Below are 57447 nucleotides of genomic sequence, written 5' to 3' on the forward strand. Positions count from 1 at the left end.
ATCGTATGCTCAAGGAGTTCCGCTCCCAGCGTTACCACATGGCGATCGTGATTGACGAGTTCGGCGGCGTTTCTGGCCTCGTGACTATCGAAGACATCCTTGAACTGATTGTCGGTGAAATTGAAGATGAGTATGACGAAGAAGACGATATCGACTTCCGTCAGCTTAGTCGCCACACCTGGACGATTCGCGCCCTGGCGTCGATCGAAGACTTTAATGACGCTTTCAGCACCCACTTCAGCGATGAAGAGGTCGATACCATCGGCGGACTGGTAATGCAGGCGTTCGGCCATTTACCGGCCCGCGGCGAAACTATTGACATTGATGGTTATCAGTTCAAAGTGGCGATGGCCGACAGCCGTCGTATTATTCAGGTTCATGTCAGAATTCCGGATGACTCGCCCCAGCCCAAACTGGACGAATAACATAATAGTGGACTAAAAATGGCATTTGCCTCGTTAATTGAACGCCAGCGTATTCGCCTGCTGCTGGCGTTATTATTCGGCGCCTGCGGAACACTGGCTTTCTCTCCGTATGACGTCTGGCCCGCGGCGATAGTGTCGCTTGTCGGGTTGCAGGCCTTAACGTTCAATCGCCGCCCGCTCCAGTCTGCCGCTATCGGCTATTGCTGGGGGCTCGGACTTTTCGGCTCCGGGATTAACTGGGTTTATGTCAGTATCGCGCAGTTTGGCGGGATGCCGGGCCCGGTTAACGTTTTTCTGGTGGTATTGCTTGCAGCTTATCTCTCGCTATACACCGGACTGTTTGCCGGTATTTTGTCGCGCCTGTGGCCGAAAACCGACTGGCTGCGCGCCGCTATCGCCGCGCCTGCAATATGGCAAATCACCGAATTTTTACGCGGCTGGGTACTGACCGGCTTCCCCTGGCTGCAGTTTGGCTATAGTCAGGTAGACGGTCCGCTAAAAGGGCTGGCGCCGGTGATGGGCGTCGAAGCGATCAACTTCCTGCTGATGATGGTCAGCGGACTATTAGCGCTGACATTGGCGACGCGGAACTGGCGCCCGCTGGCTGCCGCTATCGTTCTGTTTGCCCTGCCCTTTCCGCTACGCTATATCCAGTGGTTTACGCTGGAACCGTCCAAAGCAACCCAGGTATCGCTGGTGCAGGGCGATATCCCGCAGTCGCTGAAGTGGGACGAAAACCAGCTACTGAATACACTAAAAATCTATCTCAACGAAACCCGACCAGAGTTAGGCAAATCACAGATTATTATCTGGCCGGAGTCGGCGATTCCGGATCTCGAAATCAATCAGCAGCCCTTCCTCCGTTCGCTGGACGAGATGTTGCGCGAAAAAAATAGCACGCTGATCACTGGAATAGTCGATGCGCGGCTCAATAAACAGAACCGGTACGACACCTACAATACGATTATCACGCTAGGCAAGGATAATCCGTACAGTTATGACTCGCCCAATCGCTACAACAAAAATCATCTGGTGCCCTTTGGCGAGTTTGTCCCGCTGGAGTCTATTCTGCGTCCGCTGGCGCCGTTCTTCGATCTGCCCATGTCTTCTTTTAGCCGCGGCCCTTATATCCAGCCGCAGTTACATGCGCACGACTATAAGCTGACGGCGGCCATCTGTTATGAAATTATTCTCGGCGAGCAGGTGCGGGATAACTTCCGCCCGGACACCGACTATCTGCTGACGATTTCTAACGACGCCTGGTTTGGTAAGTCCATTGGCCCGTGGCAACATTTCCAGATGGCGCGGATGCGTTCGCTGGAGCTGGCGCGTCCGTTGCTGCGCAGTACTAATAACGGTATTACGGCGGTGATTGGCCCGCAGGGCGAAATTCAGGCGATGATCCCGCAGTTCACACGCCAGGTACTGACCACCCACGTCACGCCAACCACGGGTTTAACTCCCTATGCCCGTACCGGCAACTGGCCGCTATGGGTACTGACCGCGCTGTTTGCTTTTGGCGCGGTAGTGATGAGTCTGCGACAACGACGGAAATAATCTCTCCCCAGGCCGGATGGCGCTTCATTTATCCGGCCTGAAAATCCTCCTTTTTCCCCCATTCTGGCACGTCTATTGCTTTGTTAAACATGGCAAACCTGTTCTGGCTGCTTGTGCAACCTGGTCGCACCAGAATCGCTCGTCGGTAGCACCTGAACGGTGCAATGTAGGATTTTTGCCTCTGAACGGTGCGGCGCACTTCGCAAAAATAAACAATATCGCAGCAAAATATTTACAACAAGCCACACTAAATGTTAACAAACACACATAACACTGCACGCGCAAGTTGCAGGCAATAACAACATCACAATAGCTATCAATGCGTCAACGGCGCAGATGATAAAGGAGTTGGATATGCAATTACGTAAGCTAACCACAGCAATGTTGGTCATGGGACTGTCTGCGGGCCTGGCGCACGCAGAAGATGGCGCGCCTGCCGCCGGTAGCACCCTGGACAAGATCGCCAAAAATGGCGTGATCGTCGTTGGCCATCGCGAATCTTCTGTGCCCTTTTCTTATTACGACAACCAGCAGAAAGTGGTCGGCTATTCCCAGGACTACTCCAACGCCATTGTTGAAGCGGTAAAAAAGAAACTGAACAAGCCCGATCTGCAGGTGAAGCTGCTCCCGATCACCTCGCAAAACCGCATTCCGCTATTACAAAACGGAACCTTCGATTTTGAATGCGGTTCAACGACTAACAACCTTGAGCGCCAGAAACAGGCCGCCTTCTCCGATACGATTTTCGTCGTCGGGACGCGACTGCTGACTAAAAAAGGCGGCGATATTAAAGATTTCCCGGATCTGAAAGGCAAAGCGGTCGTCGTAACCTCCGGAACGACCTCTGAAATTCTGCTGCATAAGCTTAACGAAGAGCAAAAGATGGGGATGCGTATTATTAGCGCGAAAGACCACGGTGACTCGTTCCGCACCCTGGAAAGCGGTCGCGCCGTCGCCTTTATGATGGATGACGCGCTGCTGGCCGGCGAGCGCGCCAAAGCGAAGAAGCCGGATAACTGGGAGATTGTCGGTAAACCGCAGTCCCAGGAAGCCTACGGCTGTATGCTGCGTAAAAACGACCCTGAGTTTAAAAAGCTGATGGACGATACCATCGCTCAGGCGCAAACCTCCGGTGAAGCGGAAAAGTGGTTTGATAAGTGGTTTAAAAATCCGATCCCACCGAAAAACCTGAACATGAATTTCGAGTTGTCTGACGAGATGAAAGCCCTGTTCAAAGCACCGAATGATAAAGCGCTTAACTAACTAAAACTAAATGGGGCGGGAACTCCTGCCCTCTCGATTGTCGCTCAGCACGGACAGACTATAAGCCTGATGGTCGTTCCCCATCGGGCCTGAAACCGCAAATCGCCGGGCAATAATCTTCGAGGGTAGCGCTGCTACCCTTTTTTTTCGGAGTAGATGTATGTCAATAGACTGGAACTGGGGGATTTTTTTACAGGAAGCCCCTTTCGGCAATACCACCTATCTCGGCTGGATATGGAGTGGTTTTCAGGTCACCGTAGCCCTTTCGATTACTGCCTGGATTATCGCTTTCCTGATAGGATCTATTTTTGGCATTTTACGTACCGTTCCCAACCGTTTCCTCTCCGGGTTGGGTGCTTTATATGTAGAACTGTTTCGTAACGTGCCCCTGATCGTGCAATTCTTTACCTGGTATCTGGTGGTGCCTGAACTGTTGCCGGAAGATCTCGGCATGTGGTTTAAGGCGGAACTCGATCCCAATATTCAGTTTTTCTTCTCCTCTATGATCTGTCTGGGACTGTTTACCGCCGCCCGCGTTTGCGAACAGGTGCGCGCTGCTATTCAGTCCCTGCCTCGCGGACAGAAGAACGCGGCGCTGGCGATGGGGCTAACGCTGCCGCAGACATACCGTTATGTCCTGCTGCCGAATGCCTATCGCGTTATCGTGCCGCCTATGACGTCAGAGATGATGAACCTGGTTAAAAACTCAGCTATCGCCTCAACCATCGGTTTGGTGGATATGGCGGCGCAGGCAGGCAAGTTGCTGGATTACTCGGCGCACGCCTGGGAATCTTTTACCGCCATTACGCTGGCCTATGTGCTAATTAACGCCGTTATCATGCTGGTCATGAGCCTGGTTGAACGTAAAGTCCGTCTGCCGGGCAACGTGGGGAGTAAATAATGTACGATTTTGACTGGAGTTCGATTATCCCCTCCATGCCCTATCTGCTGGCCGGGTTGGTCATCACGCTGAAGATCACCGTCACTGCCGTTGTCGTGGGGATAGTCTGGGGAACCATTCTGGCCGTAATGCGCCTCTCAAGCTTTACCCCTATCGCCTGGTTTGCTAAAGCGTATGTTAACGTTTTCCGTTCCATACCGTTGGTTATGGTCTTGCTGTGGTTCTATCTGATTGTGCCCGGCTTTCTGCAAAACGTGCTGGGGCTATCGCCGAAAACCGATATCCGCCTGATCTCCGCAATGGTTGCATTCTCCATGTTTGAAGCGGCTTACTATTCCGAGATTATTCGCGCCGGTATTCAAAGTATTTCCCGCGGGCAATCCAGCGCCGCGCTGGCTCTGGGGATGACCCACTGGCAATCCATGAGGTTGATTATTCTGCCGCAGGCGTTTCGGGCGATGGTGCCGCTGTTGCTTACGCAGGGCATCGTGCTATTTCAGGACACCTCTTTAGTTTATGTATTAAGCCTGGCGGACTTCTTCCGCACCGCGTCTACTATCGGCGAACGTGACGGTACGCAGGTCGAAATGATTCTGTTCGCCGGCGCCGTTTATTTTGTTATTAGCCTGAGCGCATCTTTACTGGTCAGTTATTTGAAGAAAAGGACAGTTTAATGATTACCCTGAAAAATGTTTCAAAATGGTATGGTCACTTTCAGGTGCTGACCGATTGTTCAACAGAAGTGAAAAAAGGCGAAGTGGTAGTGGTCTGCGGCCCATCAGGTTCCGGTAAATCAACGCTGATTAAGACCGTCAATGGTCTGGAACCGGTGCAAAAAGGCGAAATTACCGTTAACGGCATTATTGTGAACGACAAAAAAACCGATCTGGCGAAACTCCGTTCCCGCGTGGGCATGGTATTCCAGCACTTCGAGCTGTTCCCTCACCTGTCGATCATCGAAAACCTAACGCTGGCGCAGGTGAAAGTGCTGAAACGCGATAAAGCCGCCGCCCGCGATAAAGGGCTCAAGCTGCTTGAGCGCGTTGGGCTCTCGGCGCACGCCAATAAATATCCCGCCCAGCTTTCCGGCGGCCAACAACAACGCGTGGCGATTGCCCGTGCGCTGTGTATGGATCCTATCGCCATGTTATTCGATGAACCCACCTCCGCGCTTGATCCAGAAATGATCAACGAGGTGCTGGACGTCATGGTCGAACTGGCCCACGAAGGCATGACCATGATGGTAGTGACACACGAAATGGGCTTTGCCCGTAAAGTGGCGAACCGGGTGATTTTTATGGATGAAGGTAAAATCGTCGAAGATTCGCCAAAAGAGGAGTTCTTCGCTAACCCCAGTTCCGATCGCGCAAAAGACTTCCTTGCGAAAATCCTGCACTAACATTCCCGGCGCGCACGTCAAAGTGCGCGCTATCTCACGCTTTACCTCTTCGCTTCTCGAAACGTATCCAGCCGGGCGTTAACCTTGTCACAAAGTACTACTGACAAGGAGCCACAATGGCACTGCCTATTATTCTTGATTGCGATCCAGGTCATGATGACGCTATCGCCATCGTTCTCGCCCTCGCCTCCCCTGAACTGGACGTGAAAGCGATCACCTCTTCCGCTGGCAACCAGACGCCGGATAAGACGCTGCGCAACGTACTGCGAATGCTGACGCTGCTCAAACGATCTGATATTCCTGTGGCGGGCGGCGCGGTCAAGCCTCTGATGCGCGAGCTGATAATCGCCGATAACGTTCACGGCGAAAGCGGCCTCGACGGCCCGGCGCTGCCGGAGCCGTCTTTCGCGCCGCAAAACTGCACTGCCGTAGAGCTGATGGCAAAAACCCTGCGCGAAAGCCCGCAGCCCGTCACCCTCGTCGCCACCGGCCCGCAGACCAACGTCGCGCTGTTGCTCAATAGCCATCCGGAGCTGCACGCGAAAATTGCGCGTATCGTAATCATGGGCGGCGCAATGGGCTTGGGGAACTGGACGCCTGCTGCGGAATTTAATATTTACGTCGACCCGGAAGCGGCCGAAATCGTCTTCCAGTCGGGTATTCCGGTGTTGATGGCCGGGCTGGATGTCACCCATAAAGCACAGATTCACACTGCCGATATCGAGCGCTTCCGCGCGATTGGCAACCCCATTTCCACCATTGTCGCCGAACTGCTCGACTTCTTCCTCGAATATCATAAAGACGAAAAATGGGGATTTACCGGCGCGCCTCTGCACGATCCGTGCACCATTGCCTGGCTGCTGAAAGCGGAACTGTTTACCACCGTTGAACGTTGGGTCGGCGTGGAAACTCAGGGGAAATATACCCAGGGGATGACGGTAGTGGATTATTATTTTCTGACGGGGAATAAGCCAAACGCCACCGTAATGGTGGACGTGGATCGCGAAGGGTTTGTCGATCTGTTAGCCGAACGACTCAAATTTTACGGGTAATTTTCGCCGGATGGCGCTATCGCTAATCCGGCCTGAGGAAAGGGTATGTCGCAGGCCGCATAAGACGCAACACGTCGCCATCCGGCAAAGATAAATCACGGCTCGAACGGTCTTCTCTGGAACTGGTCATGCCCGCATTTCGGGCACAGCGGCAGCACATCCGGCGTATAGACCGCTAAATGGAAGTGGCATTTCTCGCATACCAGATTGCCCAGACCCACTACCTCTCCGCTGTGATAAACTCCGTGGTGATTGAGATCCTGAAAGACTTCACGCCACTCTAGTTGTGTTTTATCGGTAATATCCGCCAGCTCCTGCCACAGACTCTCTTTAATGACCCGCATAAAGACGCTGTCGTCCTGGCTCTCTTCGTAGCTCATGGCGAATTCTTCCAGATCGCGTCTGACGGCGCGCGTCAATTCATCCAACTCGGTCCGCGTTAACTCCCCTGTTTGCATCACACGCTGGCGCGCCTGCTCCACCAGCGCATTAATGTCGCGCTCGCCATTGCGTAAACGCTCGCTTAATGAGGCCACCAGTTCGCGGTAATATTGAGCAACTTTGTTCATCACGTCGTCTCCCGGATCGTTAACTGCCTATAATAATAGACCTTATTTACGTTACGCTTTGCAAGGCTGTCCACAGAGTCTGTAAATTCATGCAAGAAAATCGTAGCGCTAATTCACCGCGGAATGCGTGAAAAGCTGTTTTGGCGCGGGCGTTTGGGCTATGCTATGCGGATCTAAACACCACCTCCAAAGCTACATTTGTAGCTGTATTGAAAACAGGACTACTGGCTGCCATGCAAGAGCAATACCGCCCGGAAGAGATAGAATCCAAAGTACAGCTTCACTGGGATGAGAAGCGCACATTTGAAGTGACCGAAGACGAGAGCAAAGAGAAGTATTACTGCCTGTCGATGCTTCCCTATCCTTCTGGCCGACTACACATGGGCCACGTACGTAACTACACCATCGGTGACGTGATCGCCCGCTACCAGCGTATGTTAGGTAAAAACGTGCTGCAGCCTATCGGCTGGGACGCGTTTGGCCTGCCTGCGGAAGGCGCTGCGGTGAAAAACAACACTGCGCCGGCGCCGTGGACGTACGACAACATCGCGTACATGAAAAACCAGCTCAAAATGTTGGGCTTTGGTTATGACTGGAGCCGTGAACTGGCGACATGCACCCCGGAATACTACCGCTGGGAACAGAAGTTCTTCACCGAGCTGTACAAAAAAGGGCTGGTATATAAGAAAACCTCTGCGGTCAACTGGTGCCCTAACGATCAGACCGTTCTCGCCAACGAGCAGGTTATCGACGGCTGCTGCTGGCGCTGCGATAGCAAAGTTGAGCGTAAAGAGATTCCACAGTGGTTTATCAAAATCACCGCTTACGCAGACGAACTGTTGAGCGATCTGGATAAGCTGGACCACTGGCCTGATACCGTGAAAACGATGCAGCGCAACTGGATTGGCCGCTCTGAAGGCGTGGAAATCACCTTCGACGTGAAAGGTTACGATAACACGTTGACCGTCTATACCACCCGCCCTGACACTTTTATGGGCGCCACCTACCTGGCTGTGGCTGCCGGTCATCCGCTAGCGCAGAAAGCGGCGGCGAACAATCCTGAGCTGGCGGTTTTCATTGACGAATGCCGCAACACCAAAGTTGCCGAAGCTGAAATGGCGACCATGGAGAAAAAAGGCGTTGATACCGGCTTTAAAGCGATCCACCCGTTAACCGGCGAAGAGATCCCGGTATGGGCGGCAAACTTCGTGTTGATGGAGTACGGCACTGGCGCGGTGATGGCCGTTCCGGGCCACGACCAGCGCGACTATGAATTCGCCACCAAATATGGTTTGACCATCAAACCGGTTATTCTGGCCGCCGACGGCTCCGCGCCGGATCTCTCCACGCAGGCGCTGACCGAAAAAGGCGTGCTGTTTAATTCCGGCGAGTTCGACGGCCTGGCCTTTGAAGCGGCGTTTAACGCCATTGCCGACAAGCTGGCGGCAAAAGGCGTCGGCGAACGTAAAGTCAACTACCGTCTGCGCGACTGGGGCGTTTCCCGTCAGCGCTACTGGGGCGCGCCGATCCCGATGGTCACCCTGGAAGACGGCACAGTGATCCCGACGCCGGAAGATCAACTGCCGGTGATCCTGCCGGAAGACGTAGTCATGGACGGCATCACCAGCCCGATTAAAGCCGATCCGGCGTGGGCGAAAACCACCGTTAACGGTACGCCTGCGATGCGTGAAACCGACACCTTCGACACCTTTATGGAATCGTCATGGTACTACGCACGTTATACCTGCCCGCAGTATCAGGAAGGTATGCTGGACTCAAAAGCAGCAAACTACTGGCTGCCGGTGGATATCTACATTGGCGGTATTGAACATGCCATTATGCACCTGCTCTACTTCCGCTTCTTCCATAAGCTGATGCGCGACGCCGGTATGGTGACCTCTGATGAACCGGCTAAACAACTGCTGTGCCAGGGCATGGTGTTGGCGGATGCGTTCTATTATGTCGGCGAAAACGGCGAGCGTAACTGGGTTTCGCCCGTTGACGCTATCGTCGAGCGCGATGAAAAAGGCCGCATCGTAAAAGCAAAAGACGCAGCGGGTCATGAGCTGGTCTACACTGGCATGAGTAAAATGTCCAAGTCCAAAAATAACGGTATCGACCCGCAGGTCATGGTTGAACGTTATGGCGCGGACACGGTACGCCTGTTTATGATGTTCGCTTCTCCGGCGGATATGACTCTGGAATGGCAGGAGTCCGGCGTAGAAGGCGCAAACCGCTTTATTAAACGCGTCTGGAAGCTGGTTTACGAACACACCGCTAAAGGTTCTGTCGCGGCGCTGAACGTAGATACGCTGAACGACGATCAAAAAGCGCTGCGTCGCGATGTGCATAAAACCATTGCCAAAGTGACCGATGATATTGGCCGCCGTCAGACGTTCAACACCGCCATTGCGGCGATCATGGAGCTGATGAACAAGCTGGCGAAAGCGCCGCAGGACAGCGAGCAGGACAGAGCTCTGATGCAGGAAGCGCTGCTGGCGGTCGTGCGTATGCTTAACCCGTTCACGCCGCACGTCTGCTTTACCTTGTGGCAGGCGCTGGAAGGCGAAGGCGATATTGATAACGCGCCGTGGCCGGTGGCGGACGATAAAGCGATGGTCGAAGAGTCCACGCTGATTGTGGTACAGGTAAACGGTAAAGTGCGCGGCAAAATCACCGTACCGGTAAATGCCACTGAAGAGCAGGTGCGCGAGCGCGCAGGCCAGGAACACCTGGTGGCAAAATATCTTGATGGCGTTACCGTGCGTAAAGTGATTTACGTTCCGGGTAAACTCCTCAATCTGGTTGTTGGCTAAGCGCGGGAGGAAGCGTGCGATATCTGGTAACACTGTTGTTATCTCTGGCGGTGCTGGTCACCGCCGGATGCGGCTGGCATCTGCGTAGCACTACGCAGGTTCCGGCTTCAATGAAAACGATGATCCTCGATTCCGGCGATCCGAACGGTCCGCTAAGTCGTGCGGTACGTAATCAGTTACGGCTGAATAACGTAAACCTGCTTGAAAAAGACACAACGCGTAAAGACGTCCCGTCTCTGCGGCTTGGAACGGTGACTATTTCGCAGGATACGGCATCGGTGTTCCAGGACGGCCAGACGGCGGAATATCAGATGGTGATGACCGTCAACGCCTCGGTATTGATTCCGGGCCATGACATCTATCCTATCAGCACGAAAGTATACCGTTCGTTCTTTGATAACCCGCAAATGGCGTTGGCGAAGGATAATGAGCAGGCCATGATCGTTCAGGAGATGTACGACAAAGCCGCTGAACAGCTGATTCGTAAGCTGACCAGCGTCCGCGCGGCGGATATTCAGACGACGAAAGAGGAGGCTACCGCAGATAATGAGACGGTGCCCCCTGCCTCTACGCCAGCGCGCGTCTCCACTACGCTGAATCACTAATGATCAGGTTGTATCCTGAACAACTCCGTGCGCAGCTCAAAGAAGGGCTGCGCGCGGCATATCTGCTATTGGGTAACGATCCGCTGCTGTTGCAGGAAAGTCAGGATGCCATTCGTCTGGCGGCTGCGTCGCAAGGATTCGAAGAGCACCACGCTTTTACGCTCGATCCAAGTACCGACTGGGGATCGCTTTTCTCACTTTGCCAGGCGATGAGCCTGTTCGCCAGTCGTCAAACGTTGGCGCTGCAACTGCCGGAAAACGGGCCTAACGCGGTAATGAATGAGCAACTCGCCACGCTGATCGGTCTACTGCATGAAGACCTGCTGTTAATCGTGCGCGGAAATAAGCTCACCAAAGCGCAGGAAAACGCCGCCTGGTACGCCGCGCTGGCAGACCGGAGCGTTCAGGTCAGTTGTCAGACGCCGGAGCAGGCGCAGCTTCCCCGCTGGGTTGCCGCCAGAGCGAAAGCACAGAATTTGCAACTGGATGACGCCGCGAACCAACTGTTGTGCTATTGCTATGAGGGCAATCTGTTGGCGCTGGCGCAGGCGCTGGAACGACTGTCGCTGCTTTGGCCTGACGGTAAGTTAACGCTTCCTCGCGTGGAGCAGACCGTCAATGACGCCGCCCACTTTACCCCTTTCCACTGGGTGGATGCGTTACTGATGGGGAAAAGCAAACGCGCGCTGCATATCCTGCAACAGCTACGCCTTGAAGGCAGCGAGCCGGTCATTCTGCTGCGGACCCTCCAGCGAGAGCTGCTGCTACTGGTAAATCTCAAACGTCAGTCCGCGCATACGCCGTTACGCGCGCTGTTTGATAAGCACCGGATCTGGCAAAACCGCCGCCCCATGATCGGCGACGCGTTGCAGCGTCTCCATCCTGCACAGCTTCGCCAGGCCGTGCAGTTACTGACGCGTACAGAAATTACGCTCAAACAGGATTATGGTCAGTCGGTATGGGCAGAGCTTGAAGGGCTATCGCTCCTGCTCTGCCATAAGGCGCTGGCAGACGTATTTATTGATGGGTGATATGAAATCGTTACAGGCTTTATTCGGCGGCACCTTTGATCCGGTGCATTATGGACATCTTAAACCTGTTGAAACGCTGGCGAATCTGATCGGCTTATCGCGGGTGATTATTATGCCTAACAATGTGCCGCCGCATCGCCCCCAGCCGGAAGCCTCCAGCGCGCAGCGTAAATATATGCTGGAGCTGGCTATCGCCGATAAGCCGCTTTTTACGCTGGATGAACGCGAGCTACAGCGAAACGCGCCCTCTTACACTGCGCAAACGCTGAAAGCATGGCGCGAAGAACAGGGTCCCGAAGCGCCGCTGGCGTTTATTATCGGCCAGGACTCGCTGCTTAACTTCCCCACCTGGCATGATTACGACACCATCCTTGATAACACTCACCTGATCGTTTGTCGTCGTCCCGGCTACCCCCTTGAAATGACGCAGGCGCAACACCAGCAGTGGCTGGAACAGCATCTGACCCATACGCCGGACGATCTGCACCAGTTGCCAGCCGGTAAAATTTACCTGGCGGAAACGCCCTGGCTTAATATCTCCGCAACCCTCATCCGCGAACGGCTGGAAAAAGGCGAATCCTGCGACGATCTGTTGCCGGAAAACGTGCTGAACTACATCAATCAGCAGGGGTTATACCGGTAAGCACATTGCGCAGCGCCGAAAGCAGACGCTCGTTTTGCGCAGTGCTGCGTATCGCCACACGATAATAGCGGCTGTCCAGCCCCGGGTAGTTAGCGCAGCTACGGATTAAAATCCGCTGCGTCAGCAACCGTCGCTGCAGGTCAATATCCTCTCGCTCACAGCGTAACAACAGATAGTTTGCCCGCCCGGGATAGACCGTCAGCAGGGGGAGCTGACAAAGCGCCTGATAAAACCGGGCGCCCTCCTCCCGTAACCAATGCCAGGTCGCCTGTTGCCAGGCACTATCCTGTAACGCTACCTCACCGGCAAGCGCCGCCAGCGCGTTCACCGACCACGGCATTTGTTGGCGACGCATCCGCGCCACCGCCGCGTCATCGCTATTGACGAGATATCCCAACCGCAGGCCGGGAATGGCATAAAATTTGGTCAGCGAACGCAGCACCCAGATATGCGGATTATCTTTAAGAGCAGGAATAAAGCCCGCCTCATGCGGAATAAAATCGATAAACGCCTCATCCAGGATCAGGTTAATGTTCAGCGATTTGCAGCGTTCGGCAATGGCCTGTAATAACTGCCGCTCCGGCAGCAGGCCGGTAGGATTATTGGGCGTACACAGAAACAGGCAGTCCAGATCGGGCGTCAACGCCTCAAGAATGGCATCGGTAAGCTGCCAGCCATCCGCTTCGCGTAGAGACCAACGACGAATTTCACAGCCAATTTGCGCCAGCGCCCGGCCATACTCCGCGAAACCTGGCGTGACAATCATTGCACGACGCGGTTTAAGGCCGCTCGCCACGGTAAAGATTGACTCCGTCTCGCCATTTCCCGCCAGTATCCACGATGCCGGCACCTGATGATGACGCGCCAGAGCCTGGCGCAGATGAAAATAATCGGCGTCCGGGTAGCGCTCAATACAGTCCAGATTGTCGATAAGCGCGCGTTTCACGCTGACAGGCATACCCAGCGGATTAATGTTTGCGCTAAAATCCAGTAACTGGTCAGGCGAGATGCCCAGCACCGTCGCGGCTTCCCGAATGTTACCGCCATGCGCGCTGTTGAATAACGCCATTATGCCTCCGACCAAAAAACGCTATTTTAGTGAAAAAACGTTGCGCAATCAGGGCCATTATCATGTTTTGCGCATTTAACCATCATGAGGGATACCATGCGATTGTGGCTGGTGCGTCATGGCGAAACCGAGGCCAATGTCGCCGGGTTGTATAGCGGACATGCTCCCACGCCGTTAACGGAAAAAGGGATTGGCCAGGCGAAAACGCTACATACCTTATTGCGCCACGCGCCATTTGACAGGGTATTGCGCAGCGAACTGGAGCGCGCGCGCCATACCGCCCGACTCATACTGGAGGGCCGGGATACGCGGCAACACATCTTACCTGAGCTTAATGAGATGTACTTCGGCGACTGGGAAATGCGCCATCACCGCGACCTCACCCGTGAAGATGCTGAAAGCTATGCCGCCTGGTGTACGGACTGGCAGAATGCGGTTCCGACCAATGGCGAGGGTTTTCAGGCTTTTACCCGGCGCGTAGAGCGCTTTATCTCGCGACTCGACGCGTTCAGCGATTGCCAGAACCTGCTGATCGTCAGCCATCAGGGCGTACTCAGCCTGTTGATTGCCCGTCTGCTTGCAATGCCCGCCGCCTCGCTATGGCATTTCCGGGTAGAACAGGGATGCTGGAGCGCAATCGACATATGCGAAGGGTTCGCCACCCTAAAAGTATTAAATAGTCGTGCCGTCTGGCGGCCTGAGTGATGAATTTTCCGTTTTTTCTCGCCGCAGCGGTTTCGCCCATTGACAGCCCCCGACAGGCTGTTATTCTCCGCAGCCAGGCTTTTTTCACCTTGCAGAGCTTTGCAGAAATTGTTTTACAAAAATGGCGATGCTTTCTGTGACGTGGGATGGGATGATAATCTGGTTTTAAACGCCGATCCGGCGACATAAGTCCCGGTATCGCCGCTGATTCAGGTATACTACACGGCGTCCCGCCGAAAGGTTAGCGTTAACTCGCAACACCTTACCGGTCCAGCCTGTTGGCCTTTTTTCTATCGTTATAACGCAATTATTCACCCAGGGGGAAAACTTGCAGGGTAAAGCGCTCCAGGATTTTGTTATCGACAAAATTGATGACCTGAAAGGTCAGGACATCATCGCCTTAGATGTTCAGGGTAAATCCAGTATCACCGACTGTATGATTATTTGTACCGGCACCTCCAGCCGTCACGTTATGTCTATTGCCGACCACGTTGTGCAGTCATCGCGCGCGGCCGGTATGCTGCCGTTGGGCGTCGAAGGCGAAAATGCGGCTGACTGGATTGTCGTCGATCTGGGCGATGTGATTGTGCATGTCATGCAGGAAGAAAGTCGCCGCCTGTATGAACTGGAAAAACTCTGGAGTTAATGCGTGAAGCTGCAACTTGTCGCTGTCGGCACGAAGATGCCCGACTGGGTTCAAACGGGATTTACGGAATATCTGCGTCGTTTTCCGAAAGATATGCCCTTTGAGCTGATCGAAATCCCTGCGGGCAAACGCGGCAAGAACGCGGATATCAAACGCATTCTCGACAAAGAGGGCGAGCAGATGCTGGCCGCCGCCGGTAAGAATCGCATTGTTACCCTGGATATTCCAGGCAAGCCGTGGGATACGCCGCAGTTAGCCAATGAGCTGGATCGCTGGAAACAGGACGGGCGCGACGTCAGTTTGCTGATTGGCGGACCGGAAGGATTATCTCCCGCCTGCAAAGCGGCAGCGGAACAGAGTTGGTCGCTCTCGGCGTTAACGCTCCCTCACCCGCTGGTTCGGGTTCTGGTCGCGGAGAGTTTGTACCGGGCGTGGAGCATCACAACCAACCACCCTTATCACCGTGAGTGATCGTGAAGTCTTGAGAAGATTAAGCAGCGGATGAAACGACAAAATTCTTTTCGTGACTATACGGCTGAGTCCGCACTGTTTGTGCGTCGGGCGCTGGTCGCCTTTTTGGGTATTTTGCTGCTGACCGGCGTACTGATCGCCAATTTGTATAATCTGCAAATCCTCCGTTTTACCGATTACCAGACCCGCTCGAACGAAAACCGTATCAAGCTGGTGCCAATTGCGCCAAGCCGCGGGATAATCTACGACCGTAACGGCATTCCCCTTGCGCTGAACCGCACTATCTATCAGATTGAAATGATGCCGGAAAAAGTGGATAACGTTCAGCAAACGCTGGATGCGCTACGCAGCGTGGTCGATTTAAACGATGACGATATTGCCGCTTTTAAAAAAGAGCGTGCCCGCTCGCATCGTTTTACCTCTATCCCGGTAAAAACGAACCTGACGGAAGTGCAGGTCGCGCGCTTTGCCGTCAACCAGTACCGTTTTCCGGGCGTTGAAGTAAAAGGCTATAAACGCCGCTATTATCCATACGGATCGGCGCTGACTCACGTCATCGGCTACGTATCGAAAATCAATGATAAAGACGTCGAGCGTCTCGACAGAGAGAATAAACTGGCGAACTACGCCGCCACCCATGATATCGGCAAGCTGGGCATTGAACGCTACTATGAAGATATTCTGCATGGGCAAACTGGTTATGAAGAGGTTGAAGTCAACAACCGCGGTCGCGTTATTCGCCAGCTCAAAGAGGTGCCGCCGCAGGCAGGACACGATATCTACCTGACGCTGGATCTCAAATTACAGCAGTATATTGAAACGCTGCTGGCAGGCAGCCGCGCGGCGGTGATTGTCACCGATCCGCGTACCGGCGGCGTGCTATCGCTGGTATCCATGCCAAGTTACGACCCTAATCTTTTCGTGGACGGCATCTCCAGCAAAGATTACTCCGGGCTGCTTAACGATCCGAACACGCCATTAGTGAACCGCGCGACTCAGGGGGTCTACCCACCCGCTTCTACCGTTAAGCCTTACGTCGCCGTATCGGCGTTAAGCGCTGGCGTCATCACCCGTAGTACCAGTCTTTTCGACCCAGGCTGGTGGCAGTTGCCGGGATCTGAAAAACGCTACCGCGACTGGAAAAAATGGGGCCACGGCCATCTGAACGTCACCAAATCCCTTGAAGAGTCGGCGGATACCTTCTTCTATCAGGTCGCCTATGACATGGGGATCGATCGCCTGTCAGAATGGATGGGGAAGTTTGGCTATGGTCACTACACCGGAATTGATCTCGCAGAAGAGCGTTCTGGCAATATGCCAACCCGCGAGTGGAAACAAAAACGCTATAAAAAACCGTGGTATCAGGGCGATACGATTCCGGTAGGCATCGGCCAGGGCTACTGGACAGCGACGCCGATTCAGATGAGTAAGGCGCTGATGATCCTTATTAACGACGGCGTAGTTAAAGTCCCGCACCTGTTAATGAGCACCGCGGAAAACGGTAAACAGGTGCCATGGGTACAGCCGCATGAGCCGCCGGTGGGCGATATCCACTCCGGATACTGGGAAATTGCGAAAGATGGCATGTACGGCGTCGCCAACCGTCCCAACGGTACGGCGCATAAATATTTTGCCAGCGCGCCCTATAAAATCGCAGCGAAATCGGGCACCGCGCAGGTCTTTGGCCTGAAGGCCAACGAAACGTACAATGCGCATAAAATCGCCGAACGCCTGCGAGACCATAAATTGATGACCGCCTTTGCGCCGTATAACAATCCCCAGGTCGCCGTCGCGATCATCCTTGAAAACGGCGGCGCAGGCCCGGCAGTAGGCACGATCATGCGCCAAATCCTTGATCACATCATGCTGGGCGACAACAACACCCATTTGCCTGCGGAAAACCCGGTGGTTGCAGCGGCGGAGGACCAATAATCATGACGGATAATCCGAACAAAAAAACCTTCTGGGATAAAATTCATATCGATCCCACGATGCTACTCATTCTGCTGGCGTTACTGGTTTACAGCGCGTTGGTCATCTGGAGCGCCAGCGGCCAGGACATCGGCATGATGGAGCGTAAAATCGGTCAGATTGCGATGGGGCTGGTGGTCATGGTGGTGATGGCGCAGATCCCGCCGCGCGTGTATGAAGGCTGGGCGCCCTATCTCTATATCATTTGTATTATTCTGCTGGTCGCCGTTGATGCCTTCGGCGCCATATCCAAAGGCGCGCAGCGCTGGCTCGATCTGGGGATTGTTCGTTTTCAGCCTTCGGAAATAGCCAAAATCGCCGTGCCACTGATGGTCGCCCGCTTTATTAACCGCGACGTCTGTCCGCCCTCGCTGAAAAATACCGCCATCGCCCTGGTATTAATTTTTATGCCTACCCTACTGGTCGCCGCCCAGCCGGACCTGGGGACGTCTATTCTGGTCGCTCTTTCTGGTCTTTTTGTCCTATTTTTATCTGGCCTGAGCTGGCGTTTAATTGGCGTCGCCATTGTATTGATCGCTGCATTTATTCCTATTTTGTGGTTCTTCCTGATGCACGATTACCAGCGCCAGCGCGTCATGATGCTACTTGACCCAGAGACCGATCCGCTTGGCGCGGGCTATCATATTATTCAGTCTAAAATCGCTATTGGCTCAGGCGGCCTGCGCGGTAAAGGCTGGCTGCATGGCACCCAGTCGCAACTGGAGTTTTTACCCGAACGCCATACCGATTTTATCTTCGCGGTACTGGCGGAAGAGCTCGGTCTGGTGGGCATCCTGATTCTGCTCGCGCTCTATATTTTGCTAATAATGCGCGGTTTGTGGATTGCCGCCAGAGCGCAAACGACATTTGGTCGCGTGATGGCTGGCGGATTAATGTTAATATTATTCGTTTATGTCTTCGTAAATATTGGTATGGTGAGCGGTATTCTGCCTGTGGTTGGAGTACCTTTACCCCTGGTCAGCTACGGGGGCTCCGCACTGATTGTGCTGATGGCCGGGTTCGGGATTGTGATGTCGATCCACACCCACAGAAAAATGTTGTCGAAAAGCGTATAAGGGGTGCGCAATGCGTAAGCAGTTGCCTGTAATCTGCGTCGCGGCAGGGATAGTACTACTCGCGGCATGTACTAATGACGGCGGTCAGCAGCAAACCACCGTCGCGCCGCAGCCTGCGGTATGTAATGGTCCGGTGGTGGAAATCAGCGGAGCGGAACCGCGTTATGAACCTCTGAATCCAACCGCAAATCAGGATTATCAGCGTGACGGTAAAAGTTATAAAATCGTTCAGGACCCGTCCCGCTTTAGCCAGGCTGGCCTGGCCGCTATTTATGATGCGGAGCCTGGCAGTAATTTAACCGCCTCGGGGGAGATGTTCGATCCGATGCAACTTACCGCCGCTCATCCGACACTGCCTATCCCCAGCTATGCGCGAATCACCAACCTGGCCAACGGTCGCATGATCGTCGTGCGTATTAACGATCGCGGCCCCTATGGCACCGATCGGGTCATCTCCCTGTCCCGCGCGGCGGCGGATCGTCTGAATACCTCGAATAATACTAAAGTACGGATTGACCCCATTATCGTGGCGCCGGATGGGTCGCTCTCCGGCCCGGGAATGGCCTGTACTACGGTGGCGAAACAGACCTACGCTCTGCCTCCCCGGCCTGATTTAAGCGGCGGAATGGGAAGCGTCTCTTCAACGCCTGCGCAGCCGCAAGGCGACGTTTTTCCGGTCAGCAATTCCACTCTGAAAAGTGACGATACTACCGGCGCGCCGGTGAGCGGCAGCGGCTTCCTCGGCGCGCCGACCACGCTGGCGCCTGGCGTGCTGGAAGATAGCGAACCAACGCCAGTCTCCGCGCCAGTTAGCGCGCCTGCCGCAACAGCTCCCGTTTCTGCCCCGGTTAGCGCGCCTGCCGCAACGGCGAGCGGTCGTTTCGTCGTCCAGGTCGGCGCCGTCAGCGATCAAACGCGCGCGCAGCAGTACCAGCAGCGTTTAAGCCAACAGTTCAGTGTACCAGGCCGCGTAATGCAAAACGGCGCGGTCTGGCGTATTCAACTGGGGCCGTTTGCCAGTAAAACGGAAGCCAGCGCGTTACAGCAACGTTTGCAAACAGAAGCACAATTACAGTCCTTTATCGCCAGCGCGCAGTAACATATTGCAGGCATCTGTACTGTCAATTTCTGTAAATGACATTAACAAAGTCACGCGGAAAGTCGGATGCCTGCCTGTTACGCTTTTGCTATAGTAGGGCACTTTTTTTAATTTCATCACGGACGTCGTAGTTCAGACCATGAAGACCATTTTTTCCGCTCGTTTCATGCAGCGCATGGCGCTCACCACGGCGCTTTGTGCCACGTTTATCTCAACCGCACATGCCGATGACCTGAATATCAAAACTATGATCCCAGGTGTTCCGCAGATCGATGCGGAATCCTACATCCTGATCGACTACAACTCCGGCAAAGTTCTGGCGGAACAAAATGCCGACGAACGCCGCGACCCGGCCAGTCTGACAAAGATGATGACCAGTTACGTCATCGGACAGGCAATGAAAGCGGGTAAATTTAAAGAAACCGACCTGGTTACCGTCGGTAATGACGCCTGGGCTACTGGTAATCCAGTATTTAAAGGCTCCTCGCTGATGTTCCTCAAGCCAGGAATGCAGGTGCCGGTCTCCCAGCTAATACGCGGCATTAATCTGCAATCCGGCAATGACGCCTGTGTTGCGATGGCCGATTTCGCCGCCGGCAGCCAGGATGCTTTCGTCGGGCTGATGAACAGCTATGTGAACGCGCTGGGGCTGAAAAATACTCACTTCCAGACCGTACACGGCCTGGACGCCGACGGACAATACAGTTCAGCTCGCGATATGGCGCTGATTGGCCAGGCGTTAATTCGCGATGTGCCTAACGAATATGCCGTTTATAAAGAGAAAGAGTTCACCTTTAACGGCATTCGCCAGTTAAACCGTAACGGTCTGCTGTGGGATAACAGTCTGAATGTGGATGGCATCAAAACCGGTCATACCAGCAAAGCAGGCTATAATCTGGTCGCTTCCGCAACGGAAGGCCAGATGCGGTTGATCTCCGCCGTGATGGGCGGACGTACCTATAAAGGCCGTGAAACGGAAAGTAAAAAACTGCTGACGTGGGGCTTCCGTTTCTTTGAAACCGTTAATCCGCTGAAAGCCGGTAAAGAGTTCGCCTCTGAACCCGCCTGGTTTGGTAATACCGATCGCGCCTCGCTGGGCGTAGATAAAGACGTTTACCTGACGATTCCTCGCGGCCGTATGAAAGATCTGAAAGCAAGTTATGTACTGAATACCGCGGAACTGCACGCCCCTCTGCAGAAAAACCAGGTGGTCGGCACCATCAACTTCCAGTTAGACGGAAAAACCATTGAGCAGCGTCCGCTGGTCGTACTGCAAGAGATCCCGGAGGGGAACTTCTTCGGTAAAATCATTGATTACATTAAATTAATGTTCCATCACTGGTTTGGATAAAAATTGAGCTCTTGAAAGTGTGATTTGCGTCCCCATATACTATGCATCAGTAAAACTCCCGTCCTTTGGCGGGAGTTATTATTTTTTTACGTAATGCCGGAGCTGACATGAAAACCAAACTTAACGAACTGCTTGAATTCCCTACGCCATTTACTTACAAAGTAATGGGGCAGGCGTTACCTGAGCTGGTTGATCAGGTGGTTGAAGTGGTACAGCGCCATGCGCCTGGTGATTACTCTCCGACGGTAAAACCGAGCAGCAAAGGCAACTACCACTCGGTCTCTATCACCATTAACGCCACCCATATTGAACAGGTTGAAACGCTGTACGAAGAACTGGGCAATATTGATATCGTGCGAATGGTATTATAATACATCCAGACGGTTACCCGGCCTTGTCCGGGTAACTTTCCTCCTTCCCCGCTGTGATATACTTTTCTCTCTTTTTCATTCTCTACGGAGATGCCGTTTTGTATCAGGATAAAATCCTTGTCCGCCAGCTCGGCCTTCAGCCCTATGAGGCTATCTCTCAGGCCATGCATGACTTTACCGATATGCGCGATGAAAACAGCTATGATGAAATCTGGTTGGTTGAGCATTACCCGGTGTTTACCCAAGGCCAGGCCGGTAAAGCGGAACATATATTGATGCCCGGCGATATTCCCGTTGTTCAGAGCGATCGTGGAGGACAGGTGACATATCATGGGCCTGGACAACAGGTGATGTACGTTTTACTAAACCTGAAACGGCGCAAGCTGGGCGTGCGTGATTTAGTCACCTTACTCGAACAGACCGTGGTAAATACGCTGGCTGAAATCGGCATTGAGGCCCATCCGCGCGCCGATGCGCCAGGCGTCTACGTAGGTAAAAAGAAAATTTGCTCACTGGGTTTACGTATCCGTCGCGGCTGTTCATTCCACGGTTTAGCGCTAAATGTTAACATGGATCTTTCCCCATTCTTACGCATCAACCCTTGTGGTTATGCCGGAATGGAAATGGCAAAAATAACGCAGTGGAAGGAAGACGCTACCACGGATAATATTGCGCCCCGCTTGCTGGCGAATATTTTAGCGCTGCTAAATAATCCACCACATGAATATATTACTGCTTAATGAGTAAAATATAATGGCCCAAGAAATTTATGGGTCATTGATCATATTTGATTTGAATACTTTACTTCTCCCCCCGCTTTCTATATTTTCGTTATATCCCTGCCGTTCCGGCCAGGCGGTATGGCCTCTTCAGTCCTCATGATGAGGAATTTTCCGTAAGCAAAATACCGGTCTCGATGTTACTTATCTAATTGAAATAAAAAAAGAATATTCACATGAGTAATATTTAAACTAATTTATAAATGCAAGCTATATTATTTCATCTATTATTCATAATGCGAATAAATTCGGAGCCAGATCGTGAGTGATAATAATCAGACAGAAAGACAACCTGCCGCTCAACACCTACAAGACAAACCGCAAATTTTCAGAACACTGAGAAATATCGACCTCAATCTGTTGACGATTTTCGAAGCTGTGTATGTTCATAAAGGGATCGTCAATGCAGCGAAAATTCTTAATTTGACGCCGTCAGCTATCAGCCAGTCAATTCAAAAATTACGGACCATATTTCCCGATCCGCTGTTTATTCGGAAAGGACAGGGCGTAACGCCCACGACATATGCTACACATCTGCACGAATACATCAGCCAGGGGCTGGAATCTATTCTTGGCGCCCTGGATCTCACGGGCAGCTATGATAAGCAACGCACTATTACGATTGGCACTACGCCCTCGGTCGGCGCGTTGGTGATGCCGGTTATTTACCAGGCCATCAGGACGCGTTATCCTCAACTTTTGCTACGCAATATTCCGGTAGACGATGCCGAAAGCCAGCTTAGTCAGTTTCAGACCGATCTTATTATTAATACCCATAGCTATAACAACCGGAGCATTCAGCATCATGTCCTGTTTAGCGATACGCTTGAAATTGTTTGCCGCCAGCATCACCCTTGTCTGGCGAGCGCCATTTCTGAAGAGAGGCTGAACAGCGCGGATCACACCTTTCTGATGATGGAGGGACAAAATCTCTCCCTTCTGCGCCTGCGACTGCAGGAGACCTTTCCCGATCAGCAAATCAGTTTTAGCAGTTACAATATTTTTACCATTGCCTCGCTGATCGCCAGCAGCGATCTGTTGGGACTGATGCCCACCCGCTTCTACACCTTATTTAGCCGCTGCTGGCCACTTGAACGCCTTGCCTATACGCCGGTAAATAATGAACAGATCGAGTTCTCGCTGCATTACAATAAGCTAAGTCTGCGCGATCCGGTGCTGGAGAGCGTCATTGATATTATCCGTGAGGCGTTCTGACAAAAATGTTACATCCAGGTCACGGAAGATATGGGCAAACAGCACAAAACAACAACTATTTTACATTTTGCCGGGCTGTCAGGCTGCTTTATGGCCCTTATCAATGATATACTGCGTGTCACAAATTCAAAAATAGTTGATAAATACAACTTTCCCTTGAATTGAAACGCTTTCCTTCGTTATTCGCAACTGGAACACGCACGCTATGAGTAAACCCATTGTGATGGAACGCGGTGTAAAATACCGCGATGCCGATAAGATGGCTCTTATCCCGGTAAAAAATGTGATCACAGAGCGCGACGCTCTGCTCCGTAAACCGGAATGGATGAAAATAAAACTTCCGGCGGATTCTACCCGTATCCAGGGCATCAAAGCCGCAATGCGCAAAAATGGCTTGCATTCTGTCTGCGAGGAAGCGTCTTGTCCGAATCTGGCTGAATGCTTCAACCACGGCACCGCCACATTTATGATCCTCGGCGCGATTTGCACCCGCCGCTGTCCGTTCTGCGATGTTGCCCATGGCCGCCCCGTTGCGCCGGATGCGGAAGAGCCGCAGAAACTGGCGCAAACGATCGCCGACATGGCGCTACGCTATGTGGTGATCACTTCTGTCGACCGTGACGATCTGCGTGACGGCGGCGCCCAGCATTTTGCTGACTGCATCACCGCCATCCGAGCCAAAAGTCCGGAGATAAAAATAGAGACGCTGGTGCCAGACTTCCGTGGACGTATGGATCGCGCACTGGAGATCCTTAACGCGACGCCGCCAGATGTGTTTAACCATAACCTTGAAAACGTGCCGCGTATCTACCGCCAGGTACGTCCTGGCGCCGACTACAACTGGTCGCTGAAATTACTGGAGCGCTTTAAAGAAGCGCACCCGGAAATTCCGACAAAATCGGGTCTGATGGTCGGCTTAGGCGAAACTAACGCAGAAATTATTGAGGTTATGCGCGACTTACGCCGTCACGGCGTCACCATGCTGACGCTTGGTCAGTATCTACAGCCAAGCCGCCATCATCTGCCGGTGCAGCGCTATGTCAGCCCGGAAGAGTTTGACGAGATGAAAGCGGAAGCACTGGCGATGGGCTTTACCCATGCCGCCTGTGGGCCTTTTGTTCGTTCTTCGTACCATGCTGATCTCCAGGCCAAAGGCATGGAAGTGAAATGATCATGTAATACACGCTTACATTTCAGGTAGTAAAAAACCGGCAACTCGCCGGTTTTTTTACTCTGCAGAGCAAGCGCATCACGCCATTACTCCTTATGCGAGAGCTTTTCAGCCTGAACGCCGCCATCGACGTCTTTCTTAACACCCACGTCTTCATCGTTCATTGCTTTCTTGAATCCTTTAATGGCCGTGCCCAGGTCTCCGCCCAGCGTACGTAACTTTTTGGTACCAAACAACAGAACAACCAGTGCGGCAACCACCAGCAGTTTGGTAATACTAATCTCACCCATAGATACCTTCTTCACTAAAAACAGGCTGCATAACGCGCCGGATTAACCTGAGAATATTAACGGTCTTTCGACGCGCGCACACAATAGCAATCTGTAACAAGGTGAATCAAGCTTTGCGTAAAAAAACATCATAATAATTGCGGTGGCGCAAATCGTCGCTGCTGCAAAAGAGGAAGCTGCTCCCGCGCCTGGTCTATTCGATCTCTGAATATTTCCGCGACGATCAGCGCCGGGCGATCGGCAGCCGCCGCGACCGTTACGCCCAATGGATCGATAATACGACTTTGGCCAATATTGCGATTACCACACTCCCCGGCCGCAATCATATAGCAGGTGGTATCCAGCGCTCTCGCCGCCAGTAGCGTCGACCATTGCAGCTCTTTTAACGGGCCGCGAACCCAGCCCGCTGGCAGCACTAACACTTCGGCGCCCTGTAAAGCCAGCGCTAGCGCCATTTCAGGAAAGCGCAGGTCATAACAGGTCATGAGCCCGACCTTAAACCCTTCTACGTCCAACACAGGCGCGATAACGGTTCCGGCATCAATAGTGTGGGACTCTTGCATCGAAAATGCATCGTAGAGATGCAGCTTCGCGTAGTGCGCAACAATATTACCCGCTCGTAACGCTACCAGCATATTAACCGCTCTTCCGGGCGTTGACGGAACGGGAAAAGTTAATATTGTCGTCATACTATTATGAGCGCTTTCTTCCTGAAGGCGCGTCATAAAGGCACCATCCAACGACTGCGCGACGCGGATCGGCAGATCAATGTCGATGTCATCTCGCGCTAATATCCCCTCTGGCAGCACCAGAATCGATACACCGCGGTCCGCCGCCTGAGACATTAACGAAACGCAGACTTGCACATTATTTTCCCATACAGGGCTCACGATAAATTGCCCGGCTGCAACAAGCATATCCCCATCTCCCATCTGCCTGAACTCGCCAATTATGCCTGTTCAGCGTTACACTCTTCCTGTATAGCAATTAAATAAAGGATTCGGCATTGTTACAGCTTCTTTTAGCAGTTTTTATCGGCGGTGGAACGGGGAGTGTAGCCCGGTGGATGTTAAGTATGCGTTTCAACCCGCTCCATCAGGCGATTCCCATCGGTACGTTAACAGCAAATTTACTTGGCGCATTTATTATCGGCATGGGGTTCGCATGGTTTAACCGCATGACACATATCGATCCGATGTGGAAGGTGCTCATCACTACCGGCTTTTGCGGCGGCCTGACGACCTTTTCTACTTTTTCTGCCGAAGTAGTATTTTTGCTGCAAGAGGGACGCTTTGGTTGGGCGTTGCTGAATGTGCTGATTAACTTGCTGGGTTCGTTTGCCATGACAGCGCTGGCATTCTGGCTATTTTCCGCAGCAGCGGCGCGTTAAGCGCCAAAAAAACCCGCCAGGAGGGCGGGTTTTGAAATCTTGCTGCCGTATGCTTACAGAGCAATTACGTTTGCAGCGGAAGGGCCTTTGGCACCGTTAGTGATTTCGAACTCTACGCGCTGACCTTCAGCCAGAGTTTTAAAACCATTGGTCTGGATTGCAGAGAAGTGTACAAACACGTCTTTGCTGCCATCTTCCGGAGTAATGAAACCGAATCCTTTGGATTCATTAAACCACTTAACGTTACCTTTAATCTTAGACATCAAAATTACCTTTACATGAAAAATAGACACAAATGCTGTGTCGGGTACCAGTACAACAATTGTGGTGCATTTTGTCCAGTCGAACTTTGTGAAAAAGTGATAAATATCGCGTTAATTTTCAGAAAACCCTATCTACTTATTGTTTTTTAAGGATTTTCAATTCACAACGGAAGAATGCCATTCCCCGTCAAAACTGGAAACGCATCCAGGCGAAATAAACGTTTCCGTTGTTATACGACCCCGGAATGTAGGTCATCTGAAAGGTGGCGGAACCATAGCCTATTGACGCTAAAGGCAACAACACCGGGACAGGAATATAATGCCAGTTGTCGCGCGCCGTAACGCCTGCAGTAAAGCCCAGGCCCAAGCGAAAATGATCGTCTTCCAACGGTCGCCAGGTCTTCTCCCAGCCATAGCCGCCTATGGGTTCCCATTTGTTAAATGAATCTTTAAAGGCCATCATATAAAGACCATGCCAGTTGCCTTTGTCGTCCCAGCGCGACTGACCAAAACCAACGCCCCACGGTCGCTCGTTATAGCGATCCGTTTTCTCTTTATCGTAGGCAAACCGAGCATGCCAGGTAATGGCGGGAACATACAAATCATAATGCTCAGGCTGTCGCCACGTTTCTGCGACGTTATCGGTAAAAGTATTGAACCACCCTTTATCCATAGCAGATACCGGAGGAAGAACCAGCCATGGCGTAATAAGAGTAGCGATAATAAAAAAATGCTTTCTGATGATCATCACAACATACATACCGTTCAAAAATTCGAACGTGATAATAACAACATTAACCTGAATAAAATCTTAACAAAGCATGAACGAAAAATAACCTGAAATATGAGTGGGTCAACGGCGTTTGATTTGGCATTCAGAACATTCGGCACTCCTCGTTGCGCCTTCACAAAGAATACGAAGTAAAATACAACCCACACACAACGATTAAAAACAATAAAATAACAATAAATTAATATTTATAGCACTACTGAAAATTACGCAAAACATATTTCATCTTTAGCGGCGACATGAAAAAATAACAGCGCCGTGATTTTAATCAGTAAGGCGCCATCCTTTATTCGGTACATTTTTATACCACTTTTTGTGATGCTTATTTTTTAATCTTGGTGTCGATAAGACAGGGGAAACAATGCTAACAGTTATAGAGCTCCTTATCGGAGTCGTCGTTATTGTGGGCGTAGCGCGCTACATCATTAAGGGATATTCCGCCACCGGCGTTTTATTTGTCGGCGGTCTGGTTCTGCTCATTATCAGCGCGCTGATGGGGCATAACGTATTACCTGCCAGCGAAACCAGTACCGGCTATACCGCAACAGATATTGTTGAATACATTAAAATTTTGCTTATGAGTCGCGGCGGCGATCTTGGCATGATGATCATGATGCTGTGCGGCTTTGCCGCCTATATGACCCATATCGGCGCGAATGATATGGTCGTTAAGCTGGCGTCGAAGCCTTTACAGTACATTAACTCGCCCTATTTATTGATGATTGCCGCCTATTTTGTCGCCTGCCTGATGTCGCTGGCCGTCTCTTCCGCGACGGGGCTTGGCGTACTGCTCATGGCCACTCTCTTCCCGGTGATGGTCAACGTCGGCATTAGCCGCGGCGCGGCGGCGGCTATTTGCGCCTCTCCGGCCGCCATCATCCTCTCGCCGACGTCTGGTGATGTGGTTTTAGCCGCCAAAGCGGCGGAAATGCCGTTAATCGATTTTGCGTTCAAAACCACGCTGCCGATTTCTATCGCCGCGATTATCGGTATGGCGATTGCGCACTTTTTCTGGCAGCGCTATCTGGATAAAAAAGAGAACATTTCGCATGAAATGCTGGATGTCGCGGAGATTACCACGACGGCCCCTGCGTTTTATGCCTTTTTGCCGTTCACGCCAATTTTCGGCGTACTGATTTTCGACGGTAAATGGGGGCCGCAACTGCACATTATTACCATTCTTGTGATCTGTATGCTGCTTGCCGCCGTGCTGGAATTCATGCGCGGCTTCAATACGCAAAATGTGTTTTCCGGTCTGGAAGTCGCTTATCGCGGCATGGCGGATGCATTTGCCGGCGTCGTGATGCTGCTGGTCGCTGCGGGCGTTTTTGCCCAAGGGCTGAGCACAATTGGCTTTATCCAAAGCCTGATCTCAATAGCCACCTCTTTTGGCTCCGCTAGCATTATTCTGATGCTGGTATTAGTGATTTTAACCATGCTGGCCGCGATGACTACCGGTTCAGGCAATGCGCCTTTTTACGCCTTTGTTGAGATGATTCCTAAACTGGCGCACTCATCCGGTATCAACCCAGCCTATTTATCAATCCCAATGTTACAAGCCTCAAACCTGGGCCGCACGATTTCGCCAGTCTCCGGCGTGGTGGTCGCTGTTGCCGGAATGGCGAAAATTTCACCGTTTGAAGTAGTGAAACGAACGTCCGTTCCGGTCATGGTCGGTCTGTTGATAGTCATTATCGCCACGGAAATTATGGTGCCGGGCGCCTCTTCCGCCGTTACTGGCGGCTGATAGCCGGTAAGCCGGGGCGAGGGAAAACATCGCCCCGGCATCTTAAACCAGGCTTAGCCGCCGTGATAAATACGCTGCGGCCTACCCACTTTGCCATGAAGAATCTCAGCGACAATCAGATGGCGGCTCGCGCAATATTCCAGATAGCGTCGGGACGTGGTGCGGCTTATCGTCAACGCCTGCGCAACGGTTTCAGCCGTATGGCGTACTGTCGGATCGGCAAACAATTTCATCACCGCATTAAGGGTTAAGGCGTCAATACCTGTCGGCAAATCCCCTTTCGGTTCGCCGCGCGCATAGGCGTTGAACATTTCATCTATCTGCTTCTGGCTTGCGCTATCCGCACTCGCCAGCATACGTCTGCGCTGTTGATAGCGGGTCAGCGTCTGCCCCAGGCGTTCATAAGCGATAGGTTTGACCAGATAATCAAACGCGCCGCTACGTACCGCTTCCGCTACCGTCTCCATGTCGCTGGCTGCGGTAGTAAACACCACGCCGCCAGGATAGCGCGACTGCATTAATTCATGCAGCAGCGTAATCCCCTTCCCATCCGGCAAATAATTGTCCAACAGAATTAATCCAGGTTTGAACCGGTCAATCATCATTCTCGCCTGCGCCAGATTGCCCGCCAGCCATATCTGGTTAAAACCAGGAATATGGCGAATATATTCCGCGTGCATTTCCGCCAGAAGCGTTTCATCCTCAACGATCAATAGGGTTAGTGGTTCTGTCATTGTTTTTTTTTCACTTTCGGAAGGAATAAAGAAAATAAGGTGCCACAAGGATCATTATCTTCCAGTGTAATGACCCCGCCACAGCGCCCCACATAACTTGCAATCAGATATAACCCGATACCATGCTCACCGGGTTCGTCGGTTCTGGTACTTACACCCTGTTCGAAAATTTTTTCCCGTAGCGCTTCAGGAATGCCGCAGCCCTGGTCGGCAACTTCTATGATCACCTCGTCGCCCTCGTCGCTCAGAAAAAGTTCAACGGTATTGTCGCCTTCCTGAGTACGTAAACTCGCTTCAAACGCATTATCCAGCAGATTCCCGACGATGGCGGCGAACTCAGTGCTATCCAGCCCCTCCGGCAGTTGATGTAACTGGCTGCCGGGAACTATCACCATCTTGAGGCCCATTTCGCGCGCACGCTGAACTTTGCCGAACAGCAACCCGGCCACCTGGCGATCGGCGAAAGCGCCGCGTAAACTATCAATAAGTTGCTGCTGCGCCTGTGATTCGCCCTGCACCATCTCTCTGACCCGATCATACTCTTCCATTTGCAGCAGGCCGTTCAGGGTCGACATCCAGTTTAAATGCTCATGGCGTAGCGTACGCAAACTCTCGACATACTGTTTAATCTGGGTTAGCTGCGCATTCAACGTTGCGATTTCATCCTTGCTGCGAAAACTAATAATAGCCCCCAGTAATTCATCGCCGGAACGGATAGCCTCACGATTGGCGATGACGCTCAGGCCATTGAAGTTAGCCATCACATCCTGGCGTTTTTCCGCAATCCGGCAGGTAAAAAAGTCTGCCGGATTGACGACTTCCGCTATCAGCTTGCCCAGCCACTGACGCCCCGGCGACGGCAGCCTCAGCATTTTTCTCGCATTGCGGTTGATTGCGGTGATATGTCCCTCCGGATCAACGGCGATCAATCCTTCATAGACCGAACTAAACAGCGCTTCCTGCTGGCGTACCACGCGGGCAATCTGTTTCGGTTCCATCCCCAGCATTTGTCGGCGGATATGCGCGGCGAAAAACCAGGAAAGCAGCATTAATACCATCAGCAACAGTACAAAAACCCCCGCCATCGGCAATAAAAAGTCCAGCCGCCAGGAGTCGATTTTACTGACCAGATAGCCAATTGAAACAACGCCGATCACGTTGCCTTCGTTGTCAAAGATAGGCGTTTTGGCGCGCATCGCCATCCCTATCGAGCCCTTGCCGGTAATGAAATAACTTTCTCCTCTTTCCAGCGCGCCGGGTTTCGTAAACTGCATGGGATAGCCGATTTTTTTCGGATTCGGATGGTAAAGCCGGATCGAGTTGCGATCGCCTATCACCACATAGTCAAAATCCGTCCCGCGCTGTAGCTTATTCGCGATTGTCGCCAGGTGTTTATAGTCCCGCTTTTTTACGGCGGCGATAATGCTGTCGTTAGAGGCAATAATTTTTGCCTGATTCATCGCCATGTCACGAACATGGGACGCCAGATAATCTTCGAAGCTGGCAGAAAAATATTGTGCTAACGCTGCCACAATGAAAACGGAAACCACCAGAATGAGCAGAAAAATACGCAACGGAAACGCGAGTTGCCGAAAAAAAGGAAACAGCTTTTTATTTTTCTGATATGGCATTAACGTTCCTTACGGGCATTTCGCTGCATACTTACCGCAAATGTAATAAAAATGTTTTAAGTAACTTGAGGTATATAAAAACCGATCGTTACAGATTCCCCACATTAAATCAATTAAACAACTAAAACCCACCTTCTGAATGGTGATTAAATTAATTAAAAAACTTAAAACCATAAAACACATAAAAACCATCTAACCCTTTGTGAAATAAATCAAAATTCATCTCCAAAATACTCCTTAAGATGTATACGTCAGAGAGAAAACGAAATAATCCGCAATAAAAATTCCCACACTCTGACTGAAAAGAAAAAGTTATCAAGTTGCAACACAACGCAACATACATATAAAAGTGGCAACAAGCATATCACCAGGATATTTCTTACTATGTTTGGCAATAATGTATTCACCCGGGTAAAACGCTCTGAAAATAAAAAAATGGCGGAGATCGCTCACTTTCTCAAAGAGAATGATTTAAGCGTCGATACTACTGTAGAGGTGTTTATTACCGTCACCCGTCATGACCGTCTTATTGCCTGCGGCGGTATCGCCGGAAATATCATTAAATGCGTGGCCATTAGCGAATCAGTACGCGGCGAAGGCTTAGCGTTAACGCTGGCGACGGAATTGATTAATCTCGCCTGGGAACGGCACTGCACCCATCTTTTTATTTATACAAAAACTGAATACGAAGCGCTGTTTAAACAGTGCAGCTTTTCGACGATAGCCAGCGTCCCTGGCGTGATGGTATTAATGGAAAATAGCGCGACCCGGCTGAAACGGTATGCGGAATCGCTGGCGACATTGCGTCATGAGGGAAAGAAAATTGGCTGTATCGTGATGAACGCCAACCCTTTCACTCACGGCCATCGCTATCTCATCCAACAGGCGGCTGCGCAGTGCGACTGGCTGCATCTGTTCCTGGTCAAAGAAGATACGTCACGCTTTCCCTATGAAGACCGACTCGATCTGGTCCTTAAAGGGACGACCGATATCCCGCGCTTAACCGTTCACCGCGGCTCCGAATACATTATTTCTCGTGCGACGTTCCCCTGCTATTTCATTAAAGAGCAGAGCGTCATTAATCACTGTTATACCGAAATCGACCTGAAGATTTTCCGCCAGTATCTGGCGCCCGCGCTTGGCATCACACACCGCTTTGTCGGTACGGAGCCATTTTGCGCCGTTACCGCCCAGTACAACCGTGATATGCGTTTCTGGCTGGAGACGCCAACGCTTCCCGCCCCACCCATTGCGCTGGTGGAAATAGAGCGGCTTTGCTTCCAGGAAACACCGATATCCGCCTCCTGGGTACGCAAGCTGCTGGTTAAACACAATCTCACGGCTATCGCGCCGCTGGTTCCCGACGCCACCCTGCGCTATTTGCAGGGCATGGCCGAACGCCATCCTGGCAGCGCGGCAGCCCGTCAAAAGTCCCCCGTATTAGCAACAGGTGAAAAATGAAAATAAACCAGCTAGCCGTCGCAGGCACGCTTGAGTCCGGCGATGTGATGATACGCATTGCGCCGCTCGATACACAGGATATTGACCTGCAAATCAACAGTAGCGTTGAAAAACAGTTTGGCGAGGCCATTCGCGCCACCATCCTGGAGGTGCTTTCTCGCTACGACGTGCGCGGCGTACAACTGAACGTCGATGATAAAGGCGCTCTGGACTGCATTTTGCGCGCCCGACTGGAAACGCTACTGGCGCGCGCCAGCGGTATTGCCGCTCTGCCCTGGGAGGACCGCCAATGATTTCCGCCTCTCTGCAACAACGTAAAACCCGCACCCGCCGCAGTATGTTATTCGTACCGGGCGCCAACGCGGCGATGGTGAGCAATTCGTTTATCTATCCGGCCGACGCGCTGATGTTCGACCTGGAAGACTCCGTTGCATTACGCGAAAAAGACGCGGCGCGCCGTCTGGTATATCACGCGCTGCAACACCCGCTTTACCGTGACGTCGAAACCATCGTCCGCGTGAATGCGCTGGACTCCGAATGGGGCGTCAACGATCTGGAAGCGGTCGTGCGTGGCGGCGCGAACGTGGTGCGTTTACCGAAAACCGACACCGCGCAGGACGTCATTGATATCGAAAACGAAATTCTGCGCATTGAAAACGCCTGCGGTCGCGAACCGGGCAGTACCGGCCTGTTAGCCGCCGTGGAATCGCCGCTAGGTATTACCCGCGCGGTAGAAATCGCCCACGCCTCTGAACGGTTGATCGGGATTGCGCTGGGCGCGGAAGACTATGTTCGCAACCTGCGCACCGAACGCTCTCCGGAAGGTACCGAACTGCTGTTCGCCCGCTGCGCTATTTTACAGGCCGCGCGTTCCGCCGGCATTCAGGCCTTCGATACCGTCTATTCCGACGCTAACAACGAAGCCGGTTTCCTGCAAGAAGCCGCCCATATTAAACAACTGGGTTTTGACGGTAAATCACTGATCAACCCCCGCCAGATCGAACTGCTACACAACCTTTATGCGCCGACGCGTAAAGAAGTGGCTCATGCGCGTCTGGTGGTAGAAGCCGCAGAAGCCGCCGCCCGCGAAGGTCTCGGCGTCGTTTCCCTTAACGGCAAGATGGTCGACAGCCCGGTGATTGAACGCGCCCGTCTGGTGCTCTCCCGTGCAGAACTTTCCGGCATTCGCGAAGAATAAGGCAAAAAAATGACGCAGAAAAACGAATCTCAACGCCAGGATCGCGTAGCGGCCTGGAGCCGTCACGCAGAAAGCAAACTGAGCGCTTACCAAAGCGCGGCAAAATTGAACCTACAAGCGCAAAAACCGCGCGACCACAAATTGTGCGCCAGCCTGGAAGAGGCCATCCGCCGTTCCGGTTTACGTGACGGTATGACCATCTCCTTTCACCACGCGTTTCGCGGCGGCGATCTGACGATTAACCTGGTGATGGAGACCATCGCGAAGATGGGCTTCAAAAACCTGACGCTGGCTTCCAGTTCGCTGAGCGACTGCCATGCGCCGCTGGTTGAACACATTCGTAACGGTGTGGTCTGCCGTATCTACACGTCAGGCCTGCGCGGCCCGCTGGCGGAAGAAATTTCTCGCGGCCTGCTGGCTGAACCGGTTCAGATTCACTCCCACGGCGGTCGTGTACATCTGGTACAAAGCGGCGAACTCAATATTGATGTTGCGTTTCTTGGCGTACCCTCCTGCGATGAATTCGGTAATGCTAACGGTTATACCGGCAAGGCCTGTTGCGGTTCGCTGGGTTATGCCCGCGTGGATGCTGAAAATGCGCAACAGGTTGTCCTGTTAACGGAACAACTGCTGCCTTATCCACATAATCCGGCCAGCATCGCGCAGGATCAGGTCGATCATATCGTCCTGGTCGACCAGGTTGGCGATGCCGATAAAATCGGCGCGGATGCCACCCGTATGACCACTAACCCGCGTGAACTGCTGATCGCCCGCAGCGCGGCGGAAGTCATTGCCAACTCCGGCTACTTCAACGAGGGTTTCTCGCTGCAAACCGGCACCGGCGGCGCATCGCTGGCGGTGACTCGCTTCCTTGAAGACAAAATGCGCAGCCGCGATATTCACGCCGACTTCGCGCTGGGCGGCATCACCGCTACTATCGTCGATCTGCATGAAAAAGGTCTCATCCATAAGCTGCTGGATGTCCAAAGCTTTGACCGGAATGCCGCTGAATCACTTGCCCGTAACCCGAACCATATCGAAATTAGCGCTAACCAGTACGCCAACTGGGGCTCTAAAGGCGCTTCCGTCGACAGACTGGACGTGGTGGTGCTGAGCGCGCTGGAAGTAGATACCCACTTTAACGTTAACGTGCTAACCGGCTCCGACGGCGTTCTGCGCGGCGCATCCGGCGGTCACTGCGATACCGCCGTCGCGGCGGCGCTGTCCATCATCGTCGCGCCGCTGGTACGCGGTCGCATCCCAACGCTGGTCGATAACGTCACCACGTGCGTCACTCCGGGCTCCAGCGTCGACATTCTGGTCACCGACCACGGTATCGCCGTCAATCCGGCGCGTCCAGAGCTGGCTGAACGCCTGAAAGCCGCGGGAATGAAAGTGGTATCGATTGAGTGGCTGCGCGAACGCGCGCAACTGCTTACCGGTCAGCCCCGCCCTATCGAATTCACCGACCGCGTGATTGCCGTCGTGCGTTATCGCGACGGTTCAGTGATCGATGTCGTGCATCAGGTGAAGGAATAAGCCATGCGCCTGCTTCCGGAACTCGCCGCCTGTCACGATGTTTCTATTCCTGAGCTGCTCGCCAGCCGGGATGAAAGGCAAGCAAGGCAGCGCGCCTGGCTTACGCGTTACGCAACTCCACTGGTCTCCTTTACCGTGGTGGCGCCAGGCCCGATGAAAGACAGCGCGTTAACCCGCCGGATCTTTAATCACGGCGTGACTGCCCTGCACACGCTGGCAGAAGAGTATGGCTGGACCATCCGGGAGCAGGCTGCACTGGCTTCCGCCAGCGGGCCGGAAGGGCTGCTGGCGATTGACGCGCCCGCTCAGGCGCTCAAACAGGCGACCATCGCACTTGAACAGCGTTATCCACTGGGGCGCCTGTGGGATATCGATGTCCTGACGGCGGAAGGAGAAATACTCTCCCGCCGCCATTTCGCGCTTCCCGCTCGCCGCTGTCTGCTGTGCGGGCAAAGCGCGGCTGAATGCGCGCGGGGTAAAACCCACGCGCTGTCTGATTTACTGATCCATATGGAGGCGCTGCTACATTATGTCGATTCCCGTCAACCCGACTAACGCCTCCATTCAGCCTCAGTCGCTGTACGACGCCTGGGCCGATCTGGCCTGGCGCGCCATGCTGACCGAGGTAAATTTATCGCCAAAACCCGGCCTGGTAGACCGGCTAAACTGCGGTGCGCACAAGGATATGGCGCTGGAGGATTTTCACCGCAGCGCGGAGGCGATTCGCGACTGGCTGCCGCGCTTTATGGAATATGGCGCAAGCTGCACGCGTCTGCCGCCAGAGTCGGTTCTGGCGGGCCTGCGCCCATTGGGTATGGCCTGTGAAGCGGCGATGTTTCGCGCAACGGCGGGCGTCAATACCCATAAAGGCAGCATTTTCTCGCTGGGGCTCCTGTGCGCCGCTATTGGCCGCCTGTATCAGCTACGCCAGCCGATAACCGCACAAACGCTTTGCGCTACCTCCGCCGCCTTTTGCCGCGGCCTGACTGCGCGCGAGCTGCGCCAGAACAATCTACAGCTCACCGCAGGTCAGCGCCTGTATCAGCAATTAGGACTAACCGGCGCGCGCGGCGAAGCGGAAGCGGGCTACCCGCTGGTCATTCGCCACGCGCTGCCACACTACCGCGCATTGCTGGCGCAGGGACGCGATCCGGAACTGGCGTTGCTCGACACGTTATTGCTGCTGATGTCGCTCAACGGCGATACCAACGTCGCGTCGCGCGGCGGCTCGGACGGCCTACGCTGGTTACAGCAGCACGCATCATTTTTATTACGTCAGGGCGGCATACGTACTCCTGATGATCTCGTTTATCTCCACCAGTTCAATCAGCAATGCATTGAACGCAATCTCAGCCCCGGCGGTAGCGCCGATCTGCTGATCGTGACCTGGTTTTTAGCGCAAATTTCGCAAGTTAATCATTAACACAATTATAGAAAATATCCTTTCCGGAGAGTCATTTATGTCTTTATCCAAAGATAATATATGGAAGTTGTTGGCCCCATTAGTGGTGATGGGCGTCATGTTTCTTATCCCTGTTCCAGATGGTATGCCGCCGCAGGCCTGGCACTATTTTGCGGTTTTCGTCGCGATGATTGTCGGTATGATCCTGGAGCCGATACCGGCGACAGCGATCAGTTTTATTGCCGTAACCATTTGCGTTATCGGCAGCAATTACTTGTTATTTGACGCTTCAGAACTGGCCGATCCGGCGTTTAAAGCCAGTAAACAGGCGCTGAAATGGGGGCTTGCCGGTTTCTCCAGTACCACTGTCTGGCTGGTCTTCGGCGCGTTTATTTTCGCGCTGGGCTACGAAGTGACCGGACTGGGGCGCCGTATTGCTCTGTTTTTGGTAAAATTCATGGGCAAACGCACGCTGACGCTCGGCTATGCAATTGTCATTATTGATATTTTGCTGGCGCCGTTTACCCCCTCCAATACCGCCCGTACCGGTGGTACTGTCTTCCCGGTAATCAAAAACCTGCCGCCGTTGTTCAAATCGTTTCCAAACGATCCTTCCGCACGCCGCATCGGCGGTTATTTAATGTGGATGATGGTGATCAGTACCAGCCTTAGCTCTTCTATGTTTGTTACTGGCGCGGCGCCAAACGTGCTAGGTCTGGAGTTCGTCAGCAAGATCGCCGGCGTCCAGATTAGCTGGCTGCAATGGTTTCTCAGCTTCCTGCCGGTGGGGATTATTTTACTGATCGTTGCGCCGTGGCTCTCCTATGTGCTTTATAAACCCGAAGTGACCCACAGTGCGGAAGTCGCGGCTTGGGCTGGCGACGAGTTAAAAAGCATGGGGCGCCTGTCCCGCAAAGAGTGGACGCTGATTGGCCTGGTACTGCTTAGCTTAGGCTTGTGGGTTTTTGGCGGAAAAATTATCAACGCCACCGCCGTAGGTCTGCTGGCCGTCTCGCTGATGCTGGCGCTGCATGTCGTTCCGTGGAAAGACATTACGCGTTATAACAGCGCCTGGAACACCCTGGTGAACCTCGCTACGCTAGTGGTCATGGCTAATGGCTTAACCCGCTCCGGCTTTATCGACTGGTTCGCTAATACCATGAGCACTCATCTGGAAGGTTTCTCGCCGGATGCGACCGTCATTGTGTTGGTACTGGTGTTCTATTTCGCGCACTATCTGTTCGCCAGCCTTTCCGCTCACACCGCGACCATGCTGCCGGTCATTCTGGCGGTGGGTAAAGGCATTCCGGGCGTCCCGATGGAACAACTGTGTATTCTACTGGTGCTGTCTATCGGTATCATGGGCTGTCTGACGCCGTATGCCACCGGTCCTGGCGTGATTATCTACGGCTGCGGTTACGTGAAATCCAGAGACTACTGGCGTCTTGGCGCAATCTTTGGCGTCATTTATATTGCTATGCTGTTGCTGGTGGGCTGGCCAATTCTGGCAATGTGGAATTAAACATTACGCCAACGCAGGTTAAAAATGATGCCGTTCAGGTTCGCCTGAACGGCATTTTTTATGATTAAATGGGTAATATTCATAATGTGTATAAATTACCGAATTCATCATGAGAGCAATAGGGTCTTACAGTCCGTTGTTGGCTGTCCTCTTAACCCCGTTTTTTGCCGCCAGCGCCAACGATCTTCAGGCGCAACAGTACGGGGATTTTACTGACTATGTGCTGGCGCTTTCCTGGCAAACCGGTTTTTGTCAAAGCCAGCATGAGCGCCATCACCGGGAGCCCGATGAGTGCCGTCTGCAAAAGGAGCCAGTCAACAAAGCAGACTTTCTGACCGTTCACGGCCTGTGGCCAGGACTACCCAAATCTATCGCCGCAAGCGGCGTTGACCAGCGACGCTGGCAGCGCTTTGGCTGTGCGACGCGGCCAATCCCAAATCTGCCTGAAGTCAGGGCCAGCCGGAAATGCGTCGCCCCCGATCCCGGACTTTCGCCTGACATTGCGGTAATGCTTAGGGAAGTGATGCCCGGCGCAGGTGGTAACTCCTGCCTGGAGCGCTACGAATATGCCAAACATGGCGCCTGTTTCGGGTTTGATCCGAATGCCTATTTCGGCACCATGATACGGCTGGATAAAGCGATAAAAGGCAGCGCACTGGGGCATTTTCTGGCGGATAATTACGGAAAAACCGTTAGCCGCGCCGCGTTTAATAGCGTAGTCGAACAAATGTGGGGCAAGGATAATGTCAAAGCCGTCAAAGTAAACTGCCACGGCAATCCCGCTTATTTAACAGAGATTCAGTTTTCATTAAAAGCGTCGATGATTAACGCTCCGCTCTCCTCCGCCTCATTCCTGCCGCAGCCGCATCCCGGCAATTGCGGGACACAGTTTATTATCGATAAGGCCGGTTATTGACGAAACAGAGGTTTTAAACCATATCCAAATTTGAGAACACGCCCGAATGTAGACTAAAATTCACTCAAGGCTATGACGTTTGAGGATTTACCCGAATGTGAACTAAATCACTTCAAAGACGGGGTAAGTCTCAGTATCATCATGAGAGTTAAACCCTCGCCGCCAGACGGTGAGGGTTTTCTTTTGGGACCATTTACCTGCACTACTCGCAGTATCGATGACATGGAGTAAGAAATGTCCAGACCCACTATTATCATTAACGACCTTGACGCCGAGCGTATTGATCGTCTGCTGGAACAGCCTGCGTATGCGGATCTGCCGATTGCCGACGCGCTCAACGCCGAACTGGATCGTGCGCAAATGTGTTCGCCACAAGAGATGCCGAGCGATGTCGTCACCATGAACAGCCGCGTTAAATTCCGCAATTTGAGCGATGGTGAAACACGCGTGCGCACGTTGGTGTATCCGGCAAATATGACGGATAGCAGTACCCAGCTTTCTGTGATGGCCCCCGTCGGCGCGGCGTTGCTGGGACTGCGCGTCGGCGACACCATTCACTGGGAACTGCCGGGCGGCGCCTCCACCCATCTCGAAGTGCTGGAGCTCGAATATCAGCCTGAAGCCGCGGGCGACTTCCTGCGTTAAACCCCATCTGCATAAGCGTTAATGCGTTTACACAGAGGATGCCTGCGCATCCTCTTTCCGTGAGCCCTTTCATTTCTGCCTGTTTCAGACAACGCCGCCTGGCATCGGGTTGATTACTCCCGTCGCCTGTTTCTGCGCCGCTTGTGCCGACGTCGCTCCCGGCACCAGGATGACCTTCCGGCACTCTTCTTCGCGTTTTTCGAAAATTTCGTAGCCGCGCGCCGCCTCTTCAAACGGCATATAGTGCGTGACAATCTCTTCCGGCTTCAGCAACCCTTTCTCAATAAGCGGTAATAATTCCCCCAGCCACGCGTGAACATGGGTTTGACCCATTTTAAAAGTTAGCCCCTTATCAAAGGCGTCGCCGAATAAAAAGCCGTGAATAAAACCGGCATACACGCCGGGCACGCTGACCACGCCGCCGCGTCTGACCGCCGCGATACATTGGCGCAACGCTTTGCCGCTGCTGCCTTCCAGTTTAAGGTTCGTCAGCACCGTCTCCGTCATGCTGCCTTTCGCTTCAAAGCCTACGGCATCAATTACCGCGTCCACGCCGCGGTGCCCTGCCGTCTGCTCGATGATTTTTTCCGCCGGATCGTTCTCATCATCAAAGTTGATCGGTATCGCGCCGTAACGTTCTTCGGCGAAACGCAAGCGCCAGGGGTGGTGATCAACGACGAAGATCTGCTCCGCGCCCAGCAGTCGCGCACAGGCGATAGTCAATAATCCTACCGGCCCTGCGCCAAAAACCGCCACGCTGGAACCTTGCTGAATCTGGGCATTTTTTGCCGCCTGCCAGGCGGTAGGCAAAATATCAGAAAGAAACAGCGCTTTATCGTCAGATAACAGCGGCGGCACCTTAAATGGACCGACATTACCTTTTGGCACGCGAACATATTCGGCCTGTCCGCCGGGAACGCCGCCATACAGATGGCTATAACCAAACAGCGCCGCCGGCGGCGGGATCTGTTTTTTATTCATCGCCGCGCCGTGTCCGTCGTTAGTGTTTTCACACGCTGAATATTGCTGTAGTCGACAGAAAAAGCAGTCACCACAAGCAATGACAAACGGGATAACGACCCGATCCCCTTTCTGAATATTCTTCACATCATGTCCGGTTTCAACCACTTCGCCCATAAATTCATGGCCGAAAATATCGCCATGTTTTACCTGTGGGATCTTGCCGCGATAGAGATGCAAATCAGAGCCGCAAATCGCGGTGGCGGTAACACGCAAAATGATATCGTCAGGCTGCTCAATGCCGGGATCGGGTACGTTTTCAACCTTTACGTGATGTGGACCATGATACGTCAATGCTTTCATGCAGCCTCCGGGGTAACGGTGAATGTCGCGTTCGACTATAAAAGGGTAGCTATCCCGGAGAGACTGCCGGCAAAACAGGCGGCTTTAGGATTTTTCCTGGAAAATACAACTCTTTTTTAACGCCAGGTTACCGTAATATTTAAAATTGCCAGACAAATAGCAGAAAGAAACATTATTATATGCTTGAATAAATTCAGTATTGATTAACAGGGAGTAACGGGTATGTATAAGACAATTATTATGCCGGTTGATGTTTTTGAAATGGAACTTAGCGATAAAGCCATTCGCCACGCTGAGTTTCTGGCGCAACAGGATGGCGTCATTCATCTGTTGCATGTACTGCCTGGGTCCGCGAGCATGAGTCTGCACCGCTTTGCCGCCGACGTGCGCCGCTTTGAAGAACATTTACAGCATGAGGCGGAAACGCGCCTGCAAACGATGGTGGGACACTTCACTATCGATCCTTCGCGAATCAAACAGCATGTTCGCTTCGGTAGCGTCAGAGACGCGGTAAATGAATTAGCCGAAGAGCTGGATGCCGATGTCGTGGTGATCGGTTCGCGCAATCCGTCGATTGCCACGCATCTGCTGGGATCTAACGCCTCAAGCGTGGTACGCCACGCAACGCTGCCGGTGCTGGTTGTGCGTTAATTCACATGCCCCGGAACGACAACAGCCCTGCCAGGAGCAATCCTGACAGGGCTTTTTGTTACTAAGAATTGACAGAAAAAAACCGCCTGACAGTAAACAGGCGGTTTTATATCGCAGGTGCTCTTACTTCTTTTTTTATGCCGTTTTGGTGCGAATCAGATAATCAAAGGCGCTCAACGAAGCTTTCGCCCCTTCGCCTGTGGCGATGATAATCTGTTTGTAAGGAACGGTGGTACAGTCGCCTGCAGCGAAAACGCCCTTAACGCTGGTTTCACATTTTGCGTCAATAATGATCTCGCCCATGCGGTTACGCTCAAGCGCGCCTTCCAGCCAGTTGGTATTCGGCAACAGACCAATCTGCACAAAAATCCCCGCCAGCGCGACGCTATGAATATCACCGCTTACACGGTCAAGATACTCCAGGCCCACCACTTTCGAACCGTCACCCTTCACTTCTGTCGTTTGCGCATTCAAAATGATATCGACGTTTTTCAGGCTACGCACTTTATCCTGTAATACCTGATCCGCCTTCATTTCCGGCGCGAACTCCAGCAACGTAACGTGTTCCACAATACCCGCCAGATCGATGGCCGCTTCGACGCCGGAGTTGCCGCCGCCGATGACTGCAACGCGCTTGCCTTTAAACAACGGACCGTCACAGTGCGGACAATAGGTTACGCCTTTGGTACGATACTGATCTTCGCCCGGCACATTCATATTGCGCCATTTCGCGCCGGTGGCGATGATGATACTGCGCGCTTTCAATACTGCGCCGGACGCCGTTTCAATCTTATGCAGGCCGCCTTCTGACGCAGCCGGAACCAGTTTACTTGCGCTCTGACTGTCGATAACGTCAACGTCGTAATCGCTGACATGCGCTTTGAGCGCGCCCGCCAGTTTCTGGCCTTCGGTTTTCGATACCGAAATATAATTTTCGATATCCACCGTATCCAGCACCTGACCGCCGAAGCGCTCGCCCATCAGACCGGTACGGATACCTTTGCGCGCCGAATAGACCGCCGCCGCCGCCCCCGCCGGGCCGGAACCGACAATCAGCACATCATACGCGTCGCGTTTGTTAAGCGCTTCCGCCGCACGTTTTTCTGCGCCGGTATCCACTTTGGCAACAATCTCAGTTAGAGTCATACGTCCCTGGCCAAACTCTTTACCGTTGACAAAGACCGCGGGAACGCCCATCACATTACGCTCGGTGATCTCGTTCTGGAAAGTACCTCCGTCAATCGCCGTATGTTTAATACGCGAGTTCAGCACCGCCATCAAGTTCAGCGCCTGCACCACGTCCGGACAGTTATGGCAGGAGAGGGAATAATACGTTTCGAATTCAAAATCACCGTCAATATCACGAATCTGTTCCAGCAGCGACTGCGCTTCTTTTGACGGATGACCACCGGTCCACAGCAGCGCCAGAACCAACGAGGTAAATTCGTGGCCCAGAGGAGAGCCTGCAAAGCGCGGCCCCTGCTGAGAACCTGGATTCGTAATCAGAAAAGACGGCTTGCGAACCGGCAGAGTATTGTCTTCTTTAAACGTAACCTTATCTGACAGCTCGGCGATTTCAGCCAGCAATTCTTTGATTTCCGCCGATTTTGCGCTGTCATCCAGCGTGGCAATCAGCTCAACAGGTTTTGTCAGTTTCTCAAGGTAAGCCTTGAGCTGGGTCTTCATATTCATGTCGAGCATTTTTCTTCCCTCTCTCAAAACATCATCATGCAAGCTGCCTTATTCGGGCTGCCTGAATGCAACTTGCATCATGGTGCGGAATAAAACAGGCGCAAATTAGCGCCTGTAGGATGCCGGATGGCACTGCGTTTATCCGGCCTACCTCAGGTAGGCCAGCGCCGCCGGACATACGACATTAAATCTTACCGACCAGGTCCAGAGACGGAGCCAGTGTCGCTTCGCCTTCTTTCCATTTCGCCGGGCATACTTCGCCTGGGTGAGCGGCAACATACTGTGCTGCTTTAATTTTACGCAGCAGGTCAGACGCGTCACGGCCGATACCTTCAGCGGTAACTTCGATCGCCTGGATGATACCCTGCGGATCAACAACGAAAGTCGCACGGTCGGCCAGGCCTTCATCTTCACGCATGTTGTCGAAATTACGGGTCAGGGCGCCAGTCGGATCGCCGATCATCGCATATTTGATTTTCGCAATAGTTTCAGAGCTGCTGTGCCATGCTTTGTGCGTGAAGTGGGTATCGGTCGAGACGGAATAAACATCTACCCCCAGCTTCTGCAATTCTTCATAATGGTCGGCAACGTCGCCCAGCTCAGTAGGGCAAACAAAGGTAAAATCGGCTGGGTAGAAGAAGAAGACGCTCCAGCGGCCTTCGGTATCTTTCTCAGTGACTTCAATGAATTCACCGTTTTTGAACGCCTGGTTTTTGAAAGGTTTGATTTTGGTGTTAATTAAGGACATCTATACTTCCTCCGTGTTTTCGTTAAGGAGTAAGTTAACGAAGTTTTGCTGATTCGGCTAATGCGTTTCCATTATCAAATCAATAAGCGTTAACTAACAACCCGATTCGGGCGACATTGTGAACACTACGCCCTGTCAGCCATCTAAAGTAAAAAGGCCACCTGACAGGCGGCCCCATTACCTGAACTACCCGTAGGTAACTTCAGAGCCAGTACAACTCCTCTTTCAAATTGCAGACCCGTTGTCTGCAACTCGAAACGCACAGAGTATATGCTGGCTAAGTGTTGCGCTCTACATTACCTTAACAAAGGCTGTAACAGCGAAAAGGATTACATCATCCCAGCACAGAAAGGGCAATCTTACCGCGCCAGCTCTTACCTATGTCTGTGATAGGCATCATCATTAATACTCTTTTCGCTTTGATCTTAAAAGGAAAAAATATGATTAAACGTACACTACTGCTTGCTATGCTGCCCATCCTCGCCCACGCGGAAGAACTGCCTGCGCCGGTTAAAGCCATTGAAAAACAGGGAATAACTATCCTGAAATCCTTCGAAGCGCCGGGCGGCATGAAGGGCTATCTCGGGAAGTATCAGGATATGGGCGTTACGATTTACCTGACGCCGGACGGTAAACACGCTGTTTCCGGCTATATGTATAATGAAAAGGGTGAGAACCTTAGCAACGCCTTGATAGAAAAAGAGATATACGCCCCCGCCGGGCGTGAAATGTGGCAGAAAATGGAAAAAGCGTCATGGATACTCGACGGTAAAAAAGACGCGCCGGTTGTGTTGTATATCTTCGCCGATCCTTTCTGCCCCTATTGTAAGCAGTTCTGGCAACAAGCTCGTCCGTGGGTCGAATCCGGTAAAGTACAATTACGCACATTACTGGTCGGCGTGATTAAACCGGAAAGCCCGGCCACAGCCGCAGCGATCTTAGCCGCTAAAGACCCGGCAAAAACCTGGCATGACTATGAGGCTTCCGCAGGAAAGATGAAACTTAAGGTTCCGGCGTCCATCTCTCCGGCGCAGATGAAAGTTATTAATCAGAATCAGCAACTGATGGACGATCTTGGCGCTAACGCTACCCCGGCAATTTATTACATGAATAAAGATAACACGTTGCAACAAGTTGTCGGTTTACCGGAAAAAGCGCAGTTGGACGCCATGATGGGGCAACCTTAACGCGGAAACCAGAAAAGCAGGAGCTTAATAGTACCAGCCCGATATCGCTGCGCTTATCGGGCCACGTCCTCCTGGCATTAGAGCGATGCCGGACCAGAATGCCGTTCGACGCAGATCTTTTAGTTTTATCACGTGATTGTCAGATATGTAAATTATATCCACTTTTACTGTAATTATTTACTCGCTAAAATATTCACAACTGTGGTATTTTAGTTTGAATAAACTCTACGTTAAGTTCAATAAACATAATCTTGGTAAATTATTGAGATTAAGTCATAATCATGAAACATACCATGATAACGCCGGGAAGATATTATGGCTAACCTTTACGACCTTAAGAAATTCGATCTTAACCTATTGGTTATATTTGAATGTATTTATCAACATTTAAGCATTAGCAAAGCTGCAGAAACGCTCTATATCACGCCTTCTGCTGTAAGCCAGTCATTGCAACGCCTGCGCACGCAGTTCAATGATCCACTATTTATTCGTTCAGGCAAAGGAATTACGCCTACCGTAACAGGCATTAATTTACATTATCATTTAGAAAATAACCTTAACAGCCTGGAGCAAACTATTAATATAATGAATCAATCCAGTCTGAAGAAAAAGTTTATTATTTATAGTCCACAAATATTGATAACTAAACAATTACTGGAAATGGTTAATTATCTTCGTAAAGAACCATTGGTTGAAATTGAACATCATGACATTTTGACAGCGGATGAACCCCTTGCAGATCTTCTCGCCTACCGTAAAGCAGATATCGTACTCTCTATGTCTCCCATCAGTAATCGCTCCATTGTTTGTACACATCTGCATATGGTGGATTGCGTGCTGGTTTGCAGTGAAAACCATCCCAGATTGCGAGAAAGCGCAAGTGTTGAAGAACTGTTGCAAGAGACGTTTACGCATCTCATCGCTAACGATGAAGTCGCAGTAAAAGAGCATCAGGCATTCCTTGATCATGTATTAGCAGAAAGAACTATAGGCTTTAAAAGTAAGTCGCTTATCACTATTGCCAATGCTATTAGCGTTACAGATCTTATTGGTTTTTTACCCAAAACTGTGGTGACTTATTATCAACCCACAGTTAAGCTTAGAAAGGTTTCCACACCTTTTTCTATCCCTGCTAACCCACTTTACCTTATGTATAATAGAGCTTCGATGAATAATAGCGGATTTGCTGAGTTAATTGAGCACATTACAAAAAAATATTAATAACAAGGTTAACAAACAGCCACTAATATAAATTTAACGCATATTTCAATATGATTTATTTACTTGATAAATATAATAAAGTATTGCAAGTTAATCTAATCAGCTTATCCTTTATGTTAATTGTTTTAAATGTACTATAGTTAACATATTGGAGAATATCCAGAGATGTCAGTTTATAAAGTTCCGCTTGACCAAAATGTCCTGGAAGCGGCTCAAGAGCGTATAATGTGGACCCTGGAAACATTACCCCGGGTCTGCGTCTCATTTTCTGGTGGTAAAGATTCAGGAATTATGCTGCACCTGACGGCAACGTTGGCGCGCAAAATGAATAAAAAGATCCACATACTCTTCATTGACTGGGAAGCGCAATTCTCCTGTACTATCGCCTATATTGAATCGTTACGTGAATATTACGCGGACGTTATTGAGCGTTTTTATTGGGTTGCATTACCCTTAACCACACAAAATTCACTTTCACAATACCAACCGGAATGGCAATGCTGGCAACCGGGAGCCGACTGGGTACGACAACCACCAGAAGATGCGATCACCGATCCTGCCTTTTTTTCGTTTTACCAACACGGTATGACCTTTGAACAGTTCGTTCGCGATTTTGCCGACTGGTTTTCAGAAAATCGCCCTGCCGCTATGCTGGTCGGTATTCGTTCAGACGAATCCTATAACCGGTTTTTCGCTATCGCTAACTCGCATAAGCTGCGCTTTGCCGACGATAAACCCTGGACCACGTTAGCCCCCAAGGGGCACACCTGGTATATCTACCCCATCTATGACTGGAAAACCGCAGATATCTGGACTTGGTTCGCCAAAACAGGTAAACCATGTAACCCACTGTATAATTTGATGTATCAGGCTGGCGTACCGGCCCGTTACATGCGTATTTGCGAACCGTTCGGCCCGGAACAACGGCAGGGATTATGGCTGTATCATGTTATCGAACCTGAGCGCTGGGCGGCCATGTGCGCCAGAGTCAGCGGCGTACTCAGCGGAGGAATATACGCCGGACAGGACAGCTATTTTTACGGCCACCGGAAAATTTTAAAACCCGCTCACCTTAACTGGGAGGAGTACGCGTTGCTCCTGCTACATAGTATGCCTGAAGTCACTGCCGAACATTACCGTAATAAAATCGCCGTTTATTTGCAGTGGTATAAGAAAAAAGGCATGGACTCGATCCCGCAAACGCAGCAGGGCGATATCGGAACGCGGGACATTCCGTCGTGGCGACGGATCTGCAAGGTATTATTGAACAATGATTACTGGTGCCGGGCGCTGTCATTCAGTCCAACAAAGCCGAAGAGTTACCACCGCTATAACGAACGCATGAAAGCTAAACGTCAGGAATGGAAAATCTTATGCAACACCGACTCACAACTGAAATAATTCACTTTCTCTCTGAACTGCCTGAAGAGGAGAGGATTGCCGCCATTAATGAATTTAGAATGGCGATACATAGCGTTAGTCCTTTTCGCAATGAGCCTGTCGATTGCGTCCTGTGGGTGAAAAATGACCATATTTCGCCTAATGACTACAACCCGAATAACGTTGCGCCGCCGGAGAAAAAATTGCTGCTCAAATCGATTGAAAAAGATGGGTTTACTCAGCCGATCGTGGTGGTAAAAGCCGATGCGGAGGAATACGAGATTGTGGATGGTTTTCACCGTCATGAGCTGGGCAAAGGAAAAGCGGTCCTGAAAACACGTCTGAAAGGCTATCTGCCGATAACATGTCTGGACAGAGAACGCCACGAACGGATGGCGGCAACTATCCGGCATAATCGCGCGCGCGGGCGCCACCAAATCCACGCCATGTCCGAAATCGTGCGCGAACTTTCTCTGTTGGGCTGGGACGAAAGCAAAATCGGTCAGGAGCTAGGCATGGACGCAGATGAAGTCTTGCGCCTGAAACAGATCAACGGTCTGCAGGAGCTTTTTGCAAACCGTCGCTTCTCCAGAGCGTGGACGGTAAAATAACTACAGTTTACACAGGCGATCTGCGGCGGCCAGCAGCGTTAATTCCTGTTTAGCGAAACATAAACGTATAAGCTGATGCGGGAAAGGGGCGGCGCAAAAGACAGAGAGCGGAATAGCGGCAACACCGACGTCTTTGGTTAGCCACTGACAAAACTCAACGTCATTTAGCGTCGACACAGCGCTGTAATCGATTAACAGAAAGTAGGTGCCTTCACAGGGCAGCACTTTTAATCGGCTTTGCGCCAGCGCGTTAACCAGCATATCCCGTTTTTTCCGATAAAAATCGGGTAACGCGCGATAGTGTTCCGGCGCGGCGCGCAGCATATCCGCCAGTGCCAACTGCGCCGGCGTATTGACGCAAAACGTCAGGTACTGGTGAATTTTGCGTATTTCGGCACTAATGGCCGCAGGCGCAACGCAATAACCGATCTTCCACCCCGTCATATGGAAGGTTTTACCAAACGACGAAACGACAACCGCCCGCTCTCGCAACTGTGGGTGCGCCAATACGCTGGCATGGCCCTCGGCAGCAAAACAAATATGTTCGTACACTTCATCGCTTAATACATAAATTTCTCGCTCGCCGATGGCCTGCCACAGCGCCTCAATATCTGCCTGGCGCCAGACGGTGGCGGTAGGATTGTGCGGCGTATTAAGGATCACCAGTCGCGTGCGCTCGCTAAGCAACTCTGAAAACGCCTGCCAGTCCACGCTAAAATGCGGCGGCGCAAGCATTATACGTTTTAACACTCCGCCAGAAAGCTCAACGGCCGGCGCATAACTGTCGTAGCTCGGATCGAAACAGATAACCTCATCACCTTCCCGCACCAGCGCGGTAATCGCCGCATACAATGCCTCTGTGGCCCCCGCTGTGACGATAATATCACACGCGTCATCTGGCCGATAACCATATAGCTCCGCCGTTTTATCGGCAATGGCCTCCCGCAGCGCCTGCGCGCCCATCATCGGCGCATATTGATTCGCACCCTGCGCGACATAATAAGCCAGCCGCTCTTGCAAATAACGAGGACAATCAAAATCAGGGAAGCCTTGCGATAAATTTATTGCCTGATATTTCTGCGCCAGCGCGCTCATTTGCGTAAAAATCGTGGTGCCAAGACTGGGCAATTTGCTTTGTGGAATCAGTGGATTATTTCTCATTATCTTCCTACCCGCCAGTGAAGTGATTGTTGACACACTATAACACGGTGTTAGCATTTGGCAATCAAGACGTTTAGATGGCTAAATATAATAACACCGATCAGAAGACTATAAGGACAGCACAACATGAACAACACTGAAATCCGCGTCGTTACCGGCCCGGCGAATTATTTTTCCCATAGCGGAAGCCTTGGAAGAGTGACGGATTTTTTCACGCCGGAACAGCTTTCCCACGCCGTTTGGCTGTACGGCGAACGCGCGATTACCGCTGCCCGGCCTTACCTACCGGAAGCGTTTGAATGCGCTGGCGCAAAACATTTGCGGTTTACCGGTCATTGTAGCGAAGGGCATGTTGCCCAGCTGGCGCACGCCTGCGGCAACGATCGTCAGGTGGTGATTGGCGTCGGCGGCGGCGCACTGCTTGATACCGCAAAAGCACTCGCCCACCGCCTGACGCTGCCGTTTGTCGCTATCCCGACGATCGCGGCGACCTGCGCCGCCTGGACACCGCTTTCCGTCTGGTATAACGACGCGGGACAGGCGTTGCAGTTCGAAATTTTTGATGATGCCAATTTTCTGGTGCTGGTCGAACCACGCATTATTCTGCAGGCGCCCGATGACTATCTGTTGGCTGGCATTGGCGATACGCTGGCGAAATGGTATGAAGCCGTTGTACTTGCGCCGCAGCCTGAAACATTGCCATTGACCGTTCGACTGGGCATTAACAGCGCGTGCGCCATTCGCGATCTCCTGTTGGCAAGTAGCGAGCAGGCATTAGCGGATAAACAGCAACGACGACTGACACAGGCATTTTGCGACGTTGTGGATGCGATTATCGCTGGCGGCGGGATGGTTGGCGGCCTCGGTGAACGGTATACCCGTGTCGCCGCCGCCCATGCGGTACACAACGGCCTGACCGTCCTGCCGCAAACGGAGAAATTCCTGCACGGAACGAAAGTGGCTTATGGCATTCTGGTGCAAAGCGCGCTACTGGGTCAAGATGAGGTTCTGGCGCAATTGATTGCGGCGTATCGGCGTTTTCATCTGCCAACCCGGCTGGCTGATTTAGCAGTGGATATCAAAAACCACGCAGACATTGATAAGGTCATCGCCCATACTTTACGTCCGGTCGAATCTATTCATTTTTTACCCATTGCCTTAATGCCGCAGACGCTGCGCGCCGCTTTCGAGAAGGTAGAGACATTTAACGTGTAATGCCCAGGCCGGATAGCGCTACGCTTATCGGGCCATAATCATCCCTCACTAACAGCAACGCGCGCCGCCTTTTCCACCATAGCGCGCATCCTGCCGCTCGCGGAAAAATTCTTCATAGGTCATCGGCGTCTGATCGGGGTGCGTCACGCGCATATGCTCAACATAGTTGTCATAGTCTGGCACGCCAATCATCATTTTTGCCGCCTGCCCCAGATACTTTCCGGCTTTCGAAAGCGTATCAAACATCGTTGTCACCTGTCATTCAAGCACCCTCCCCTTGTCCTGGAGAGGGCTATTAATGAAAAAAGATTAGTGCGCGCCTTTCGCCTGCGTCACGATCTCATCCACATTTTCCGGCATCGGCTCATACGGCGTTTCATTCGCCGTCGGTTTATCAATTTTCAGAGCGGCCAGCGCCGTCTTAATAGAGAACAACGCCAGCACCACGACCACCACCATAAAGAAGATCGTTAGCCCGGCATCCAGACGGTTATTGAATACCAACTGCGCGAGCTGCGATTCGGTGTACTGCGGAGAAATATTGCCACTGTCAATCATCGCCTGGAATTTGTTGGCAATGGCCAGAAAGCCGATTTTGGTATCCGGACTAAACGCTTTCTGCCATCCCGCCGTCAGCGTACAAATCAGCAGCCAGGCCGTCGGCACCAGAGCGACCCACGCATAGCGCTGACGCTTCATTTTGAACAGTACCACGGCGCAAAGCATCAGCGCCATTCCCGCCAGCATCTGGTTAGCGATACCAAACAGCGGCCACAAGGTGTTAATACCGCCCAACGGATCGACCACGCCCTGATGGAGGAAATAGCCCCACGCCAGTACACACAACGCAGTAGCAAGCAGGTTCGCTGGCAGCGAATCGGTACGTTTCAGCCCTGGCGACACCACGCCCAACAGATCCTGCAACATAAAGCGCGCCGCACGGGTACCTGCATCCACCGCCGTCAGAATAAACAGCGCTTCAAACAAAATGGCGAAGTGATACCAGAACGCCACATCCATCATGCCGCCCAACGCGCCATGTAAAATGTAGGCCATCCCTACCGCCAGCGTTGGCGCGCCGCCCGCGCGGGAGATAATGGATTGTTCGCCGACTTCATTGGCAATCTGGTGTAGCGTATCCGGCGTGATAGCGAAGCCCCAACTGCTAACCACCTGTGCGGCAGAAGCCACGACATCCGCCGTCCCCGATGGCGCCAGTACCGCCATCGGGCTATTCATCGCAAAGTAAACGCCTGGATCGATAATACAGGCGGAAACCAGCGCCATAATGGCGACGAAAGACTCCATCAACATCCCGCCGTAGCCAATAAAACAGGCCTGACCTTCATTGGCCAACATCTTCGGCGTCGTGCCGGAAGAGATGAGCGCGTGGAAACCGGATACCGCGCCGCAGGCAATGGTGATAAACAGGAACGGGAACAGATCGCCCGTCCAGACCGGTCCTGTGCCATCAACAAATTTGGTCAGCGCCGGCATGGTCAACGTCGGACGCATAATCAGGATCCCGACCGCAAGACCGACAATCGTGCCAATTTTCAGGAAGGTAGAGAGGTAATCACGCGGCGCGAGCAGCAGCCAGACCGGCAGTACCGCCGCAACAAAACCATACCCCACCAGCATCCAGGTAAGCTGCACGCCGGTAAAGTCAAAGTACGGCGCCCAGGTTGGGCTTGCCGCCACCCATCCGCCGGAAATAATAGCGAAAATGAGAAATACCAGCCCAATGACCGACACCTCGCCGATGCGCCCCGGACGCAGATAGCGCAGGTAGATGCCCATAAAAATCGCCAGTGGAATGGTGAATGCGACAGTGTACGTTCCCCACGGGCTATGGGTCAGCGCTTTCACTACAATCATCGCCAGGACGGCCAGAATGATCACCATGATCATAAAGCAGGCCACTAGCGCGATCACCCCTGCCGTCGCACCCATCTCCTCTTTAACCAGTTCGCCAAGCGAACGCCCATCGCGCCGGGTCGAAACGAACAGCACCATAAAGTCCTGTACCGCTCCAGCCAGTACGACGCCCGCCAGCAGCCAGATCATCCCCGGCAGATAGCCCATCTGCGCCGCCAGCACCGGCCCGACCAGCGGCCCCGCGCCAGCAATGGCCGCAAAATGGTGACCAAAAAGCACCTTCTTATCAGTCGGGACATAATCCAGACCGTCGTTATGACGCACTGCGGGCGTCATACGCGTTGGGTCAACCGCCAGCACTTTCCTGGCGATATAGAGTCCATAAAAACGATACGCAATAAGATAGACGCAGACCGACGCCACCACAATCCATAGCGCGTTGATCTGTTCCCCACGATTTAACGCAATATATCCCAGGGCAAACGCACCCAATATGGAGAGCGCTGTCCAGACGAGGTATTTCCCTGACTTATTCATAGTTGTTGTCCGTTTGCGTGTTCCAGATAGAATGTTACATTTTGTTTCTATAACACCTTTACTGTAATTAACAACACAACAACATAATAAAATCGGAGCGTTACTCATTTTTTACATTACAGTGTTAACTGGATCACTTCCTTTTTTCGTTAACGCTGCAATTGCAGTTTATTTTGTCAGAGCTATCCCATTACCGCCGTTCCCAGGCGACAGGTGCAGCAGCGCCTCCCCTGCTCATCAAAAAGCGTAATTTCCCAGCTTTGATTCTGCCGCCCCAGATGCAGCGGCTGGCAGACGCCGCGCACTTTCCCCTGCGAGACGGCGCGGTGGTGGGTGGCGTTCAACTCTGTCCCAACTACGCACTGCCCGTCGCGGGTCATCAGATAGCCTGCCATTGATCCTAACGTCTCCGCCAGCGCTGCTGATGCGCCGCCGTGTAGCAGGCCAAACGGTTGATGAGTGCGGATATCAACGGGCATTTCCGCCTCCAGCACCTCATCGCCCAGGCGGGTGTATACGATACCCAGATGTGCTACCAGCGTGTTCTGGCTGGTAGCGTTCAATTCATCCAGCGTTAAATCCCGTTTCCAGATCATCATCAGGCTCCCAATGTTGAACCACCGTCCACCACAATATCCTGCAAGGTAATGTGGCTGGCCAGATCGGAGGCAAGGAACAAGATGGTACTGGCTATCTCCTGTGGACGGGCGATTTTGCCGAGCGGAATACCAAGCTTAAACTGCTCGCCGAAACCGCGAATGCGCTGCTGTTCAGCCTCTTCGCTCACCCATAATGCACGCTGCATATCGGTGTCGGTCGAGCCAGGCGACACCACATTACAGCGCACCCCGCTGCCCGCCAGCTCCAGCCCTACGGTCAGCGCCAGGCTTTTCAGCGCCGCTTTAGAGGCGCCGTAGGCGCTCATACCGATACGCGGCGTATGCGCCGCATCCGAGGCAACGGTGACAATCGCTCCGCCCTGCTGACGGCGAAACTGCGCCATCGTTTGCGAAAACAGGTTAAACGCCCCGCCCACATTGACCGCAAATGTCTGTTGCCAGTCGTCGACGCTAAGCGCGTCGGTCGCTCCCATACGCAAAATACCGGCGGCGTTGACCAACACATCCAGCCGTGGTGTTTTTTGCAATATGCGCTGGCACACCTGAGCGACCTGCGCGGCATCCGCCACGTCCATAACTTCGGTAGTAAAGGGGTAATCCGCTGGCGTAAATTCACGATCGAAGCCGATTACCCGGGCTCCGGCGTCGACAAAGGCTAGCGCCGTCGCGTAGCCAATCCCTTTCCCCGCGCCGGTCACCCATACCGTTTGGTCTGAAAAATCAATACCAGGCATTACTGCACCTCGCGAGAAAGCAGTGCCCACCAGGCATCAATGGTCGGATTTTTCGCCAGCATCACGAAGTCGATATCGCCGTGTACTTTACGCCAGCGCGCCGCCAGTCCCATCATTCGTACAGAGTCCAGGCCATAATCAATCAGGTTTTCATCGTCCAGCGGCTCGTCGGTCTCATCCAGCAACGGCAGAATCAACGCCCGCAGCGCCGCTTTACTGGCAGGAACCGGCGTCGGCAACAGCGATTCAGTCATGACGACCCGACCTGAACGTCCCGCCACATAGTTCAGGGCCATCAGATGCTCTTCCCGGCTGAAATCCGCCAGCGCATCCGCCACCATAAACGGCTTAATGTCGCGCATAAACGCATCGGTAGCGGTAGTCATACAGCCAATATGCGCATACACGCCGGTAATGATGAGTTGATTGCGTCCGGTATCTTTTAACATCTGTTCCAGCGGCGAGCGGTGAAACGCGCTATAACGCCACTTCACCAGCACCGTATCCGCCTCATCCGGCATTAAGGCTTCCACCACGTTTTGCTGATCCGGAGAACGCGTCAGTCCCGGTCCCCACATATCATTGAGTAACGCGCGGTCTTCATCGCTTTGCTCTTTCGGCTGAGCGGTGTAATAGACCGGAATATGATGCTCTTTACAGTACTGGCGCAGGGCGGCGATATTGGCAATCACCTGCTCCATCATTGGACAGTTGCGGCCCCAAAAGCTGACAAAGTACTCCTGCATATCGTGGATGAGCAGCGCAGCGCGCTCCGGTTCAAATACCCAGTTCACTTTATTGGTCAGGATGTCCAGTGCGGTGGGCAGCGCGTAAGACTGTAGTTTCGGGATTGCCATCTCTCTTTCTCCTTCAGAGCGGTGAACGGGACGCCAACCACTGGCGTAATTGTTTTTTATCGACTTTACCAACCGGCGTCAGCGGCAGTGACGCAACGCACTCTACGCGATCCGGTAATTTAAATTCCGCCACTCCCTGCTCTCGCAGGAAACGGCGTACCTGTACCGCACGCAGCGGCTCTTTTACCACCAGGTATGCGCAACTTTTTTCCCCCAGCAGTTCATCTTCCATGCTGACCAGCGCCGCATGGATCACCGCCGGGTGGCGCAGTAACAAGTTTTCTATCTCTTCGGCGGCTATCTTCTCGCCGCCCCGATTGATCTGATCTTTTTCACGTCCGTGGACGGTGATGTAACCGTCTTGATCAATGGAGATCAGATCGCCGGAACAGTAAAAGCCGTTGGCGTCAAAAGCGTTGGCATTGTGTTGCGGACTGTTGAAATAGCCGCGGAAAGTATAGGGGCCGCGCGTCATCAGACGGCCAATCTCGCCCGGCGGCAGAGGATTTCCGTCGGCATCCGCCACCCACACTTCGTCGTCCGGGCACATGGGTCTTCCCTGGGTATGGATAATCCGTTCCGGACTATCGTCCAGCCGGGTATAGTTCACTAACCCTTCCGCCATGCCGAAGACCTGCTGCAACTGACAACCAATTTCAGCCGGAATACGGGCGGCCAGCGTCGCGGAAAGCCGCGCGCCGCCAACCTGCAATAACCTTAATGACGCCAGTGGCGCATTGCCGCCCCACTCCTGGATAGCCTGTAGCCATAGACTGACCGCTGGCGGCACCAGCGCCGTGGCATTAATCTGGTGTTTTTCGATCAGCGGGAAACAGAGCGTGGCGCTGGGATCGGTCGCCAGCACTACCGTTCCTTTGGCGAGAAAGACGCCCAGGGCGCCCGGCGAACTCATGGCGTAGTTATGCGCGGCGGGAATCGCGCACAGAAAACGCGTCTCCTCGTTGAAACCGCAAATCTCATTGCTGCGGCGCACGCTGTAGTAATAGTCGTTATGGGTACGGGGAATAAGCTTTGGCGTGCCGGTAGTCCCCCCGGAAAGCTGAAAGTAGGCCACGTCGTCAGCAGGTGATGGCGTGGCGGTGAAATCTTCCGCCGTCTGACGCATCGCCGCGTCCAGGCTGTGATCGCCGTCGTCGTTACGCAATAACACCACCCGCACAGAGCGATGTTCAGCTACAAACGTGTTGAGAAAGGCCTCCCCGGTGAACAGCGTATGTTGGCGATCGGCAATTACCAGCGTCGGCGCGATCTGCGTCGCATAGGCGTTAAGTTCGGTGCGTTGATGGCTAAACAGCGCCAGAACGGGCGCTACGCCAAGCTTCAACAGGGCGAAAAAGGTGATATACAGTTCCGGCACATTCCCCAGTTGCACCAGAGCGGTTTCACCGGGTTTGATGCCCTGACGGCGTAAATTGCAGACCAGGTTATCCGCAGCTTGGTTGAGCTGGCGATAGCTGAACGCGCGCTCGCCTTCAATGACCGCCGTCTTGTCGCTGTCAGCGTGGCGGGTCAGAATGTCGGTCAACGGCACGTCTTGCCAGTAGCCTTTTTCACGATAACGGCGGGCAAATTCATCCGGCCAACGGGTGAAAGGTATACGCATCATCGTTCCTTAATGCAGTCCAAAAACGTTCAACATCGTAGAGAGTTTGACGCCCGTTTCCCGCCACTCTCCGACTGGCGAAGAGGCGGGGACAATCCCGGCGCCGGCGAACAGGCGTACCTGATTACCGCGCAATTTCGCACAACGAATCGTCACTACCCACTCGCCATTTCCTTCGGCGTCGCACCAGCCGACAATGCCGCCAAACAGTTCCCGATCGAACGGTTCCAGTTCAGCGATCAGCTTTTTCGCGACCTGATGGGGGAAACCGCTTAGCGCAGGCGTCGGATGCAGC

At 52.6% G+C, this 57447-nt stretch carries 57 protein-coding genes and 1 pseudogene (2 of these 58 only partly in view); 39 read left to right on the forward strand and 19 right to left on the reverse strand.

Translation table 11 applies throughout. The features are described from left to right. The 7 genes from corC to rihA all read left to right on the forward strand — a co-directional run. Positions 1-425, forward strand: the end of a protein-coding gene (corC, locus tag F4V61_RS05695; protein ID WP_038396557.1) for a CNNM family magnesium/cobalt transport protein CorC. The gene continues 454 nt to the left of window position 1, outside the view; 425 of the gene's 879 nt are visible here — the last part of the coding sequence; its start codon lies off the left edge, out of view; the stop codon is at positions 423-425. An 18-nt stretch (positions 426-443) separates the two neighbouring features. Then, on the forward strand, positions 444-1982 hold the full coding sequence (gene lnt, locus F4V61_RS05700; RefSeq protein ID WP_000853089.1) for an apolipoprotein N-acyltransferase: 1539 nt from the start codon (positions 444-446) through the stop codon (positions 1980-1982). 354 nt (positions 1983-2336) lie between these two features. Further along, positions 2337-3245 (forward strand): amino acid ABC transporter substrate-binding protein, encoded by a 909-nt coding sequence (locus tag F4V61_RS05705; protein ID WP_001177083.1) that lies wholly within the window; start codon positions 2337-2339, stop codon positions 3243-3245. Between the two features lie 160 nt (positions 3246-3405). After that, positions 3406-4146 carry an amino acid ABC transporter permease gene (locus tag F4V61_RS05710; protein ID WP_080160881.1) on the forward strand — a complete coding sequence of 247 codons (741 nt, stop codon included), beginning with the start codon at positions 3406-3408 and terminating at the stop codon, positions 4144-4146. Next, the gene (gene gltK / locus F4V61_RS05715; protein WP_000271835.1) at positions 4146-4820 is read left to right on the forward strand and encodes a glutamate/aspartate ABC transporter permease GltK; all 675 of its coding nucleotides are present in this window, start codon (positions 4146-4148) and stop codon (positions 4818-4820) included. Before F4V61_RS05710 ends, gltK begins: the two co-directional genes overlap by 1 nt. After that, entirely contained in the window at positions 4820-5545 is a 726-nt protein-coding gene (gene gltL, locus F4V61_RS05720; RefSeq protein WP_000631371.1) for a glutamate/aspartate ABC transporter ATP-binding protein GltL, read from the forward strand. Before gltK ends, gltL begins: the two co-directional genes overlap by 1 nt. Positions 5546-5661: 116 nt before the next feature. After that, complete coding sequence (rihA, locus tag F4V61_RS05725; RefSeq protein ID WP_001207443.1) at positions 5662-6597, forward strand: pyrimidine-specific ribonucleoside hydrolase RihA; 936 nt, start codon at positions 5662-5664, stop codon at positions 6595-6597. Positions 6598-6692: 95 nt separating this feature from the next. On the opposite strand, the gene F4V61_RS05730 is transcribed toward rihA, so the two are convergent. Then, a complete protein-coding gene (locus F4V61_RS05730) occupies positions 6693-7166 on the reverse strand; it encodes a zinc ribbon-containing protein (RefSeq protein WP_001044890.1) in 474 nt (157 codons plus the stop codon). 233 nt (positions 7167-7399) lie between these two features. Here F4V61_RS05730 and leuS point away from each other — a divergent pair, with 233 nt between their 5' ends. The 4 genes from leuS to nadD are packed head-to-tail and all read left to right on the forward strand — an operon-like array spanning position 7400 to position 12261. Continuing rightward, on the forward strand, positions 7400-9982 hold the full coding sequence (gene leuS, locus F4V61_RS05735) for a leucine--tRNA ligase (protein ID WP_001157882.1): 2583 nt from the start codon (positions 7400-7402) through the stop codon (positions 9980-9982). A gap of 14 nt (positions 9983-9996) precedes the next feature. Beyond that, positions 9997-10587, forward strand: coding sequence for an LPS assembly lipoprotein LptE (gene lptE, locus F4V61_RS05740; RefSeq protein ID WP_080160882.1), 591 nt, complete (start codon positions 9997-9999; stop codon positions 10585-10587). After that, on the forward strand, positions 10587-11618 hold the full coding sequence (gene holA / locus F4V61_RS05745; protein ID WP_079828916.1) for a DNA polymerase III subunit delta: 1032 nt from the start codon (positions 10587-10589) through the stop codon (positions 11616-11618). Before lptE ends, holA begins: the two co-directional genes overlap by 1 nt. Before the next feature lies 1 nt (position 11619). After that, positions 11620-12261, forward strand: coding sequence for a nicotinate-nucleotide adenylyltransferase (gene nadD, locus F4V61_RS05750; protein ID WP_001518902.1), 642 nt, complete (start codon positions 11620-11622; stop codon positions 12259-12261). On the opposite strand, the gene cobD is transcribed toward nadD, so the two are convergent. Beyond that, a complete protein-coding gene (cobD, locus tag F4V61_RS05755) occupies positions 12236-13330 on the reverse strand; it encodes a threonine-phosphate decarboxylase CobD (RefSeq protein WP_079799158.1) in 1095 nt (364 codons plus the stop codon). The genes nadD and cobD overlap by 26 nt on opposite strands. A gap of 96 nt (positions 13331-13426) precedes the next feature. Here cobD and F4V61_RS05760 point away from each other — a divergent pair, with 96 nt between their 5' ends. From F4V61_RS05760 to lipA, 11 genes are all read left to right on the forward strand, one after another. Then, on the forward strand, positions 13427-14035 hold the full coding sequence (locus F4V61_RS05760) for an adenosylcobalamin/alpha-ribazole phosphatase (protein ID WP_079782054.1): 609 nt from the start codon (positions 13427-13429) through the stop codon (positions 14033-14035). Between the two features lie 328 nt (positions 14036-14363). Continuing rightward, positions 14364-14681: a ribosome silencing factor gene (rsfS, locus tag F4V61_RS05765; RefSeq protein WP_001161670.1), complete on the forward strand. Its 318-nt coding sequence runs from the start codon at positions 14364-14366 to the stop codon at positions 14679-14681. 3 nt (positions 14682-14684) lie between these two features. Next, positions 14685-15152 carry a 23S rRNA (pseudouridine(1915)-N(3))-methyltransferase RlmH gene (gene rlmH, locus F4V61_RS05770; protein WP_079827847.1) on the forward strand — a complete coding sequence of 156 codons (468 nt, stop codon included), beginning with the start codon at positions 14685-14687 and terminating at the stop codon, positions 15150-15152. A gap of 30 nt (positions 15153-15182) precedes the next feature. Next, on the forward strand, positions 15183-17084 hold the full coding sequence (gene mrdA / locus F4V61_RS05775; RefSeq protein WP_000828704.1) for a peptidoglycan DD-transpeptidase MrdA: 1902 nt from the start codon (positions 15183-15185) through the stop codon (positions 17082-17084). 2 nt (positions 17085-17086) lie between these two features. Continuing rightward, the gene (mrdB, locus tag F4V61_RS05780) at positions 17087-18199 is read left to right on the forward strand and encodes a peptidoglycan glycosyltransferase MrdB (protein ID WP_000131713.1); all 1113 of its coding nucleotides are present in this window, start codon (positions 17087-17089) and stop codon (positions 18197-18199) included. A 10-nt stretch (positions 18200-18209) separates the two neighbouring features. Further along, positions 18210-19298, forward strand: a complete 1089-nt coding sequence (gene rlpA / locus F4V61_RS05785) for an endolytic peptidoglycan transglycosylase RlpA (RefSeq protein WP_079782055.1) — start codon at positions 18210-18212, stop codon at positions 19296-19298. A 139-nt stretch (positions 19299-19437) separates the two neighbouring features. Further along, the gene (gene dacA, locus F4V61_RS05790) at positions 19438-20649 is read left to right on the forward strand and encodes a D-alanyl-D-alanine carboxypeptidase DacA (RefSeq protein WP_000848458.1); all 1212 of its coding nucleotides are present in this window, start codon (positions 19438-19440) and stop codon (positions 20647-20649) included. 107 nt (positions 20650-20756) lie between these two features. Then, positions 20757-21020: a DUF493 family protein YbeD gene (gene ybeD / locus F4V61_RS05795; protein ID WP_000850547.1), complete on the forward strand. Its 264-nt coding sequence runs from the start codon at positions 20757-20759 to the stop codon at positions 21018-21020. A 98-nt stretch (positions 21021-21118) separates the two neighbouring features. Beyond that, entirely contained in the window at positions 21119-21760 is a 642-nt protein-coding gene (gene lipB, locus F4V61_RS05800) for a lipoyl(octanoyl) transferase LipB (protein ID WP_000284002.1), read from the forward strand. A gap of 300 nt (positions 21761-22060) precedes the next feature. Continuing rightward, the gene (locus tag F4V61_RS05805; RefSeq protein ID WP_001282836.1) at positions 22061-23014 is read left to right on the forward strand and encodes a YbeF family transcriptional regulator; all 954 of its coding nucleotides are present in this window, start codon (positions 22061-22063) and stop codon (positions 23012-23014) included. A 205-nt stretch (positions 23015-23219) separates the two neighbouring features. Beyond that, positions 23220-24185, forward strand: a complete 966-nt coding sequence (gene lipA / locus F4V61_RS05810) for a lipoyl synthase (RefSeq protein WP_000042637.1) — start codon at positions 23220-23222, stop codon at positions 24183-24185. 86 nt (positions 24186-24271) lie between these two features. On the opposite strand, the gene tatE is transcribed toward lipA, so the two are convergent. Together tatE and F4V61_RS05820 are read right to left on the reverse strand one after the other, a co-directional pair. Further along, complete coding sequence (gene tatE, locus F4V61_RS05815; RefSeq protein ID WP_000503940.1) at positions 24272-24475, reverse strand: twin-arginine translocase subunit TatE; 204 nt, start codon at positions 24473-24475, stop codon at positions 24272-24274. A 128-nt stretch (positions 24476-24603) separates the two neighbouring features. After that, the gene (locus F4V61_RS05820; protein WP_058345773.1) at positions 24604-25392 is read right to left on the reverse strand and encodes a deaminated glutathione amidase; all 789 of its coding nucleotides are present in this window, start codon (positions 25390-25392) and stop codon (positions 24604-24606) included. Positions 25393-25481: 89 nt separating this feature from the next. On the opposite strand from F4V61_RS05820, the gene crcB reads away from it, so the two are divergent. Beyond that, positions 25482-25865 (forward strand): fluoride efflux transporter CrcB, encoded by a 384-nt coding sequence (gene crcB, locus F4V61_RS05825; RefSeq protein WP_000939753.1) that lies wholly within the window; start codon positions 25482-25484, stop codon positions 25863-25865. Between the two features lie 53 nt (positions 25866-25918). Here crcB and cspE read toward each other — a convergent pair whose 3' ends face one another. Together cspE and pagP are read right to left on the reverse strand one after the other, a co-directional pair. After that, a complete protein-coding gene (gene cspE, locus F4V61_RS05830; protein ID WP_000034825.1) occupies positions 25919-26128 on the reverse strand; it encodes a transcription antiterminator/RNA stability regulator CspE in 210 nt (69 codons plus the stop codon). Positions 26129-26315: 187 nt separating this feature from the next. Then, positions 26316-26888, reverse strand: a complete 573-nt coding sequence (gene pagP, locus F4V61_RS05835; RefSeq protein ID WP_072159304.1) for a lipid IV(A) palmitoyltransferase PagP — start codon at positions 26886-26888, stop codon at positions 26316-26318. A gap of 391 nt (positions 26889-27279) precedes the next feature. Between pagP and dcuC the strand changes: the two genes are divergently transcribed. Continuing rightward, the gene (gene dcuC / locus F4V61_RS05840; protein WP_080160883.1) at positions 27280-28665 is read left to right on the forward strand and encodes an anaerobic C4-dicarboxylate transporter DcuC; all 1386 of its coding nucleotides are present in this window, start codon (positions 27280-27282) and stop codon (positions 28663-28665) included. Between the two features lie 53 nt (positions 28666-28718). Here the strand turns inward: dcuC and dpiA are convergent, their stop codons facing one another. Both dpiA and dpiB read right to left on the reverse strand, forming a co-directional pair. Beyond that, a complete protein-coding gene (gene dpiA / locus F4V61_RS05845) occupies positions 28719-29399 on the reverse strand; it encodes a two-component response regulator DpiA (RefSeq protein ID WP_012210385.1) in 681 nt (226 codons plus the stop codon). Further along, positions 29368-31030, reverse strand: a pseudogene (dpiB, locus tag F4V61_RS05850) (sensor histidine kinase DpiB). The gene dpiA and the pseudogene dpiB overlap by 32 nt, the downstream one beginning before the upstream one ends. A gap of 384 nt (positions 31031-31414) precedes the next feature. Here dpiB and citC point away from each other — a divergent pair. The 9 genes from citC to rnk all read left to right on the forward strand — a co-directional run bounded on the left by citC (position 31415) and on the right by rnk (position 39713). After that, complete coding sequence (citC, locus tag F4V61_RS05855; protein ID WP_000467877.1) at positions 31415-32491, forward strand: [citrate (pro-3S)-lyase] ligase; 1077 nt, start codon at positions 31415-31417, stop codon at positions 32489-32491. Continuing rightward, positions 32488-32784 carry a citrate lyase acyl carrier protein gene (citD, locus tag F4V61_RS05860; RefSeq protein ID WP_000700679.1) on the forward strand — a complete coding sequence of 99 codons (297 nt, stop codon included), beginning with the start codon at positions 32488-32490 and terminating at the stop codon, positions 32782-32784. Before citC ends, citD begins: the two co-directional genes overlap by 4 nt. Then, positions 32781-33689, forward strand: a complete 909-nt coding sequence (gene citE, locus F4V61_RS05865; protein ID WP_000622352.1) for a citrate (pro-3S)-lyase subunit beta — start codon at positions 32781-32783, stop codon at positions 33687-33689. Before citD ends, citE begins: the two co-directional genes overlap by 4 nt. A 9-nt stretch (positions 33690-33698) precedes the next feature. Then, a complete protein-coding gene (gene citF, locus F4V61_RS05870) occupies positions 33699-35228 on the forward strand; it encodes a citrate lyase subunit alpha (protein WP_000192337.1) in 1530 nt (509 codons plus the stop codon). Between the two features lie 3 nt (positions 35229-35231). Then, positions 35232-35783, forward strand: a complete 552-nt coding sequence (gene citX, locus F4V61_RS05875) for a citrate lyase holo-[acyl-carrier protein] synthase (protein ID WP_058345639.1) — start codon at positions 35232-35234, stop codon at positions 35781-35783. Further along, the gene (citG, locus tag F4V61_RS05880) at positions 35755-36651 is read left to right on the forward strand and encodes a triphosphoribosyl-dephospho-CoA synthase CitG (protein WP_000987082.1); all 897 of its coding nucleotides are present in this window, start codon (positions 35755-35757) and stop codon (positions 36649-36651) included. The genes citX and citG overlap by 29 nt, the downstream gene beginning before the upstream one ends. Positions 36652-36688: 37 nt before the next feature. Then, positions 36689-38152 carry a citrate/succinate antiporter CitT gene (gene citT / locus F4V61_RS05885; protein WP_000059025.1) on the forward strand — a complete coding sequence of 488 codons (1464 nt, stop codon included), beginning with the start codon at positions 36689-36691 and terminating at the stop codon, positions 38150-38152. 109 nt (positions 38153-38261) lie between these two features. Continuing rightward, positions 38262-39068 (forward strand): ribonuclease I, encoded by an 807-nt coding sequence (gene rna, locus F4V61_RS05890; protein ID WP_058345640.1) that lies wholly within the window; start codon positions 38262-38264, stop codon positions 39066-39068. A gap of 234 nt (positions 39069-39302) precedes the next feature. Continuing rightward, entirely contained in the window at positions 39303-39713 is a 411-nt protein-coding gene (rnk, locus tag F4V61_RS05895; protein WP_000089752.1) for a nucleoside diphosphate kinase regulator, read from the forward strand. Positions 39714-39797: 84 nt separating this feature from the next. Here rnk and F4V61_RS05900 read toward each other — a convergent pair whose 3' ends face one another. Further along, on the reverse strand, positions 39798-41036 hold the full coding sequence (locus F4V61_RS05900; RefSeq protein ID WP_000646112.1) for a zinc-dependent alcohol dehydrogenase: 1239 nt from the start codon (positions 41034-41036) through the stop codon (positions 39798-39800). 222 nt (positions 41037-41258) lie between these two features. On the opposite strand from F4V61_RS05900, the gene uspG reads away from it, so the two are divergent. Continuing rightward, a complete protein-coding gene (gene uspG, locus F4V61_RS05905) occupies positions 41259-41687 on the forward strand; it encodes a universal stress protein UspG (protein WP_000278500.1) in 429 nt (142 codons plus the stop codon). A 135-nt stretch (positions 41688-41822) separates the two neighbouring features. Here uspG and ahpF read toward each other — a convergent pair whose 3' ends face one another. After that, on the reverse strand, positions 41823-43388 hold the full coding sequence (gene ahpF, locus F4V61_RS05910; protein WP_080160884.1) for an alkyl hydroperoxide reductase subunit F: 1566 nt from the start codon (positions 43386-43388) through the stop codon (positions 41823-41825). A 175-nt stretch (positions 43389-43563) separates the two neighbouring features. Beyond that, positions 43564-44127: an alkyl hydroperoxide reductase subunit C gene (ahpC, locus tag F4V61_RS05915; protein WP_000052802.1), complete on the reverse strand. Its 564-nt coding sequence runs from the start codon at positions 44125-44127 to the stop codon at positions 43564-43566. Between the two features lie 440 nt (positions 44128-44567). On the opposite strand from ahpC, the gene dsbG reads away from it, so the two are divergent. The 4 genes from dsbG (at position 44568) to F4V61_RS05935 (ending at position 48526) form a co-directional block, all read left to right on the forward strand. Then, the gene (gene dsbG / locus F4V61_RS05920) at positions 44568-45314 is read left to right on the forward strand and encodes a thiol:disulfide interchange protein DsbG (RefSeq protein ID WP_000597130.1); all 747 of its coding nucleotides are present in this window, start codon (positions 44568-44570) and stop codon (positions 45312-45314) included. Between the two features lie 315 nt (positions 45315-45629). Then, complete coding sequence (citR, locus tag F4V61_RS05925; RefSeq protein WP_000002485.1) at positions 45630-46535, forward strand: DNA-binding transcriptional repressor CitR; 906 nt, start codon at positions 45630-45632, stop codon at positions 46533-46535. Between the two features lie 165 nt (positions 46536-46700). Then, on the forward strand, positions 46701-47936 hold the full coding sequence (locus tag F4V61_RS05930; protein WP_058819217.1) for a phosphoadenosine phosphosulfate reductase: 1236 nt from the start codon (positions 46701-46703) through the stop codon (positions 47934-47936). Then, complete coding sequence (locus F4V61_RS05935; protein WP_012210391.1) at positions 47909-48526, forward strand: IbrB-like domain-containing protein; 618 nt, start codon at positions 47909-47911, stop codon at positions 48524-48526. The genes F4V61_RS05930 and F4V61_RS05935 overlap by 28 nt, the downstream gene beginning before the upstream one ends. Here F4V61_RS05935 and F4V61_RS05940 read toward each other — a convergent pair whose 3' ends face one another. Next, complete coding sequence (locus F4V61_RS05940; protein ID WP_038396594.1) at positions 48527-49687, reverse strand: pyridoxal phosphate-dependent aminotransferase; 1161 nt, start codon at positions 49685-49687, stop codon at positions 48527-48529. Positions 49688-49813: 126 nt separating this feature from the next. On the opposite strand from F4V61_RS05940, the gene F4V61_RS05945 reads away from it, so the two are divergent. Further along, positions 49814-50902: an oxidoreductase gene (locus tag F4V61_RS05945; protein ID WP_001066328.1), complete on the forward strand. Its 1089-nt coding sequence runs from the start codon at positions 49814-49816 to the stop codon at positions 50900-50902. Positions 50903-50950: 48 nt separating this feature from the next. On the opposite strand, the gene F4V61_RS05950 is transcribed toward F4V61_RS05945, so the two are convergent. From F4V61_RS05950 to entC, 7 genes are all read right to left on the reverse strand, one after another. Further along, a complete protein-coding gene (locus tag F4V61_RS05950) occupies positions 50951-51148 on the reverse strand; it encodes a YbdD/YjiX family protein (protein ID WP_000460621.1) in 198 nt (65 codons plus the stop codon). A gap of 63 nt (positions 51149-51211) precedes the next feature. Continuing rightward, positions 51212-53317: a pyruvate/proton symporter CstA gene (gene cstA, locus F4V61_RS05955; RefSeq protein WP_038396597.1), complete on the reverse strand. Its 2106-nt coding sequence runs from the start codon at positions 53315-53317 to the stop codon at positions 51212-51214. A 182-nt stretch (positions 53318-53499) separates the two neighbouring features. After that, entirely contained in the window at positions 53500-53913 is a 414-nt protein-coding gene (entH, locus tag F4V61_RS05960) for a proofreading thioesterase EntH (protein WP_024131967.1), read from the reverse strand. Positions 53914-53915: 2 nt separating this feature from the next. Beyond that, positions 53916-54671 carry a 2,3-dihydro-2,3-dihydroxybenzoate dehydrogenase EntA gene (entA, locus tag F4V61_RS05965; protein WP_038396599.1) on the reverse strand — a complete coding sequence of 252 codons (756 nt, stop codon included), beginning with the start codon at positions 54669-54671 and terminating at the stop codon, positions 53916-53918. Further along, on the reverse strand, positions 54671-55528 hold the full coding sequence (locus tag F4V61_RS05970; RefSeq protein WP_038396601.1) for an isochorismatase: 858 nt from the start codon (positions 55526-55528) through the stop codon (positions 54671-54673). Before F4V61_RS05970 ends, entA begins: the two co-directional genes overlap by 1 nt. Positions 55529-55541: 13 nt before the next feature. Then, positions 55542-57152, reverse strand: a complete 1611-nt coding sequence (gene entE, locus F4V61_RS05975; RefSeq protein ID WP_058819213.1) for a (2,3-dihydroxybenzoyl)adenylate synthase EntE — start codon at positions 57150-57152, stop codon at positions 55542-55544. Positions 57153-57161: 9 nt separating this feature from the next. Continuing rightward, positions 57162-57447 carry the 3' end of an isochorismate synthase EntC gene (entC, locus tag F4V61_RS05980; protein ID WP_079782185.1) on the reverse strand. 890 nt of this gene lie beyond the right edge of the window, so only the last 286 of its 1176 coding nucleotides appear in the window; the start codon falls outside the window, past its right edge; it ends in the stop codon at positions 57162-57164.

It is taken from the genome of Salmonella enterica subsp. arizonae (assembly GCF_008692845.1).
GTDB classification, from domain to species: Bacteria; Pseudomonadota; Gammaproteobacteria; order Enterobacterales; family Enterobacteriaceae; genus Salmonella; species Salmonella arizonae.

Excerpts from the sequence above, each read along its gene's own strand:
- lnt (WP_000853089.1), top strand. The coding sequence starts at position 444 with ATGGCATTTGCCTCGTTAATTGAACGCCAGCGTATTCGCCTGCTGCTG.
- F4V61_RS05705 (WP_001177083.1), top strand. The coding sequence starts at position 2,337 with ATGCAATTACGTAAGCTAACCACAGCAATGTTGGTCATGGGACTGTCT.
- F4V61_RS05710 (WP_080160881.1), top strand. The coding sequence starts at position 3,406 with ATGTCAATAGACTGGAACTGGGGGATTTTTTTACAGGAAGCCCCTTTC.
- gltK (WP_000271835.1), top strand. The coding sequence starts at position 4,146 with ATGTACGATTTTGACTGGAGTTCGATTATCCCCTCCATGCCCTATCTG.
- gltL (WP_000631371.1), top strand. The coding sequence starts at position 4,820 with ATGATTACCCTGAAAAATGTTTCAAAATGGTATGGTCACTTTCAGGTG.
- rihA (WP_001207443.1), top strand. The coding sequence starts at position 5,662 with ATGGCACTGCCTATTATTCTTGATTGCGATCCAGGTCATGATGACGCT.
- F4V61_RS05730 (WP_001044890.1), bottom strand. The coding sequence starts at position 7,166 with ATGAACAAAGTTGCTCAATATTACCGCGAACTGGTGGCCTCATTAAGC.
- leuS (WP_001157882.1), top strand. The coding sequence starts at position 7,400 with ATGCAAGAGCAATACCGCCCGGAAGAGATAGAATCCAAAGTACAGCTT.
- holA (WP_079828916.1), top strand. The coding sequence starts at position 10,587 with ATGATCAGGTTGTATCCTGAACAACTCCGTGCGCAGCTCAAAGAAGGG.
- nadD (WP_001518902.1), top strand. The coding sequence starts at position 11,620 with ATGAAATCGTTACAGGCTTTATTCGGCGGCACCTTTGATCCGGTGCAT.
- cobD (WP_079799158.1), bottom strand. The coding sequence starts at position 13,330 with ATGGCGTTATTCAACAGCGCGCATGGCGGTAACATTCGGGAAGCCGCG.
- F4V61_RS05760 (WP_079782054.1), top strand. The coding sequence starts at position 13,427 with ATGCGATTGTGGCTGGTGCGTCATGGCGAAACCGAGGCCAATGTCGCC.
- mrdA (WP_000828704.1), top strand. The coding sequence starts at position 15,183 with ATGAAACGACAAAATTCTTTTCGTGACTATACGGCTGAGTCCGCACTG.
- mrdB (WP_000131713.1), top strand. The coding sequence starts at position 17,087 with ATGACGGATAATCCGAACAAAAAAACCTTCTGGGATAAAATTCATATC.
- rlpA (WP_079782055.1), top strand. The coding sequence starts at position 18,210 with ATGCGTAAGCAGTTGCCTGTAATCTGCGTCGCGGCAGGGATAGTACTA.
- dacA (WP_000848458.1), top strand. The coding sequence starts at position 19,438 with ATGAAGACCATTTTTTCCGCTCGTTTCATGCAGCGCATGGCGCTCACC.
- ybeD (WP_000850547.1), top strand. The coding sequence starts at position 20,757 with ATGAAAACCAAACTTAACGAACTGCTTGAATTCCCTACGCCATTTACT.
- lipA (WP_000042637.1), top strand. The coding sequence starts at position 23,220 with ATGAGTAAACCCATTGTGATGGAACGCGGTGTAAAATACCGCGATGCC.
- tatE (WP_000503940.1), bottom strand. The coding sequence starts at position 24,475 with ATGGGTGAGATTAGTATTACCAAACTGCTGGTGGTTGCCGCACTGGTT.
- F4V61_RS05820 (WP_058345773.1), bottom strand. The coding sequence starts at position 25,392 with ATGCTTGTTGCAGCCGGGCAATTTATCGTGAGCCCTGTATGGGAAAAT.
- cspE (WP_000034825.1), bottom strand. The coding sequence starts at position 26,128 with ATGTCTAAGATTAAAGGTAACGTTAAGTGGTTTAATGAATCCAAAGGA.
- pagP (WP_072159304.1), bottom strand. The coding sequence starts at position 26,888 with ATGTATGTTGTGATGATCATCAGAAAGCATTTTTTTATTATCGCTACT.
- dcuC (WP_080160883.1), top strand. The coding sequence starts at position 27,280 with ATGCTAACAGTTATAGAGCTCCTTATCGGAGTCGTCGTTATTGTGGGC.
- dpiA (WP_012210385.1), bottom strand. The coding sequence starts at position 29,399 with ATGACAGAACCACTAACCCTATTGATCGTTGAGGATGAAACGCTTCTG.
- citC (WP_000467877.1), top strand. The coding sequence starts at position 31,415 with ATGTTTGGCAATAATGTATTCACCCGGGTAAAACGCTCTGAAAATAAA.
- citD (WP_000700679.1), top strand. The coding sequence starts at position 32,488 with ATGAAAATAAACCAGCTAGCCGTCGCAGGCACGCTTGAGTCCGGCGAT.
- citE (WP_000622352.1), top strand. The coding sequence starts at position 32,781 with ATGATTTCCGCCTCTCTGCAACAACGTAAAACCCGCACCCGCCGCAGT.
- citF (WP_000192337.1), top strand. The coding sequence starts at position 33,699 with ATGACGCAGAAAAACGAATCTCAACGCCAGGATCGCGTAGCGGCCTGG.
- citX (WP_058345639.1), top strand. The coding sequence starts at position 35,232 with ATGCGCCTGCTTCCGGAACTCGCCGCCTGTCACGATGTTTCTATTCCT.
- citT (WP_000059025.1), top strand. The coding sequence starts at position 36,689 with ATGTCTTTATCCAAAGATAATATATGGAAGTTGTTGGCCCCATTAGTG.
- rna (WP_058345640.1), top strand. The coding sequence starts at position 38,262 with ATGAGAGCAATAGGGTCTTACAGTCCGTTGTTGGCTGTCCTCTTAACC.
- rnk (WP_000089752.1), top strand. The coding sequence starts at position 39,303 with ATGTCCAGACCCACTATTATCATTAACGACCTTGACGCCGAGCGTATT.
- F4V61_RS05900 (WP_000646112.1), bottom strand. The coding sequence starts at position 41,036 with ATGAAAGCATTGACGTATCATGGTCCACATCACGTAAAGGTTGAAAAC.
- uspG (WP_000278500.1), top strand. The coding sequence starts at position 41,259 with ATGTATAAGACAATTATTATGCCGGTTGATGTTTTTGAAATGGAACTT.
- ahpF (WP_080160884.1), bottom strand. The coding sequence starts at position 43,388 with ATGCTCGACATGAATATGAAGACCCAGCTCAAGGCTTACCTTGAGAAA.
- ahpC (WP_000052802.1), bottom strand. The coding sequence starts at position 44,127 with ATGTCCTTAATTAACACCAAAATCAAACCTTTCAAAAACCAGGCGTTC.
- dsbG (WP_000597130.1), top strand. The coding sequence starts at position 44,568 with ATGATTAAACGTACACTACTGCTTGCTATGCTGCCCATCCTCGCCCAC.
- citR (WP_000002485.1), top strand. The coding sequence starts at position 45,630 with ATGGCTAACCTTTACGACCTTAAGAAATTCGATCTTAACCTATTGGTT.
- F4V61_RS05930 (WP_058819217.1), top strand. The coding sequence starts at position 46,701 with ATGTCAGTTTATAAAGTTCCGCTTGACCAAAATGTCCTGGAAGCGGCT.
- F4V61_RS05935 (WP_012210391.1), top strand. The coding sequence starts at position 47,909 with ATGCAACACCGACTCACAACTGAAATAATTCACTTTCTCTCTGAACTG.
- F4V61_RS05940 (WP_038396594.1), bottom strand. The coding sequence starts at position 49,687 with ATGAGAAATAATCCACTGATTCCACAAAGCAAATTGCCCAGTCTTGGC.
- F4V61_RS05945 (WP_001066328.1), top strand. The coding sequence starts at position 49,814 with ATGAACAACACTGAAATCCGCGTCGTTACCGGCCCGGCGAATTATTTT.
- F4V61_RS05950 (WP_000460621.1), bottom strand. The coding sequence starts at position 51,148 with ATGTTTGATACGCTTTCGAAAGCCGGAAAGTATCTGGGGCAGGCGGCA.
- cstA (WP_038396597.1), bottom strand. The coding sequence starts at position 53,317 with ATGAATAAGTCAGGGAAATACCTCGTCTGGACAGCGCTCTCCATATTG.
- entH (WP_024131967.1), bottom strand. The coding sequence starts at position 53,913 with ATGATCTGGAAACGGGATTTAACGCTGGATGAATTGAACGCTACCAGC.
- entA (WP_038396599.1), bottom strand. The coding sequence starts at position 54,671 with ATGCCTGGTATTGATTTTTCAGACCAAACGGTATGGGTGACCGGCGCG.
- F4V61_RS05970 (WP_038396601.1), bottom strand. The coding sequence starts at position 55,528 with ATGGCAATCCCGAAACTACAGTCTTACGCGCTGCCCACCGCACTGGAC.
- entE (WP_058819213.1), bottom strand. The coding sequence starts at position 57,152 with ATGCGTATACCTTTCACCCGTTGGCCGGATGAATTTGCCCGCCGTTAT.